Genomic DNA, 57671 nt, shown 5'->3' on the forward strand with positions numbered 1-57671 from the left:
CCCGGCGCTGCCGTGGGATGCGGCGGCCCCTATGAGCGGCGCGATCACTCGAGTCGGCTGCCCTCAAGGGTTTCTCCTCTCCTCAGTGCGACCCGCCGTCGCGGCTTCCTGACGGGCCGGATTTCCGCTGACGGTCCGTCAGAACTCCGGGATCCGGTGGAGAGCGCCGGACACCACCCCTTCGGATGAGATGTGGCGGCTCCTGCGTATCGGAGGCGAACGTGTGTATGGATTCGGAGTGGCCGGCCTCTCGCTCTGCGCCCGCTTCGGCGTCTCGTCCGGCCACGCCACCCGGACGCCCCGTCCGCCCGGTGGCCGGAGCGACTGTCGGTGCATGACAAAGAGCGGAGCAGGGCAGCCGCACGGACATGCTGGACGAACTCCTGACCGTCACCGCGGCCCTCGCCCTGGTCGTCGCCGCCCTCTCCGTACACATCCAGCGCGCTCCGCTGAGCGGGCCGCTGCTGGCGCTGCTGGCCGGGATCGTCTTCGGCCCGCAGGTGCTGGGCGTCCTCGACCTGCCCACCGTGGTGGAGGGGCACAAGGAACTGCACGAGGCCTCCCGCCTGCTCCTGGCGGTGTCGGTGATGGCGATCGCCCTGCGCTACCCGTTCCACGACGTGCGCTCGAGGGCGAAACCACTGGCCGTCCTGCTGGTGGCGGCCATGCTGGGGATGGCGCTGATCACCACGGCGCTGTCGGCCGCCGTCCTCGGGCTCGGCCTCGGCGCGGCCGCGCTGCTGGGCGCGGCCCTGTGCCCGACAGACCCGGTGCTCGCCTCCAGCGTGGTCACCGGCGAGCCGGCCGAGAAGACGATCACCGCCCGCACCCGGCAACTGCTCTCCCTGGAGTCGGGCGCCAACGACGGCCTCGCCCTGCCCCTGGTGCTGGCCGCGGTGACGATCGCCGGAACCCTCGGCGGCACCGACGCTCTGCTGGAGTCCCTGTGGCAGGTACTGGGCGCGGTCGTCCTCGGAGCGGCGGCGGGCGCGCTGGGCGGCAGGGTGCTGCGCAAGGCGGAGGAGCACCGGACCGTCCAGTCCGGCCCCCTGCTGGTCTACACCCTGCTGCTGGCCCTCCTCGTCCTCGGGGCGGCCGGGCTGATGCGCCTGGACGGCATCCTCGCCGTCTTCGTCAGCGGACTGGCCTTCAACGCGACGAGCTCGGTCAGCGAGCGCGCCGACGAGGACAAGAACGACGAGGCGGTCAACCGCTTCCTCGTCCTGCCGCTGTTCGTCGTGTTCGGCGCCATGATCCCCTGGCGCGAGTGGGGCGAGCTGGGCTGGTGGCGCGGCATCCTGCTGGTCCTGGGCGTTCTGCTGCTGCGCCGCCTGCCGGTCCTGCTGGCGCTGAAGCGGCCGCTCTCCCTGACCTGGCGCGAGACCCTCTTCATGGGCTGGTTCGGCCCCATCGGAGTCTCGGCCCTGTTCTACCTGACGATGGAGGCCCACCGGCTCGGCGCCGACCCGGTGGTGCTGGCCGCCGGAACGCTGGTCGTCGCCGCCAGCACCGTCGCGCACGGCGTCACCACGGCCCCCGGTCTGTCCCTCTACGCCAGGGCGGGCGAGAAGGACCGGGAGGCGGCGCGATGAACGTTCCGGCTGCGCCCTGGCCGCCCTGGCCCTGGCCGACGCGGTGATCACCTCGCTGTCGATGGTCACCGGCACCGGCCCGGTCGGCGGCCGGGTGGCCAAAGGGGTGTGGCGAGGCCTCCTGGCCGTCCAGTCCCGGGTGTCGCGCGGAACGCGGCTGCTGGAATGGAGCGGGACACTCACCCTGCTGGCCACCTTCCTGACCTGGACGGTGCTGCTGTGGGCCGGATGGTGGCTGGTGTTCGCCTCCCACGACGATGCCGTCGTCACCTCCGTCACCGGTGTGCCCGCCGACGGCTGGGCGCGGGTGTACTTCACCGGCTACACCGTCTTCACCCTGGGCATCGGCGACTACGTCCCAGGCACCGCCTGGGCCCAGGTGGCCACCACCGTCGCCTCGCTGTCCGGGCTGTTCCTGGCCACCCTCTCCATCACCTATCTGGTGCAGGTGGTCCAGGCGGTGGTCCACAAGCGAGTCCTGGCCGAGCAGATCCACGCCCTGGGGCGGGACGCCGCCGCCGTCATCGCCACAGGGTGGACCGGGAACGGCTTCAGCTCCATGTTCAACCAGCATCTGGTCTCCCTGACCGCCCCGCTGCTGCGCATGGGCGAACACCACCTGGCCTACCCGGTCGTCCACTACTTCCACTCCGCCTCGTCCCACAAGGCCCCCGCTCCCGCCGTCGCCGTCCTCGACGACACCCTTCTGCTGCTGTGCGCCGGCGCGGCTCCCGAGGCCAGGCCCGACCCGGCGGCCACCGGCCCCCTGCTGTCCGCCCTGGACCAGGTGCTGGACACCTTGCGGGGGCAGTTCTTCCGCCGGGCCGGACAGGAGCACCCCGCGCCCGGGCTGTCAGTGCTGCGGCAGGCGGGCGCCCCCGTGGTCGACGAGGAGCGGTACGCCGCCGGAGTCCGGGAGCACGCCCGGCGGCGGCGCAGCGTACGGGGGTTCCTGCACAGCGACGGATGGCGCGACGACCGCAGCGGCCAGGACGACCGCGGTGACCGCGGCGACCGGGTCTGAGGCACCCACTCCGCCGGCGACCGGACCGGGAGGTCTGCGGGGAAGCCGTCAGTGGCCGCCCTCGGACAGGGACAGGCGCTCGGTGAAGGCCCTGCCGCCGTCGCGGGACTCGTGGACGCCGCCGGCGGTGGCGGCCAGGACCCGGTCGGGGGTGACCGCGGTGAGGGCCTGCGCCTGCCCGCCGGGCACCCTGCCGGTCTCCGACCAGCCTCCGCCGCCGTCGGTGCTGCGGTGCACCGTGCCGTCGGTGGCGATCCCGCGTACAGCCCGTCCTTACCGGTGGGGGGCCTCAGAGGGTCGCCAGCAGCTCGTTGCAGGCCTGCTCGCAGCGGCGGCAGGCCTCGGCGCAGATACGGCAGTGCTCGTGCATGTCGGCGTGGCGCTCGCACTCCTCCGCGCAGGACTCGCAGACCATGGCGCAGGCCTGGAGCTGGGTGCGGGTGATGTTGGCGTCGTAACCGGTGTGCCGGGACAGGATCTTGCCGGTGGCCTCGCAGATGTCCGAGCAGTCCAGGTTGGTGCGGATGCACTTGCGCAGCTCGGCGACCATGTCCTCCGACAGGCAGGCGTCCGCGCACGCCGTACAGGCCTGCGAGCAGTCGAAGCACTCGGCGATGCAGCGCTCCATGGCCTGGCGGTTCACACCACCGAGGTCGGCCGGGTAGGTGCGCAGCATCTCGCTGACCATCGTCGTCATGGTTGTCCCCTTTCGCGCGGTTTCGTTCGGTCTCGCGGCGGCCCCCGGCCCGGTGTGGGGGCGGGGCCCGCGGTGCCGTGCGGACGGGTAACACCCCAGAGTGGTGCGTAAACCGGGGGCCGGGATCCCGGCCCCCGGTGCCGGCCCTACTTCCGGCCGAGCAGCTTCTCCATCGCGTCGATCTCGGCGTTCTGGGTGGTGATGATGTCGTCGGCCATGGCCTTCGCCGGGCCGTAGGAGCCGTTCTCCTTCTGGTCCTCGGCCATGGTCACCGCACCCTTGTGGTGCTCGATCATCATCTCCAGGAAGGCGGTGTCGAACGCCTTGCCGGAGGACCCCTCCAGCTCCGCCATCTCCTCGGGGGTCATCATTCCGCTCATCCCGTGGGAGCCGTGGCCGGAGTGGTCCGTCCCGTCCGTGCCCTCATCCTTCGGGGGAACCTGCTCGCCCCAGGACTCCAGCCATCCGGACATGGTCTCGATCTCCGGATCCTGGGCCTTCCTGATCTCGGCCGCCAAGTCCTTGACCTCCTGCGAGGCGGCCCGGGTCTCGGCCATGTCGGCCATCACCACCGCCTGCCGGTGGTGGGGGATCATCCCCTGGGCGAAGGAGACGTCGGCGGCGTTGTGGGAGCCGGCCGGGGCGGAGTCGTCCGCGGTGGGCTTGCCGCCGTGGCTTCCGTGGCCGGAGGAAGAGGACTCCTGGGAACCGCAGGCGGCCAGGACGGCGGCGGCGGTCGCGGCGGTCACCGCGAGGGCGGCGCGGCGCAGGGTGGAACGGTGTGCGGTCATGGTGGTACGGACTCCTGCCGTGGGAGGGAGGCCCCGGAGACGGGGCGGGACATGGCGCGTCGCGCGCGGCCGCCGGCCCCCGGACGGGAGGGCGGTCGCGCGGGGCGCTCCTAAATCCGCAGGAGTTGCAGTTCGCTCAGCGACGGGGGAGCGCGGCCGGAGAGGGCCGCGGACGGCGCCCGCCCCGCGAAGGGCGCCTGCGCCGGGGTCAGGGCGCAGGCGGGGGGCGCCGGCAGCGGGGGCGGGCCGGAGATGCCCACGGCCGCGCAGGTGGCGTCGGCGTGGTCGGGGTGCCCGTTCGTCCCGTGGCCCGGGTGTGCGCAGGCGTCGTCCGCGACAGTGTCCGGGGAGCCGTGCGCGGCGGCGGGCGCGTCTGCGGACACCGCGTGACCGGCGGCGGGCGCGCTGCGAGAGGCGCTCGGCACGGCGGTCGCCCCGGCCGGGGCCAGGCCGTGCATGGCCACCAACCCTGTCAGCACCGCCAGAACCAGCAGCACCACGCGGACCCGGGCCCGGCGGGGGTGGGTCGGTGGGTGCGGTCGCCGGTTCACGCGGACATTCTACGGACGCGCCGTCACGGGGGCCGGGAGTGGGGGCCGCGGAGGGGCGAGCGGGGTGGTTTCGAAGGCCACGCATTCTGGTCCGTCTGATTCGACATGTGTCAACATAGGGGCATGTCGAACACGAAGGCGCCGCCGGTTTCGAAGGTGGAGCCGTGCTGCCCGCCGCTGACCGAGCGCCCGCTGACGGCCGAGGAGGCCGAGCGGACCGCCGCGATGTTCAAGGCACTGGGCGATCCGGTGCGGCTGAGACTGTTCTCCCTGGTGGCCTCGCACGACGGCGGTGAGGCCTGCGTGTGCGACATCTCCGACGTCGGGGTCTCCCAGCCCACCGTCAGCCACCACCTGAAGAAGCTCCGTGAGGCCGGGCTGCTCACCTCCGAGCGCCGCGGAACCTGGGTGTACTACCGCGTCGAGCCGTCGGTGCTCGCCGCCATGGGACGGTTCCTCGTCTCGGCGGGGGCCTGACCGGTTCCGCGCCGTGGTGGGCGGTGCGGCGGGGCCCTCATCGGACCCGAGCAGGCGGGGGCTTGTCACCCGGTTTGCTGTGTACCGGGCGCGCCCGGCTGACGCAGCGCCGACCCGGCGTCAGCGGGGCCTGATGTTGTGGTTGAGCCGGAAGACGTTGCCGGGGTCGTACTCGGCCTTGACCTCGGCCAGCCGCCGGTGGTTGTCCGGCCCGAACCCGGCGATCACACGGTCCTCGCCCTCGTTCCCGATGAAGTTGAGGTAGACCGTGCCGGCCGACCAGGGCCTGACGTCCGCGCGTACGTCGTGGGCCCATCGCCGGACACGCTCGTCGTCGGCGGGGTCCTCCCACAGCCCGAAGGGGTGGACCACCCACGGGGCCCGCCGCCAGGGGATCGGGTGGTCCTCCGGGCCCCGCGCGACCGCGCCGCCCTGCGGGAAGAGGACGTGCTGGGAGGGCGAGGGCACGAGCAGATCGGCGGCGCGGGCGCAGAAGGCGTCCACCGCCTGGTCGGGGAAGGAGGCCAGGTACTCGGCCGACCAGTAGTTCCGGTAACCGGGCGGGTCGTCCAGCATGCACTGCAGGTCGGCGTAGGACAGTTCGGTGATCATCTCGGCGTCGTGGTCCATATCGAGCATGGGCTCGGCGACGTCGCGCATCTCCTGCATGCCGCCCGCGTATGTGATCAACACCGCGCAGGCGAGCTTCCCGGCCATGTCCGCGGGGACGAACTCCTCGGGCGGTGCGGTCAGGTAGATGAGTCCGCCGCTGACCTCGTCCGGGGCGGCCTCCAGGAAGCCGCGGTAGACCCGTGTCACATCCGGGCCCGCCTCGGGGCGCCACATCAGCAGGGCCGCGGTCATCTCGGCGAGCGGGTGCAGCCGCAGGGTGAGTGAGGTGGCCACGCCGAAGTTGCCGCCACCGCCGTGCAGCGCCCAGAACAGTTCCGGGTTCTCCTCCTCGCTCGCGTGCACGGTGCGGCCGTCGGCGGTGACCAGTTCGGCGGACAGCAGGTTGTCGCTCGCCAGGCCGAACCTGCGGTCCAGCCAGCCCGTCCCGCCACCCAGTACGAACCCGCCCACCCCGGTGGTGGAGACCCGGCCGCCGGTCGTCGCCAGACCGTAGGGCTCGGTGGCCCGGTCCAGATGACTCATGACGGCGCCACCGCCGACCCGCGCGGTGCGCCTGCCGGGGTCGACCACGACCGTGTGCATGCGCCGCAGGTCGACGACGATGCCGCCCTCGGTCAGGGCCATGCCCGCGACGCTGTGTCCGCCGCCGCGGACCGCTACCTCCAGACCGTTGGCCCGCCCGAACCGGACCGCCTCGGCGACATCGCGTTCGGTCTCGCACTGGGCGACGACGGCGGGACGCCGGTCGATCATCGAGTTGAACACCTTGCGGGCCTCGTCGTAGGGCGCGTCGCCGGGGGTGATGACATCGCCGGCGAAGCCGGCGCGGAGGTCGGTGAGAGCTGTGTCGAGCATGCCGTGGGTCACCGTGCAGCTCCCTTCCCGGGGCACTGGCAAGCCTCATCCCCACCGTAGCTCCGCGTCGGCCCCTCCGGCGTCCCGGCCGGTCCTCCGGCCGCCGGGCGGAGGCCGCGTACAGCATCGCTCCCGGAACGTCCGTAAATAAACAACAGAGGGGCGGGAAGTGTACGGGGTGCAAACGCGGACACACTCGCCCGTCTGTCGGAGAACCCGAGGTCGGCGTGTGTATCCGGGACGCGCTGATGACGCCATGTTGACGCCGTGTCGAATTATTAACAACGTGAGAAAAAATGTGTTCTTTTGATGCGTGGATCGTGCGTTCCCTGCTAAGGTCATGCCCGTTCCGGGACGCAGCGGGGGCCTGGAACGGTGTTTCATCTCTGAAAATGCGGAGGTGGAGGTAGGTGGCCGTCGAGGCGCTCACAGCAGCTCCTGGCGTATTCGGTCCGAGCTGTTCGTCGGGGGATGGCCCGAGGTTCTTTCCTCGCGGCGCCGCGGAGGCCGGGGGGCCCGGCCGGGCGTCGGCGGCCGGGGGGTGCGGCGAGGCGGCGGGCGGCGGTTCGCGCCGACGGCCCGTGCGGGTCGCCGCGAACCCTCGCGGCGAGGGCCGTTCGCCCGGTCCGTTACCCGGGGCCTCCGGCCTTTGAAGGAGGGTGGCACGGGGGTTCACGCATCGGTGACGATGCGTCAAATGCATTGATTTACAGCCTGGTTGGCCGATTCGGGTTGTTCGGCAGCCGGGAGGGCCGGCGGCGGGGGCAGGGCCCCGGTCCGCCGGCCGGGGGCACCCTTCGTCTCTTTCCGGAGTCTCGGCCGAAGCCTTCTTCTCCCGGTCGTTCCGCTCGGCGGCGGGCCGTCCGCGTCCGCTGGTCCGGGGCGGGTCCCAGGCTCCTGCGAAGGCGGTCCGAACGGCCGGATGTGCCTCGTCGCAACACTCTAGTCCCCACTTTCACCGGAGTGCTCGAGTCAATTCTTCTGCGCGTGTTAACTCTTTTCCCCTTCGGCTCCGGAATCGGCCGGTAATCAATCCGTCCTGCCCCGGGGCGGGAGCCGGGCATATGGTGTCGGCCGCCTGAATCAGGCTGTCCTGCGCCGAAATGAATCAAGGGATGAAGCCGTCGGCTCCTGCCGGGCGGTCCGAAGCAGCCTGCCCGCTCACACCCCGTTCGCACGGAGATGTGAGCGCAATGCGAGGAGATCTCTGTGTTCACCCTGTCCGTCGAATGCCGGACCACCGTTTCCGGTCCCCTGGATCTTGTTAGGAGATACCGATGAAACCGCAGGTCGCCGTCGTAGGAGGCGGGGCGGCGGGCATATCGGCAGCCTGCGGGCTGCGCGAGGACGCCCAGGTGACACTGTTCGAGTCCGAACCGCGACTGGGCGGGCACGCCTACACGGTCGAGGTGGAGGACGCCGGACGCACCTTCGGCCTGGACACCGCCTTCATCGTCTACAACGAGCCGCACTACCCCAAGCTCACCCGCTTCTTCGCCGACCTGGGCGTGGCGACGCAGAGCCACCCGGGGAAGTTCTGCTTCTTCGATCTGGACGTCAAGAGCGCCTACGTGTCCGACGACTTCGAGAAGCCGGAGGAGGAGGTGCGGGCCCGGTACCCCGACGAGTTCGTACGGCTGTGGCAGGAGGCCCGGCGCTTCCTCACCGAGTCGCCCAGGCACTTCGTCCGCAAGCAGGCCGACGTCCCGCTGGGGGAGTACCTCGACCGGCACGGCTACTCGGAGGAGTTCCGGTACGGCTTCATCGTGCTGATCTCCACGGCGGCCTGGTCGGTGCCTGCCGACCGCATCTGGGACATGCCCGCCTCCACGGTGATCGCCTTCTTCTTCGCGCACGGTGCCGAGGGCCTGGGAGGACGCACCGCCCCCTGGCGGACGGTGACCGGCGGCAGCGTCTTCTACGTACGCGCAGCCGCCGCCCGGCTGCGCGCGGCCCGCGCGCGGATACGGCCGGCCACGCCCGTACTGGGCGTACGGCAGGAACCGGACGGCGTTGTGGTGCGGACCGCGGCGGGCACGGAGCGCTTCGACTACGCGGTCCTGGCCACCCACGCCGACGACTCCCTGGCGATGCTGGAGAACCCCACCCCCCGGCAGCGGATGCTGGAGGCCTTCGCGTACCACCCCACCCGCGCCACCCTGCACACCGACCCGTCGGTGATGCCGGAGGACCGGACCACCTGGCGGAGCTGGAACTACGGCCGCCGGGACCGCGACGGCGAGCAGGCCTCCTGGGTGAACTACTACCTCAACGACCTCCAGTGCCTGGAGGGCACCAGGGACTACTTCCTCACCCTGGACAGCGGGGTGGACATCCGCGACGAGCACGTCATCGAGGAGATCGCCTACCGGCACCCGGTCTTCACCCTGGAGGCCCGCAGGCTCCAGAGCGAGATCTACTCCCTCAACGATCCCGCCGGACGACTGATGTTCGCCGGCTCCTACTTCCACTCGCGCAAACTCGGCCCGGACGTCATCGGCCTGCACGAGTCCGCGTTCGACTCCGGCCTCGCGGCGGCCGAGGCGATTCGCGAAGCGCTGCGCAGGTCCCGCGACGCGGCCGCCTGATCCCGTGTCCGCATCGCACGCGTACCGCCGGGCCTCCGCTCGCCCGGCCGCCGCGTGGCTGGTGGCGGAACTGACCCAGATGCTCGGAATCCAGGCCGCCGATCCGGCGGCCGTGTCCCGGCCCCCGAGGCCATCCAGAAGGAGAGATCCCGTGTCCGACACCCCGTCCGCCCAGACCGCCCGCGCCGTCGCGGAGCCGCTCACCGCCGAGACGGTCCAGCAGTGGCTGCTGGAGAAGGTCGCCCACAAGCTGGGCGTCGCGCCCGCCGAGGTCGACCCCGAGCAGTACTTCGACGAGTTCGACCTGGACTCCACCGAAGCGCTGGTCCTCTCCGGGGAACTGGAGGACTGGCTGGGGTTCGAACTGGAGACCACCGCGCTGTGGTACCACCCGACCATCGCGCAGCTGGCCCGGTACATCGCCGAGAAGCAGGCCGAGCATGCGGCCTGAGCGCCCCCGGCCCGAGATCGTCCGAGCCTTCGGCGGCGGGGGCGGGCCGGAGACCGCCCGGGTGCTGGTGATCCACCCGGGCGCCCTGCCCGCCGCCCACTATGCGGGACTGGCTCAATCGCTTCCAGCGGGCACCGGGCTGCACGTGGTGGACCTCGAGCAGGTTCCGGAGTACTTCCGGGCGGCTCTGGACAGCGGACGCGTCACCACCTCGATCGACCGGCTCGCCACCCGGGCCGCCGAGGAGCTGCGCGCCCGGGAGCTGCTGTCACGGCCCTGGAACCTGCTGGGCTGGTCCTTCGGCGGTGTGGTCGGGCACGCGCTCGCGGGCCTGCTGGAGGGGGGTGAAAGACCGGGCCGGCTGGTGCTGCTGGACAGCATCGCGCCCGTACCGGGCTACGTGCAGCCGGAGGAGGCCATCGGGCACGACATGGCCCTGCCCTGGTTCTGCATGTATCTGGCCGCCAAACGCGGCGGCGGCCCGGACGCCCTGCCCACCGAGTTCCCGGAGGGCGCGGAAGGCCCGGACGGCAGGCCGGACGCGGCACTGGAGCGGGTGCTGCGCGCCGGACTGGACAGCGGCGTCCTGCGGCCCGGCACCACCCTCCCCGGTCTGCGCAAGGTCTACGACACCTATCTCGACGGCCTGCGGCGCAACAACCGGCTGGCAGCCGGGCACCGGCCCCGCCCCGCCGGTCTGCCACTGGTCCTGCTGCGTCCCGAGCGCGGTCTTCTCGCCACCCCCGACCCACTGGGCTGGTCCGTGCTCGGCGACGACCTGAGCACCGGACGCACCCCCGGGGACCACTACTCGATGCTGCGCGAACCGGAGGCCCTGCGGCGCATCGCCGCCGCGGCGGCCCCCCAGACGGCCCCCGCCCCGGGATGACGGGCGCCCCGCCGCCCGCCACACAGGAGCCCTTTCCTACACCGGTTGGAGTCCCCATGGTCCAGCAACCTTCCGCCAGAAAACTTTCCGACACCCCGATAGCCGTCGTCGGCCTGGGCGCGCTCTACCCGCGCTCCGGTGACCTGAACGAGTTCTGGAAGAACATCGCCGAGGGCAACGACTGCATCGAGGAGGTCCCCGAGTCCCACTGGAAGATCTCCGACTACTACGACCCCGACCCGTCCGCGCCGGACAAGACCTACGCCAAGCGCGGCGGTTTCGTGCCCACCGTCCCCTTCTCCCCGCTGGAGTTCGGCCTGCCGCCGAACACCCTGGAGGTCACCGACGTCCTCCAGCTGCTCAGCCTGACGGTGGCCAAGCAGACCCTCAAGGACGCCGGGGCACCCGGCTCCGGCTGGTACGACCCCTCCCGCACCGGGTGCGTTCTCGGTATCACCGGGGCGAACTCCCTCACCCAGCCCCTGGCCGCCCGCCTGCAGACACCGGTGCTCAGGGAAGTGGTGCGCAGCTGCGGTCTGAGCGAACGGGACGCGGAGGAGATCGCCGACAAGTTCACCAAGGCCTTCGCCCCCTGGGAGGAGAACTCCTTCCCCGGGATGCTCGGCAACGTCGTCGCCGGGCGCATCGCCAACCGCTTCGACCTCGGCGGCACCAACTGCACCGTGGACGCGGCCTGCGCCAGTTCGCTGGCCGCCGTGCGGATGGCCGTCTCCGAGCTGGTGTCCGGCCGAGCCGACCTGATGCTCACCGGCGGCTGTGACGCGGAGAACACGATCTTGATGTACATGTGCTTCTCCAAGACCCCCGCCTTCTCCCGCTCGGGCCGCATCCGTCCCTTCGACGAGGACAGCGACGGCACCCTCATCGGCGAGGGACTGGGAATGCTGGCCCTCAAGCGCCTGGCCGACGCCGAGCGCGACGGCGACCGCATCTACTCCGTGCTGCGCGGCATCGGCACATCCAGCGACGGCCGCTTCAAGTCCATCTACGCCCCCCGGCGGGAAGGCCAGGCCATCGCACTGCGCAGGGCCTACGACGACGCCGGGTTCGGCCCCGAGCAGGTCGGCCTGGTCGAGTGCCACGGCACCGGCACCTCGGTCGGAGACCTCACGGAGCTGACGGCGCTGCGCGAGGTGTACGCCTCGGCCACCGAGGAACGGCAGTTCGCCGCGGTGGGCAGCGTCAAGTCGCAGATCGGGCACACCAAGGCGGCCGCCGGCGCGGCCGGGCTGATCAAGCTCTCCCTCGCGCTGCACCAGAAGGTGCTTCCGCCCACCATCAACGTCGAGCGCCCGCGTGAGGCGGTCGACTTCCCCAACTCGCCCTTCTACGTCAACACCCTCACCCAGCCGTGGATCGCCGATCCGGCGCGCGAGCGCCGCCGCGCGGCCGTCTCCTCCTTCGGCTTCGGCGGCACCAACTTCCACTGCGTGCTGGAGGAGCACGACCCGGAGGGCCGGGAACTCACCGTCCTCGCGCCCGCGGCCCGCGTCCACCTGTGGCACGCCGAGGAGCCGGCCGCGCTGCTGGACCTGCTGGAGTCGGACGCGGCGCCCGCCGACGGCACCGAACCGGTCCCGGCCGGCCACGCCCGGCTTGCGCTGGTGGCCTCGGGAGCCGAGGAGGCGGCCGAACTGCGCGCCGCCGCCGCCCGGGAACTGCGCGCCCGCCCCGAGGCACCGGAGTTCGCCCTGCCGCGCGGCGCCTACTACCGGCGCACCGCACTCCTGGGCGGGGGCGGCGGCAAGGGCGGAGCCGCGGGGGACGCCGGGCCGGTGAAGGTGGCCGCGCTCTTCGCCGGGCAGGGCAGCCAGTACCCGCGCATGGGCGCGCGCACCGCCATGGCCGTGCCCCCGGTGCGGGCGGCCTACGACGCGGCCGCCGCCGAGTTCGCCGGCGCCGAGCCGCTGGGCCGCACCGTCTTCCCGCCGCCGGCCTTCGACGACGAGACCCGCGCCGCGCAGGAGGCCGCACTGCGCCGCACCGACTACGCCCAGCCCGCCATCGGGGCGCTCTCGGCCGGCCAGTACCGCTACCTGAGCGAGCTGGGCTTCACCCCCGACGGCGCGCTCGGCCACAGCTTCGGCGAACTGACCGCGCTCTGGGCGGCCGGGAGCCTCACCGACGGGGACCTCCACCGCCTGGCCCGGGCCCGCGGCCGCGCCATGGCGATGCGGCCCGAGGGCGCGGAGGACCCCGGCACCATGGCCGCGGTCTCCGCGGACCTGGAGACGGTGGAGAAGATCGCCGCCCGCCACGAGGACGTCGAGGTGTGCAACGTCAACGCCCCCGACCAGGTGGTCGTGGGCGGCGGCACCGAGGCGGTGCGCGCCTTCGCCGAGGACTGCGGCCGGGAGGGGGTGACCGCCCGCGAGCTGCCCGTCGCCGCGGCCTTCCACACCCGCTACGTCGCCCACGCGGTGGACACCTTCAAGGAGGCCGTGGAGGCCACCCGGGTGCGCCCGCCGGCCTTCCCGGTGTACGCCGACGCACCCGGCGCCTCCTACGGGCGGCGCATCGCGGGCAACCGCGAGGTGCTGGTCGGCCAGCTCACCGCACCGGTCCACTTCGCCCCGCGGATCGAGGAGATGTACCGGGACGGCTTCCGGGTCTTCGTGGAGTTCGGCCCCAAGTCGGTGCTCTCCGGCCTGGTGCGCCGCACCCTCGCCGACCGCGAGGACGTCCTCGTCCTCAGCGCGGACCCCGGCCCCAAGGGGGACGGCGACCGCGCGCTCAAGCAGCTCGCCGCACGGCTCCTCGTGCTCGGCGCGCCCCTGACCGACTGCAACCGCTACACCGCTGACATCGAGCCGGCCCGTCCGGCAGAGGGGATGACGATTCCGTTGAACGGTGTGAACCACGTTTCCGAGCAGCGCAAGCAGGCCTACCAGGAGGCCCTGGAGAACGGCTACCGCGTCGAGGGCGCCGCCCCGGCGACCGGCGCCGAGCCCGCCGTACCGCAGCGGGAGCCGGCCGCCGCGGCCCCGGCCGCACTCGCCCCGCAGGGCGGCATACCCCGCGCCGCCGGTCTTCCGGGCACCGGTGCCGTCGCCTGGGAGCACCTGTCCATGCACCGCGAGTACCTGGGCAGCCAGCTCCGGGTGGCCGAGCGGCTGACCAATCTGCTGGACGGCTCCCTCGACGACAGGGTCCTCACCGGCATCACCGCCATCAGCCAGCAGGGTGTGGCGATCGGGCAGAGCCACGCCCAGGCCAGTGAGGTGCTGCGCAGCTTCGCGCTGCTGGAGAGCGGCATCGCGCCCGTCCCCGCGGAATCCCACGCCTACGCCCCGGCCCAGGACTGGGCCCCGGCGCCCGCCCCCGTGCAGGCCCCGGTCCAGGAGTGGGCCCCGGCCCTGCCGACGGCCCCCGCCCCGGCTCCGGCTCCGGCTCCGGCCCCCGCCCCCGCCGCTCCGGCCCCGGCGCCCGCCGCTGCTGCTCCGGCTCCCGCTGCCCCGGCTCCGGCCCCTGCTGCTCCGGCTCCCGCTGCCCCGGCTCCCGCCGCTGCCCCGGAGCCCGCCGCCGCTCCCGCGGCCGCCACCGAGGACGACGTCCGCAAGGCGCTGCTGGAGAGCGTCGCGGAGAAGACCGGCTACCCGGTGGACATGCTGGAGACCTCCATGGATGTCGAGGCCGACCTGGGCATCGACTCCATCAAGCGGGTCGAGATCATGGGATCGCTGCGCGACCGCTTCCCCGGCTCGGCCTCCGCCGACCCCGAGAAGCTCGCCGAACTGCGCACCCTGGACGACATCATCGCCTTCGTCTCCGGCGCCGCCGCGGGCGCCGGCGCGGAGGAGGCGATGTCCGCCCCAAAAGCCTGAGCCCGGGGCTGGGACGGCGGCATGCCCGGCTGCGTGCCCTGCCCGCCCCCGACCTCCTGCCGGACGCCTACCGGGACGCCCCGTGCGCGCTCCTGGCCGGTGACACCGGCAGCGGCCCGCTGGCCGCCCTCGCGGACGCGCTGCGCGACCGGGGCTGGACGGTCCGCACCGGCGCCCGTCCCCCCGAGGACGCGGACCGTCTGGACCTGGTGGTCGCCGAGGTCGAGGCCGGCGGGCAGGAGGCCGCCGCCACCGCGCTGCGGGACACCCTGCTGTTGGCCGGCTCCGTCCAGCCCCTGCTGGAGCGGAGCGCGGCCGACGGTGGCCGGGCGGCGTTCCTCACCGTCACCAGGCTCGACGGCCGGATGGGGCTGACCGGCGCCGCCGGTGTGGAGCGGGCGGTCCTGGGCGGCGTCACCGGTCTGGTGAAGACCCTCGCCATCGAGGCCCCCTCGCTGCTGTGCCGCGCGGTCGACCTCGACCCGGGCCTGCCCGCCGACCGGTGCGCGGAGCTGCTCCTGGCCGAGGCGCACGACGCCTGTGCGGGCACCGTCCAGGTGGGCCTGGCGGCCGACGGCACCCGCCGCACCCCGGACCTGGCCGAGACGCCCGGCGACCTGCCCGGCGAGCCCGGCGCCCCCGAGCCCGGTCCGCAGGACCTGCTGGTGGTCACCGGCGGGGCGCGCGGGGTCACTGCGGCCTGCGCCGTCGGCCTGGCCCGCGCCCACCGCCCCGGGCTGCTGCTGCTCGGCCGCACCGGACTGGCCGACGAGCCCGGCTGGGCCCAGGGGGTACCGGAGAGCGGGCTGCGGGCCGCCGCCGCGGCGGAGCTGAAGCGGACCGGGCACAAGCCGACCCCGCGCGAGGTCGACCGCATTGCCCGGGACCTGACCGGGCAGCGGGAGATCCGCCGCACCCTGGCGGAGCTGGAGGAGGCCGGGGCGCACGCCGAGTACGCCGCCGTGGACATCACCGACCCCGAGGCCGTGGCACGGGTTCTCGCACCGTACGCGGACCGCGTCACCGGAGTGGTGCACGGGGCAGGAGTGCTCGCCGACGCCCTGATCACCGCCAAGCGGGGCGAGGACGTGGACCGGGTACTGCGCACCAAGCTGACGGGACTGCGCAACGTACTGGAGGCACTGCCCGCCGGGGGACTGCGGCACCTGCTGCTGTTCTCCTCGGTCGCCGGGTTCTTCGGCAACCGGGGCCAGTCCGACTACGCCATGGCCAACGAGGCGCTCAACCAGCTCGCCTGCGCGCTGCGCCGGCAGACCCCCCGGGCCCGGATCACCTCCGTCAACTGGGGTGCCTGGGCCGGTGGCATGGTCACCCCGGAGCTGGAGCGGATGTTCGCCGAGCGCGGTGTGCCGCTGATCCCTCTTCAGGAGGGGGTCCGGTACTTCACCGAGCAGTTCGGTGCCGAGCGCGGCGGCGACACGGTGTGCGTGGTGGGCCCGGTGACCCCGCTGTCCGCGCCGGAGCCCGCCGGACTCCCGGCCCAGGGAGCGGAACTCCACCGCTCCCTGGCCCCCCTGGCAGGCGACCCGGTGCTCGCCGACCACGCCATCGGCGGCCATCCGGTGCTGCCCGCCACAGCGGCGCTGGGAGCGGTCCTCAACGCCGTCCACCAGGTGCTGCCCGGCACCCCGGTGAACCGGGTGACCGGCTTCGCGGTGCACAAGGGCCTGGTCCTGGACGACGACCGGCCGTCCGGCCTGCGACTGGCCGTCCGGCCCGCCGGCACGCCGGGGGCCTGGGACGTCGCGATCCACGACAGCGAGGGCCGGCCCCGCTACCGGGCGCGGGCCGTGGCCGGTGCCCCGGCCCCCGCACCGGCCATGGCCGGCCTGCCGGCACCCGGTACCGGACGCCCGGTCACCGCCTACACCGACGGCACCCTCTTCCACGGCCCGCTGCTGCGCGGCCTGACCGAGGTTCTGGAGGACGGGCAGCGGCTGGTAGTGGGGTGCCGGCTGCCCGAGCTGCCGATCGCCGACGGCGCCTGGCAGGCCCCCGGGTACAGCCCGGTACAGGCCGACCTGCTGCTCCAGGCGGTGCTGGTGTGGGCCCGGCTGCACCGCGGCCAGGCGGTGCTGCCCAGCGCGATCGGCGAGGTGCTGCGCCACGCCGAACTGCCCGCCGGGCAGACGTTCCTGGTGATCGTGGACGAGGTGGCGGAGACCGCGGGCGGCATCCGCTGCACCGTCACCGCGTGCACCCCGCAAGGACACGTCCTGCTGGAGTTCCGCGGCGTCGAGGCCGTCCACGCACCCGGCCTCGACGCGAAGTTCCGTCCCGCGTCCGGATGAGCGCGTGAGCGCATGACCGGACGGCCGGCGGTGCGGGAGGGAGTCTGTGCCCCCGCACCGCCGGGCCGGCCGCCGGCCGGCCTCCCGCCCCAGAACCCACCACCGAGCGGAAGACACGGAGAGAAATGTCGCGTTCACCTCGCCGGGACGAGCCGGTAGCCGTCATCGGCATGGCCTGCCTGCTCCCGGGCGCCCACAGCCCCGAGGAGTTCTGGACCGGGCTGCTCGCCGGGACGGACCATCGCACCGAAGGCGGCCCGGAGGTCTTCGGAACCAGCCCCGACGTGCCCGGTGGCTGGGGTGACCCGGACCACCGCGTCACCGCCGTGCGCGGCGGTTTCGTGACCGAGCCCGCCATCGACCTCGGCGGTCTGCGCCTGCCCGCCGACCGTCTGTCGGGTCTGGACCGCGTGGTCCGGTGGTCCGTGCACACCGTACGCAGGGCACTCGCCGACGCCGGACTGGACGCCCGCCCAGACGCCCTGGCACGCACCGGCCTGGTCCTGGGCAACTACGCCTTCCCCACCGAGCAGTCGGTGCGGCTGTGCGTGCCGCCGGTGCGGCAGGCCGTCACCGAGGGCCTCTCCCGCGCCGGACTGCCGCTGCCGGAGGACCCGCCCGCCACGGACGGCGAACCCGCCCCCGAGAACCTGTGGCCGTTCGGGGGGCCCGCGGTGACCACCGCCGACGCCCTCGGCCTCGGCGGACCCCGGCTGGCCCTGGACGCGGCCTGCTCCTCCGCCCTCTACGGCATCTCCCTGGCCCGGGACTACCTCGCCACCGGCAGGGCCGACACCATGGTCGCCGGAGCGGTGTGCGCGCCCGACCCGCTGCTGATCCACCTCTCCTTCTCCGACCTGCGCGCCTACCCGGACAACGGCGTCAGCCAGCCGTTCGACGGCCGCTCCACCGGTATCGTCACCGGCCAGGGCGCCGGGGTCTTCGTCCTGAAACGCCTCCGTGACGCACTGCGCGACGGCGACCGGGTGCATGCGGTGCTGGAGTCCGTGGGCCTGGGCAACGACGGTGCCGGCCGCCACCTGCTGAGCCCCAACGAGTCCGGGCAACTGGCCGCGTACCGCCAGGCATACGCCGGGATCGACCCGGCCACCGTGGACTACATCGAGTGCCACGCCACCGGCACCCCGCTGGGCGACGCCACCGAGCTGCGCGGGCTGACCGCCTTCTTCGCCGGGCACGGCGGCGTCCCGCCGCTGCTCGGATCGGTCAAGGGGAACGTGGGGCACCTGCTGACCGTGGCGGGCTTCACCAGCCTGCTGAAGGTCGTCCTCGCGCTGCGGCATGACACCGTTCCCGCCACACCGGGCGTGACCGACCCGCTGAGCCCGAAGGGCGGGGAGGCGGCCGCCGAGCGGATCGTGCGCGAGAACACGCCCTGGCCCCGGGGAGCGGTGCCGCGCCGCGCGGCGGTCTCCGCGTTCGGCTTCGGCGGCACCAACGCCCATCTGGTCCTGTCCGGCCCCGAGGCCGCCGTCGATCCCGCCCCGGCACCCGCCCCCGCGCCCGTGTCCGTGACCACCTCCGCCGGGACGGACGAGCAGGCCCCCGCACCGCGCCCCCTCGCCAGGCTCGCGGTGACCGGCCTGGGCGCCCGCCTCGGCGCGCTGTCCGGAACCGGTGCGCTGCACCGCGCCGCGCGTCTGGGCCGGTCCGCCCTCACCGAGCGCCCGCCGCACCGCTGGTACGGCGCGGACGGACTCACCCGCGGCCCGCTGTCCGGCACACCCGCCGAGGGATCCGCCCTGCCGGGCGGCTACCTGGACCGCATCGACGTCCATCCCCGCGTCTACCGCATCCCGCCCAACGAGCTGGCCCAGGCCAACCCTCAGCACCTGGCCCTGTTCGAGGCCGCCGAGCAGGCCCTCGCCGACGCGGGCTACCCCGCGCCGCCGCCCGGCACCAAGGCCGACGAACTGCCCGAGCGGCGGGTCGGCGTGGTGATCGCCATGGAGATGGAACCGCGCACCCACACCCACCGGGCCCGGTTCGACATCGGCGCCCATGTACGTGCGGAGTGCGAACGTGCCGGGGTGCGCCTGGGGCAGGAGGACCTCGGCCGCCTGGAGGAGGCGGTGCGCGGCGCCGTGCACGAGCCGATCGGCGCCAACGAGGTGCTCAGCTACATCGGCAACATCATGGCCAGCCGGCTCTCCTCGTCACGCAACCTCACCGGGCCGTCCTTCACCGTCGCCGCGGACGGGACGGCCGGGGTCCGGGCACTGGAGGTGGCCGGACTGCTGCTGCTGGACCCGACCGTCGAGGCGGTGCTGGTGGGCGGGGTGGACCTGGCCGCCGGGGCGGAGAACACCCGTGCCCGGGCCCGGCTGGCCGCCCGCGAGGGCCAGGAGCCGCCGCCGCTCGGCGACGGGGCGGCGGCCGTGGTCGTCACCCGGGCCGGGGAGACCGGCCGCAGGGTGTACGCGACCGTGGACGCCCTGCGCGTGCACAACGGCGCCGGTGACCGGGCCGCCGCGGTGGCCGCCGCGGCCCGCGCGGCCCTCGCCGACGCCCAGGCGTCTCCCGGCGACGTCGAGTACCTGGAGCTCGGCGGCGCGGCCCCCGCCGCCCGCCACGGCGAGGCCGCGGCCCTGGCCGCCGTCTACCGGGCCGACCCGCAGGCCGGCCCGGAGGCGGAGGCGGGCGACCCCTACGGCTGCGTACTGGGGAGTACGGAAGCGCTGGTGGGGGACACCCAGCGCGCGGCGCCACTGGCCGCGCTGGTCGCGGCCGCACTGGCCCTGCGGCATGCCGACTTCCCGGCCGCCCCGGCCGGTCTGCTGCCGGACCCGGAGGACACCGCGTTCGAGGACTCCTGCTTCACCGTACTGAGCGAGCCGCAGCCCTGGCCGGTACGCCGCCGCGGCGCCGCCCGCGTCGCCGCGCTCAGCCTGCTCGGCGACGCCGGCCCCGCCGGTGCCACCGCCGCCCACGTGGTGCTGCGCGGGGTGCCGCAGGGCACCGGCCCGGCCCGGCCCGCCGCCGACTGGCACGACGGCCCCGGCGTGCTGCTGCTGCCGCTCACCGCCGACGACGGCCCCGGGCTGGCCGCCGCCGCCCGTGCCGCCGCCGCCGAACTCGCCGAGCACGGACCGCGGGCGGTCACCCACCGGGCCGTACGGGAACTGTCCGCCCGCCGCTCCCGCCACACCGCCGTCCTGGTCGCCGCCGACGCCGGCCGGCTCGCCGGTGAACTGGCCGCCGCCGAACGCGACCTGCCGCGCGTCATCGCCGAGGGCGGCGAGTGGTCCACGCCCTCCGGGAGCTACTGCACCGCGCGCCCGATGGGCCCCGACGGCAAGGTCGCCTTCGTCTACCCCGGCGCGTTCACCACCTATCCCGGCGCGGGCCGCGACCTGTTCCGCCTCTTCCCCGGACTCCTGGACGGTTTCGAGCGGGAGGCCGACCATCCCGCCCGTCGGCTCAAGCACCGCGCGCTCCACCCCCGCGCCCGGGGCCCGCTGGGCCGCCGGGACCTGATGCGCCACGAGGAGCGCCTGATCGACGACATCCCCGTGATGCTCGCCGCGGGCACCAACTTCGCGGTGCTGCACACCCGGCTGCTGCGCGACGTGCTGGGCATCCGGCCCGACGGCGGCTTCGGCTACAGCCTGGGCGAGTCCAGCATGCTCTTCGCCGGCGGGGTGTGGGCCGACTCGGCACGGGACGACGCGGCGCTGGCGGCCACCCCGCTCTTCCGCGACCGGCTGCGCGGTCCGAAGCTGCGCGTCCGTGAGGACTGGGGCATCCCCGGCTCCGTACCGGACGGCGAGGTGTGGGCGACCCGGGTGCTGCTCGCCGGCCCGGACGCGGTGCGCTCGGCGATGGCCGGTCTGGAGCGGGTTTTCCTCACCCATGTCAACACTCCGCGCGAGGTGGTGATCGCCGGCGATCCGAAGCAGGTCGCACAGGTGATCGGCAAGGTGGGGTGCCAGGCGGCGAAGGCGCCCGCCAACCACGTGATGCACTGCCCGGTCGTCGACCCCGAGCTCGACGCGCTGGCCGCGCTCAACGACTATCCGCTCGGTGCTCCGGACCCCGCCCTGGAACTGCTGTCCGCATACGACTACGACCGGGTGGACACCACCGACCGGAGCCTGATCGCCCAGCGCATCGCGGTCACCCTGCGCAGCACCATCGACTTCGTCCGGCTCACCGAGACCGCCCACGGGCGCGGTTACCGCTACTTCGTCGAGGTCGGTCCGGGCGCCACCTGCACCCGCTGGATCGGCGAGACCCTCAAGGGGCGCGACCACGTGGCGGTCTCGGTGGACCGGCGCGGCGCCCCGGCCGCCACCGCGCTCGCCCAGGCGCTGGCCCGGCTGGTCTCCCACGGCCTGCCCGTCGGCCTGGAGGAACTGGCGCCGAAGCCGCGGGTGGCCGCACCGGCCGGACCGGTGCTCTCCGTGCCGTGCGGCGGCGAGTCGATCGCGGACCGGACGGCACGGGCGGCGGCCGCCGTCCTCACCCCCGATCCGCCCGAGGTCCTGCCCGAGCGTCCCGCGCATCACCCAGCCACCCCGGACAGCCAGCCCAGTGAGGTGACCCCGGCCATGCCACCCGTGTCCCCGGCGACGGATCTCCCCGCCCCGGAGCCCGTCCCCGCCGCCCCCGTTCCCGACCCCGCCGCGGAGCGGATCGTCATCGAGGAGGAGCCGTTCGTCCACCTGCCCGAGCCGCTGCCGCGCTCCGCCCCCCAGCGATACCGTCCGGCGGCCCTGGCGCGTCCCGCCGCGCCCCCGCTGCGGGCGATGGCGGCGACCGTCGCCCGTGCGCACCGCGCCGCGCTGCGCGCACAGGGCGCGTTGGCGGAGAACGCGCTGCGGGCCCTGGAAGCCGGCGCCGCGCCCGCCCCGGCCACCGCGGTGCCGTCCGCCGCGCCCGGGGTCCCCGCGGTGCCGGAGAGAACCGTGCTGTGGGACGAGCAGGACCTGCTGGAGTTCGCACGCGGCCGGGTCGCGCCGGTCTTCGGCCCGGCCTTCGCCGAGGTCGACACCTACCCGCGGCGCTGCCGCCTGCCCGAGCCGCCGTATCTCTTCGTCAGCCGGGTCACCCGGATCACGGGTGAGACGGGGCGCTTCGAGCCCGCCGAGATCACCACCGAGTACGACGTCCCGGTCGGTGCCTGGTACACGGTGGACGGCCTGGTCCCGTGTGCGGTGACCATCGAGGCCGGCCAGTGCGACATGCTGCTGATCGCCTACCTGGGCATCGACTTCCGCACCCGCGGCGAGCGCGTCTACCGGCTGCTGGACAGCCGCCTGGTCTTCCACGGCGGCCTGCCCCGCGAGGGGCAGACGCTGCGCTACGACATCCGCATCGACCGCTTCGTGTGGAACGGCGACAACCTGCTGTTCTTCTTCAACTACCGCTGCTACGCCGACGGCGAGCTGATCCTGGAACTCCTGGACGCCTGCGCCGGGTTCTTCACCCCCGCCGAACTCGCCGACTCCCTCGGCGTGGTGGACAGCGCCGCGGACCGCAGACGGCGTGCGGCGATGGAGCCCGCCTGGTTCAAACCGCTGGCCCGCACCGACCGCACCTCCCTGACCGGGAAGGACCTGGAACTGCTGGCCGCGGGCCGCCCGGGAGAGGTGTTCGGCCCGCGCTGGGACCAGAGCGCCGACGGCTGCAACCGCTCGCTGCGCCTGCCCGGCGAGATGCTGCGCATGATCGACGAGATCCCGGTTCTCGACCGGCTGGGCGGGCCGCGCCGGCTCGGCGCGCTCACCGCCGTCAAGCGGCTGGACCCCGAGGGCTGGTACTTCGCCTGCCACTTCACCGGGGATCCGGTGCTGGCCGGATCACTCATCGCCGAGGGCGGGGTGCAGCTGCTGCAGACGTACGCCATGTACCTGGGGATGCACCTGGTCTTCCCGGACGCCGAGTTCCAGGCGGTGCCGGGCCTGGAGACCGAGGTCAAGGTACGCGGCCAGATCACCCCGCGCACCCGCGAGGTCCGCTACGAGGTGGAGGTCATCGAGCTGACCATGCTGCCGCGGCCCACCGTCGTCGCCGACATCACCGTCTACGACGGCGACAAGCCCATCGTCGCCATGCGGAACTTCGGGGTGCGGGTGCAGGAGAAGCCGGGCACCCCCTACCGGCCCGAGGCCGGCGGCCTTCCGGCCTTCCTCGGCCGCCGCAACGAGCGCGGCGAGGCGGCCTTCATCAACGAACTCCACCTCGCCCACGCCGCCAAGGGCGACCTCGGCACGGCGATGGGCACGGAGTTCGAGATCTACGCCGACCGGCGCGCCCCTTACATCCCCAACGGCGACTTCCGGTTCGTGGACCGCATCATGCGGCTGGAGGGCACCCGCGGCGAGCTGCGCCCCGGCGCCACCATGGCCACCGAGTACGACTCGCCGCCCGAGGCCTGGTACTACCGGGACACCGGCGGGCCGGAGATGCCCAACTGCGTGGTGATGGAGACCTCCCTGCAGGCGGCGATCCTGCTCGGCTACTACCTGGGCGCCACCCTGGCCAGCCCGGACGAGGAGCTGGCCATCCGCAACCTGGACGGCCGCGCCCGCTTCGTGAGCCGCCCCGAGTTGGCGGGCAGGACGATCCGGCACGAATCGGAGCTGCTGTCCAGCCAGTCCGTGCCGGGCGCCACCCTCCAGAACTTCCGCTACCGGCTGCTCGCCGACGACGAGGTGTTCTACGAGGGCGAGTCGCTCTTCGGGTACTTCACCGAACAGGCGCTCTCCAACCAGGTCGGACTGGACTCCGGCGCCTACGTCCCGCCGTGGCTGGAGACCGAACGCGACGGCCTCGACCCGGCCCGGACGCGGACCCTGGCCGTCCGTTCCGACGACCGCTGGTTCCGGCCGCAGCCCGGCACCGGGCTGCACCTGGCCGACGACCACCTGCGGATGGTCGACGAGGTGACCGTGGTGGACGGCGGAGGCACCCACGGCCAGGGGTACCTCTTCGGCCGCCGCACCGTGGCCGACGACGACTGGTACTTCGACTGCCACTTCCACCGCGACCCGGTGATGCCCGGCTCGCTGGGGGTGGAGGCCGTCATCCAGGCCCTCCAGGTCCACGTCATCGACTCAGGCCTGGCGGACGGCATGGGACCGGTGCGGTTCGGGGTGCCCCTCGACATCGCCATGGGCTGGAAGTACCGAGGCCAGATCCTGCGCGGCGACGGAGAGATGACCTTCGACGCCCACATCAAGGAGGTCCGGCGGGACGACGGCCGCCTCGTCGTCATCGCCGACGCCGCCGTCTGGAAGCCGGGTCTGCGCATCTACGAACTCACCGACGTGGCCGTGGAGGTCGTTCCCGCCGCGCGGGCGGAACGGGCCGAGGCGGAGAACGACACGGAGAAGGAGACCGGAGCATGACCACCCCCACGACGGGCGGGGCCCGCCACCGGGCCCACCCCGCGCCCCAGGCGCCACGCACCGACCCGGCCGGCATCCAGTACGTCCTGGGACGGCTGGAGGAGCCCTGCTACATCGTCGACACCGACCGCGGCCCCGGCGCCACCACCGCCCGGCCCGGCCCCGGCACCCGGGTCCTGGCCGCGCTCGGCCCGCTGCCGCCCGAGCGCCTGGGATCCCGCGCCTTCCGCGAGCGCCACGGCGTCCGCCTGGCCTACATGGGCGGCGCCATGGCGGGCGGCATAGCCTCCGAGGAACTGGTGATCGCCCTGGCCCGCGCCGGCTGCCTGGGCTCCTTCGGAGCGGCCGGCCTGCTGCCCGGGCGCATCGACCGCGCGCTGCGCCGCTTCGCGGCCGAACTCCCGGGCCTGCCCTGGGCGGTCAACCTCATCCACAGCCCCAGCGAGGACGCCCTGGAACGCGACGGGGTGGAGCTGCTGCTCAGGCACGGGGTGCGGTGCGTCGAGGCCTCGGCCTACCTGGACCTCACCCCGCACGTGGTGCGCTACCGGGTGGCCGGGCTGCACCGGGGCCGCGACGGCCGGGTGGTGGCCGCCAACCGGCTCATCGCAAAGGTCTCGCGCCCGGAGGTGGCCGAGAAGTTCATGCGCCCCGCCCCGCAGGCGATCACCGCCGACCTGCTGGCCCGCGGACTGATCACCGCCGAACAGGCCGAGCTGGCGCGGTACGTGCCGCTGGCCGACGACATCACCGCCGAGGCGGACTCCGGCGGCCACACCGACCGGCGCCCGCTCACCGCGCTCTTCCCGGCGCTGCTGGAGACGCGCGACGCCGTCCAGCGCGAGATGCGCTACCCGGTACCGGTGGGGCTCGGCGCGGGCGGAGGCATCGGCACCCCCCACGCGGCGGCCGCCGCCTACGCCATGGGGGCCGACTACGTGGTGGTGGGATCGGTGCACCAGTCGTGCCTGGAGTCCGGCACCTCCGAGCCCGCCCGGCGGCTGCTGGCCGAGGCGGGGATGGCCGACTGCGAGATGGCCCCCGCCGCCGACATGTTCGAACTCGGGGTGGAGCTCCAGGTGCTGAAGAAGGGCACCCTGTTCCCGATGCGGGCCAAGCGCCTGTACGAGCTGTACCAGCGTTACGACGGCATCGAGGCGCTTCCCCAGGAGGAGCTGCGCCGCCTGGAGAAGCAGGTCTTCCGCCGCCCGGTGGGGGAGGTCTGGCAGGAGGTCGAGGCGTACTTCGCCCGCCGCGACCCCGACCAGCTGCGGCGCGCGGCGGCCGTCCCGCGCCGCCGGATGGCGTTGCTCTTCCGCTGGTACCTGGGGATGGCCTCGCGCTGGGCGGTGACCGGCGACGCGGACCGCACCGCCGATTTCCAGGTGTGGTGCGGCCCGGCCATGGGTGCCTTCAACTCGTGGGCGCGCGGCACCTACCTGGCGGCCCCGGAGAACCGGCGGGCGGCCGATGTCGCCGGGCACCTGCTGCGCGGTGCCGCCTACACCGCCCGGGTGCACCAGCTGGCCCTCGCCGGGGTGCGGCTGCCGCGCTCCTGCGCCGAGTACCGGCCCGCACCGGCGGTGGAAGGGGACCGGCGATGACGGCTGACACGGAACGGTGGCCGCGGTACGCCGCCGCCACCGCCCTGGAACGGGAACTGGGCGACCCGCGCGAGGCGCGCAACCCCTCCGGGTTCGCCGCCGCGGCCGGCCGGGACGCCACCGAGGCCCGTCCGCAGGTCCTGGCCGCGCAGGCCGGGCCGAGACTGCGCACCGCGTTCGTCCCGGCCGCCCTCGGCGGCACCCTGGAGGCGCTGGACGCCACGCTGATGCTGGTGAGGGCCGCCGCCCGCCGGGACGCGGCGGTCATGCCCGCCACCATGTTCGGCATCACCGCGGCCACCTGTGTGCTGATCGCCGGCTCCCGGCGGCAGCGCGAGCACGTCGTGGGGCTGCTGCGCGAGGGCGGCTCGCTCGGCTTCGCGCTCTCCGAGGCCGACCACGGCAGCGACCTGCTCGCCAACGACACACGGGCCGAGGAAGTCCCCGGTGGCTGGGCGCTCACCGGTGAGAAGTGGCTGGTCGGGCTCGGCGGAAGGTGCGACGGGCTGCTGGTGGTGGCCCGCACCGGCGGACGCGGCCCGGCCGCCTTCTCCGCGCTGCTGCTGGACGGGGAACAGGCCGCCGCGGCCCGCCGCGGTACCCGCCGTCCGACGGGCATGCGCGGCGCCGACCTGGCTGGTTTCCGCTTCGACGGTCTCACCGTGCCGCGCGAGGCGCTGGTCGGCGGGGTGGGCCGGGGGCTGGAGACCGCGATGAAGGCCATGCAGGTGGTCCGCACCATGAGCACGGCGGCCAACCTGGGATGCGCCGACACCGGCCTGCGCCTGGCGCTGGACTTCGCCACCGCCCACGTCGCGGCCGGCCGCGCGGCGCTGGCACACCCGGGCGTCCGGCGCGAACTGGCCACCGCCGCGGCCCTGCTGCTGGCCGCGGACGCGGTGGCGCTGACCACCGCCCGCGGTCTGCACACCCTGCCCGCCGCCCAGAGCCTGTGGTCGAGTGTGGCGAAGAAGGTCCTCACCGACACCTGCGAGGAGGCGCTGGCGCGCTGCGCGGACGTGCTCGGCAGCCGCGGGGTGCTGCGCGACGGGCCGTACGCGGCCTTCGACACGCTGCGCAGGGACAACGCCGTCGTCCGCCACATCGACACCAGCCCCACCGCCAATCTGCGCCTGGTGGCCGCCCACTTCGCCCGGCTGGCCGCCGCACCGCCCGCGACGGGCGCGGACCCCGGCGGGGCGGACGCGCTCCCCGGCGCCCTGGCCCGGACGTGCGCGCTGTCCGAGTCGCTGCCCGAACCGCGCCTGGACCGTCTGGAGCTGTCCGACCGCGGTCCGGACCCGGTCCTGGACGCGGTGCCGGCGGTGGCCGCCGGGGCCAGGGAGGTGCTGGAGAAGGCGGGCGAACCGCGAGCGGCGCGGGCCGTCACCCGGCTGGAGCGGGCCGCCTCCTGGCTCGGGCACGCCCTGCGCGCCCGCCGGGGCGCCGACCCGCTGCGCGACCAGGACCTGGCCGCGCGGCTGTGCTGGGTGCACGCCGCCACGAGCTGCCTGCTGCTGTGGTGGCACAACCGCGACCACCGGTTGCACGACGCGCCCGAGGGCGACCCCGGCTGGCTCACGGCCGCCCTGACGGTGCTGACGGCCCGGGCCGTCGGCCGCTCCTCTGCGCTGCCGGAGGAGGACGCGGAGGCGGTCCTGGCCACCGTGCTGCCGCTGCACGAGGCCGACCGGCTGTTCTCCGCCGCCGCCCTGCCCCTGGCACACGGCGGGCCGGCGTCCGCGCCGGCGCCGGGAGCGCCCGCATGACCCGTCCCCTGGAAGGAACAGTGGTATGAACGCGAGCAAACTGACCTCACTGGCCGGGGAGTTGGAGGACTATCTGGGCGATCCGCACGACGACCGCTCGCGGATGCCGTTCGCCCGGATCCTGGAGCACGACGAGCGGGAGCAGTATCCCCACCAGATGGTGAGCCTGCTGCAGGACTGGGGCCTGCACCACTACTGCCTGCCCGAGCGGTGGGGCGGGCGGGCCGGCGACGTGGAGGTGGGCTTCCAGCTCGTGCGGCTGGTGGCCCGCCGGGACCCGACCACCGCCACCGCGCTGATGATCACCAACGTGGCTTTCATGCCGACCTGGATCGCCGCCACCGACGAGCAGGGCCGCGCCGCCGTCGACGCGATCAACCACGGTGGGCGGATGGCCTGGGGGCTGACCGAACGCGAGCACGGCAGCGACATCCTCGCCAACGAGATGCGCGCAGAGAAGGTCCCCGGCGGTTATGTCCTGACCGGAGAGAAGTGGCTGATCGGCAACGCCACGGTGGCCGACGTGGTCAGCGTCCAGGCACGCACCGACCCGCGGGGCGGACCGGGCGGGTGGTCGGTCTTCGCGGTGGACAAGCGGCGCTGCCCGGCCGGTTCGGTGATGCCGCTGCCCGCCGAGCGCCTCCACGGGCTGAGGGCCATCGACATGAGCGGCATCCGGCTGGAGGGGGTGTTCGTTCCCGAGGAGTGCCGCGTCGGAGCCGAGGGGCAGGGGCTCGAACTGGCCCTTCAGGGAGCCCAGGTGGCCCGCACGGTGATCTGCGCGATCGCGCTGGGCGCGGTGGACACCGCACTGCGGGTGACCCTGGACTTCGCCGAGCAGCGCTCGATCTTCGGCCGGAAGGTCGCCGACATCCCCTACTCGCGGCGCCAGCTCGCCGAGGCGTTCGCCGATCTGATGCTGGCCGACGCGGTCTCCACCGCGGCGGTGCGCTCCCTGCAGGTGATCCCGGAGCAGGCCAGCGTCTTCTCCTCGGTGGTGAAGTACTTCGTGCCCACGCTGCTGGACCGCACGATGGCGCAGCTTTCGGTGGTGCTGGGCGCCCGCCAGTACCTGCGCGACCACCCGCACTACGGCGTCTACCAGAAGATGCTGCGCGACCTGCTCGCGGTGCACTTCGTCGACGGCAACACGGTGGTGAACCTCAAGAGCGTCGGCGCCCAGCTCGACGGCCTGCTGAAGGCGGCGGTCTCGTCGGACGACGCGACCCGCGCCGAGGCCGCGGAGCGCGCGTCCGGAGTGTACGACGCGGACGCGCCGCTGCCGGTCTGGGAGCCGCACCGGCAGCTGCTGGTCAGCCGCGGCCGCGACGACACGGTGGTCTCGCTGCCGGTGGCCGTGGAGCGGCTGCGGGCCATGGCGGCCCGGCACGGCGACGAGCGCCAGCGGGAGTGGCTGGGCCGCGCGGCGGACCTGGCGGTGCGGCTGTCGGGGGAGTTCGCCCGGCTGCGGGCCGAACTGGACCTGCTGAAGCGGACCCAGGGCCGCGGGTACGGGGCCTCGGCCGAGCTGTTCCGGCTGGCCGAGCGCTACTGCGCCCTGCACGCGGCCGCCGCCTCGGTGCAACAGGCCGTCGGATCGGCCCGGGTGTTCGGGGAGGGCTTCCCCGACGGCGCGGTTCTGCTGCTCTCCCTGGAGAGGGTGTGGCGTCTGCTTCACCCCACCGAGACGGTGACCGACCCGGAGGTCGTGGACCGGGTGATGGAGGTGCTGCGCGCCCTGCACACCGCGCCCCGGCTCTTCTCCGCCCGGCCCGTTCCCGTCCGGGCCTCCGCGCCGGTGTCCGGATGACCGCGTTGCCCGGGGCCCAGCTGTGGCTGCTGGCCGAGGAGTCGGTGGAGGCGGAGGTGGCGCGATACGCCGCCGGGCTGCTCTCCGCCGACGAGCGGTCCCGGCTGGAGCGGCTCCGCCCGCCGGACGGGCGGCGCCGCTTCCTGGGCGCGCGGCTGCTGTGCCGCACGGTGCTGGGGGAACTGCTGGACCGGCCCCCGGCGGCGCTGAGGTTCGTCCGCGGCGGGCTGGGCCGGCCGGAGCTGGACCCCAACCCGTGGGGGGTGCGGTTCAGCGTCTCCCACACCCAAGGTCTCGTCGGCTTCCTGGTGAGCCGGGAGGGGCCGTGCGGGCTGGACGTGGAGCGGGCGGAGGCGGCCGGGCCGGCGGTCCGGTACGGGCAGCGGTGGCTGGCCCCCGCGGAGCGGGAGTCGCTGGCCGGGCTGGACCCGGTACGGCGGGCGCGGGCGTTCACCGACCTGTGGGTGCTGAAGGAGGCGTACACCAAGGCTCTGGGCAGGGGGTTCCAGCACCGCTTCGACGGGTTCCGGCTCGGCCCGGACGAGCACGGCCGGATCGTGCTCGAGGACCCGTCGGTGCCGCCGGGGGACGTTCCGCGCTGGCGCTTCGCCCTGCTTTCGGTGCCCGGCGGGTACCGGCTGGCGGTGGCGGTGCGGCGGGACGGTGCCGGGGAGATCCCGTGGACCCTTCCCCGGCCGCGGTACCTCGACCCGCGCGCGGTGGTGGCCGGTGCCGACCGGTGACTCACCCGCCGGCGCCGCCGCCGTCGCCGGCGTACCGCAGCGCGGCCTCGTTCTCCTGCGCCATCCGGCGCAGGGTGGCCAGGACCGGCTCCATCAGGACGGTCAGCACCAGGGCCCGTTCGGCGATGTCGATCCGGTCCTCGATCCCGGCGAGCTGGTCCAGGTCCAGCCGGGCGGTGGCGGCGGCCAGTTCGGCGTACGGCACCAGCTCCTCGGCGCCGTAGCCGGCACCGACATCGCGCAGCGCCCGCAGCCCGGCGGCCAGCGCCCCGCGCAGCGGCGACTGCTCGGTGACGGTCCAGCCCATCCGCTCGAGGAGCCGTTCCACCTCGGCCGCGCTGCCGTCCGCGCCCTCCCCCTCCGGCGCCGCGGCCACCGGCGACCGCAGGGCGTAGTGCGTCACGCCGAGGGTCTCGTACCGGCCGAGCGGCTCGCCGACCGCTTCCAGGACCTCCCTGGTAGCGGCCACCGAGAGGCCTCCGAGCGTGATGAGCGCTCTGACCAGCCGCAGCCGGCGCAGATGCTCCTCCTCGTACTCGGCCTGGTTGCTGGCGGTCGCCCGGCCGGGCCGCAGCAGCCCTTCCCGCAGATAGAACTTGATCGTCGGAACGGGGACGCCGCTGCGGCGGCTCAGCTCGGACATCCTCACGGGGTTCCTCGATTCCGCGGCGGGTGCGGCATGTACCGCATATGGACACGGCAAGTGTAACGTGCCACTATCGATAGTGGATAGTGCCACTATTAGCCTCACCGCAGGTGACGCCCGCGCGCCCTGCCCGCGAGTCAAGGACCCCGCGCCATGCCGAAGCTTCCCTGGACCGAGATCAACCCCGCCGACCCCACCGCCGAAGCCGTCGTCATGGCCTCCCGGCTGGAGGTCCGCTCCCTGCGGCACGTCCCCCGTTTCTTCTGGCTCTCCCTGGTGTCGTGGCGCCAGGCCCGCCGGTCGCCGGGGGCCTTCGGGGCCTCGCTCATCGCCCAGCTCGGCCGCGGCGTCTTCTGGACCCTCTCGGCCTGGGAGAGCAAGGAGGCGGTGTACGCCTACGCCAAGGCCGAACCGCACAACTCGATCATGAAGCGGCTGCGGCCCACCATGCGCGAGTCCCAGTTCGTCTTCTGGACCGTCCCCGCCGAGCGGCTTCCCGTCTCCTGGGAGGACGCCCGCGCCCGACTGGCGGAGGAACGGGCCCGGCAGGCCTGACCCGTCCGCACCGCCGCCGACCACCCCGACGGGAGAACACCATGCCCACCGCCGCACCACCCGCACCGACCGCCAGGCGTACGCCGCTGTGGCCGGCGATCGTCGCCTGCTCCCTGCCGATGTTCATGACCGCCCTGGACAACCTGGTGGTGTCCACCGCGCTGCGGACCCTCCAGCAGGACCTCTCGGCCAGCACCCAGGACCTGCAGTGGTTCGTCAACGCCTACACCCTGGGCTTCGCCTGCTTCCTGCTGGTCTGCGCGGGTCTGGGCGACCGCTACGGCCGCCGCCGGTTCTTCGTCCTGGGTATCGTCGTCTTCACGCTGGCCTCCGTCGGCTGCGGCCTCTCCGAGACCAGCGGCCAGCTCATCGCCTTCCGCGCCCTTCAGGGACTGGGCGCCGCCGCGGTCATGCCCCTGTCGCTGACCCTGCTGTCCGCCGCGGTACCGGACCGGCTGCGCGGCCTGGCCGTGGGCCTGTGGAGCGCGGTCAGCGGCACCGCCGTGGCGCTCGGGCCCGTGGTGGGCGGCGCGGTCGTGGAAGGCCTCGACTGGCAGTGGATCTTCTGGATCAACGTGCCGGTCGGGCTGGTCGCGGTGCCGCTGGCGCTGCTCGTCCTCAAGGAGAGCCGCGGCGAGCGGGCCCGCATCGACATCGAGGGCATGCTGCTGGTCACCGCCGGTCTGCTCGCCCTGGTCTGGGGCATCGTCAACGGGGAGACCCGCGGCTGGAGCGACGGCCGGGTGCTGCTCGCCCTGGCCGGCGGCGTGGTGCTGCTCGCGCTGTTCACCCTCTGGGAGCGGCGCACCAAGGCCCCGCTGCTGCCGCTGCGCTTCTACCGGGTCCGTGCCTTCACCCTCACCAACCTCGTCTCCGCCGCCATGTACTTCGGGGTCTTCGGCTCCATCTTCCTGCTGGCGCAGTATCTGCAGATCGCGCCCCCGCGCACCCCGCTGCACGCCGGTGTGCTCACCCTGTCCTGGACCCTGATGCCGATGTTCGTGGCACCGCTGGCGGGCATGCTCACCGAACGGGTGGGCGGCGGACGGCTCATGGGCCTGGGCCTGCTGCTCCAGGCGGGCGGTCTGGTCTGGATCAATCTTGTGGCGACCACCGACACCCCCTACTCCCACCTGATGGCGCCGATGGCCCTCGCCGGCATCGGCATGGGACTGACCTTCGCTCCCGCCGCCACGGTGGTGCTCTCCTCCGTGCGCAAGACGGAGCACGGCAAGGCCTCCGGCGCCAACAGCACCGCCCGGGAGATCGGCGGCGCCCTGGGCGTGGCCGTCCTGGGCACGGTCTTCGCGGCCCACGGCGGCTACCTCTCCCCGCAGGACTTCGTGGACGGCGTGCGGCCCGCACTGTGGATCGGGGCCGCGGTCGCCGCGCTCGGCGGCCTGGTGGCCTTCGCCATCCCCAGGCGGCACACCGCGCCTTTGGAACCGGACGGCGAAGGCACCGGGCCGGCCGCTCCGGACACGCTGGAGGTGCGGCAGGCGGTCTGACGACCGGGACGGACGGGGCGGGGCAGGGGAGGCACATCCCCGCCCCGCCTCGTTCGGTGTGTCCGGACGCGGGCGAGGCCGGGGTTCGAGGGAAACCCCCTGTTCCGCGCGCCTTTTCGAGATGCTCTGGAAACTCCCTTGTTTGGCTGGCGAGTTCATGGCAATGCGGTTCTGTGAAGACGACAAGGAGGTACCCAGACATGGGCATCATCGCGTGGATTCTCATCGGTCTGCTCGCCGGAGCGATCGCCAAAGCCCTCATGCCGGGCAAGGACCCGGGCGGCATCCTCGTCACGATGCTGATCGGTATCGTGGGCGGCCTTCTCGGCGGTTTCCTGGGCAAGGTGATATTCGGCGTCGACTCGATCGACGGATTCTTCGATCTCTCGACCTGGATCGCCGCCATCATCGGCTCGGTCATCGTTCTGGCCGTCTACCGGGCCGTGACCGGTCGCGGCAACCGCCGCCACGTACACGCCTGACCCGGCACGGGTCTTCCGGACGTGCGGTGGTCGTTGACCGACCTGTCGCCGCATCGGCCGGCCGGCGTGGTACGGCGCGCCCTTCGGACCGGTTCCGCCGGCCGATGCGCGGGCGATCCGCGCACCCCCGGCGGCCCCCTCACCAGAGCGGGCCGCCGGGGGTGCGCCGTGCCGAGGGGCGTTGCGGCGGCCCGCCCGCCTCGCGGTGCGGGCGAGCGCCCGCCGGCGGCCGAAATCATCGGAGCACACCTTCGACACGCTCTCCGATTTCCGCCGGAACCCACCGCGGCCGGGAGGGCTGGAGGGCGGGAAAAGATGAATTCGGCCGGGCGATTCGGAGAACGGAGTGAGCGCGGAGCGTTTTTCCTCGCCGGACTCACCGGGCCCGGCGTGTCCCGCGCCGGCCGTCGAATTATCGGGCACGAGCCCCCTCCCGGGAAACCGGAACCGGAACGGTATCAGGGGAGGTTGCGCCGCACAGGAGGGGAACGCCGTCCACGGCCCAGGGGTCCGGGCGGCCCGGGCTCAGGGCTTGCGGGCGACCGCGGCGTAGCAGGCCGCTTCGGCATCGCTGACCTCGCCGAAGGTCTGGCCGGGGTCGGGGCGCCAGCGGTGGGAGGTGGTGATCCCCGGCTCGAACAGCTCCCAGCCGCTGAAGAACCGGGCGAACTCCTCCCTGGTGCGGGCCTGTCCGGGGGTCCCCGAGGCGCGGTAGGCCTCGGTCAGGCGGGCGATGCCCTCCGGGTCGAAGTCGGGGGTGACATGGCTGATGGCAAGGGTGCTGCCGGACGGCAGCGCGTCCTTGAAGTACTCGACGATCTCGTGCGCCCGGTGCTCGCCCGGCACGAAGTGCAGCAGGGCGTTGAGGCTGAGCGCCACCGGCTCGCCCAGGTCGAGGGCCTGCTGCACCTCGGGTGCGGTCAGCAGGGCGGCCGGGTCGGTGGCGTCGGCCTGGACGTAGGCGGTGCGTCCCGCGGGGTGGCTGCGCAGCAGGGCCTGGGCGTGGGCGAGGACGATGGGGTCGTTGTCGGCGTAGACCACCCGCGACTCGGGCGCCACGTCCTGGGCCACCTCGTGCAGGTTGGGGGAGGTGGGTATGCCGGTGCCCACGTCGAGGAACTGGCGCATGCCGATGGTGGCCAGGAAACGGGTGGCCCGGTGCATGAACTCCCGGTTGGCGCGGGCGGCGACCAGGACGGAGGGGAAGATCGCCATGGCCCGCCCGGCGGCCTCGCGGTCGGCGGGGAAGTTGGTGTGGCCGCCGAGGTAGTAGTCGTACATGCGGGCGGAGTGCGCCCGGTCCAGTTCCAGGTCGACCGCGTTGTCGTCCGCGCCGCCGGTGGTGCCGCCGACCGTCTGGGACACCTTGATCACACCTTTCGCGAGCACTCGCCGGTTCACTGTCGGATCCCCCAACGGGCTTGCCGGGCGGGGTGGTTGGGGAAGGCGGTGTACTGTACCGTCCCCTCCACCCAGCACGGCGGTAATCACACTATTACGCTGGGCTCATTTTTTGGGAAAACCACTGTCCGACGATGCCCACGATCCGATTGGCTTGGCGGGCGAGGTCCCGTCCCCTCGCGCCGGCGGTCGCCTCCACCGGGGAGTGCCCGGGCGCCCGCGGGGCGGGACGCCCGCGACCGACGACCCGACGAGCACCCACACGGAGCCGGGAAGACACGCGGTGAACACCCCTGACAACGTCCCCGTCGACGTGGACGCCAACCCCCCACAACGCCCCGCCCCCCACCGGCGGATGACCCTGACCTTCGACGCCTTCCACGAGTACCACCACCGGATGTGGCTGAGGTACGCCCGCACCCAGGTGGGCAGCCGTACCGGTGCGGAGGCTGTGGTGGAGGCCGCCTGCGCCCAGCTGCTGAGCGACTGGAACCACGTACTGGAACAGGAATCCGTCCCGGCCCACGCCTGGACGGTGCTCAAGGAGCGGATCCGGGAGTGGCTGGACCGCGGCGGCCGGTCCCCGGCCCTGGCGGAGACCGCGGCCTTCGAGGCAGCCTGCCGCGGCCGGCTGCTGGACGAACTGCTGGACGAGGCGGACGGACCGGACGGACCGGGCGCGGCGGACGGTTTCACCGCCCTGGAGAACGGGCTGTGCCTGTACACGGCCATCGCCGAACTGCCCGAACGGCAGCACGACATCGTCGTCCTGCGCTATGTACTGGGATGCCCGGAGGAGGACGTGGCCGAGTACCTGGGCTGCGGTACGGTCGCCGTACGCGCGCAGATGCGGCACGCCAAGCGGAAACTGGCGGCCGGACTGGGCCGGAAAAGGGACCACGGGACGGGGGAGCGGTAACGTGCGCGGCACCGGGGAGCACCGCAGGATCGACGCGCTGCTGGAGGGAGCGGAGGTCCTCGGTGGCGAGTACGACGACTACGACCCGGCCGCCGCGCGGGAGCGCATCGCCCGTGCCGTCGCCGCCGGCCCGCCCTCCGCGCGGCCGCCGGCGAACCCGGACACCGGATGGCGCTATCGCACCGTCCACGAACAGGCCGCCCACGACCTGGATCTGGCCATTTCCCTGGTGGTGGGTTCGCCCGGGGCGGCCGGGAGCCTGGCGCGGCTGGTCGACCACCGGCGCACCGAGCCCGAGGGCGCGCTGGTCTTCGCCTGCCTGCTCCATCTGGTCGGCCACCGGGACGCGGCCCAGTTCTGGTGGCAGTTCGCGGCCGGAGGAGGCAGCCGCACCGCGGCCTTCTGCCTCTGCCTCCACCACCGGCGCCTGGGGGAGTTCCGCGACGCCGACTACTGGCGCCGGCAGGCCGCCCTGCTGGGGAGCGCCCGTACCGCCGTCCGCGCTTCCCGGAGCACGGCCGGCATGCCCGGCCCGCACGGATTCCTGCTGCCGGACGCCATCCGCCGGGACCTGCTCAGCCAGTGCCACCGCGGCCGGCACCCCCGGCTGCCGGCCGCGGTGGAGGCGGTGGTCAACCGGCTGCGCGTCGACGGGGACGACGAGGACTACGGCGAGATCCCCCGGCCCGGGCCGGGACTGCCGGACGAACTGGCCGGGCCCCGTCCCCGCTGAGGCGGGCGGAGTGGTTCAGGCGGTCGCCGAGAAGTCCCCGCGGGAGCGGACGGGGTGGCCGGCCCGCTCCGCCGCGACCCGCCAGGCGGCGACGACCGCCCGGCGGGCGCGGGCGGTGGCCGTGACCACGTCGCCCGACAGCCGGACCGGCTCGCCGACGTGGACGTGCACGCCGGGGCGGCGCAGCGGGGCGGTGACGAACCCGGCGACCTGCTTGGCGGTGGACCCGGAGCTGATCCGGCGCGAGCCGGCCTGTCCGAGAGGCACCACCGGGGCGCCGGTGGCCAGCGCCAGCCGGGCCAGCCCGCTGCGGAACGGGCCGGGCTCGGCCTCGCCGGAGTCCGCGCGGCGCGGCAGACCGCCCTCGCCGTAGATGAGCACGATCCGGCCCGCCGCGAGCGCGTCGGCGGCGCCCTCCAGCGAGGCGGCGGCCCGCTCGGTGCCCCGGTGCACCGGCACGTGCCCGTCGCGGACGAGGGCCTGGCGCAGACCCGGTATCCGCCACAGCCCGGCGGTGGCCAGCACCACGGGCCGGGTGTCCAGGCGGTGCAGGGCGGCCAGGACCACGCCGGGGTCGACCAGGGAAGTGTGGTTGGCGGCGACGATGCTTCCGGGCGCGAGCTCGGCGCCGGGGTCGGAGGTGACCCGCAGGCGGCCGAGAGCGGGGACGACGGTACGGGCGACGGTGCTGAGCACGGCGGGCTCCTCTGGATACTCCTGCGCGGTTGTCGGTGCGTCCGCCGGACACCGGACGCTCGACGCCGGACGTGGGCAAGGGCGGCGGACCCATCCTCGCCGGGCGCACCCGGCCGCGCCTGAGTAGCCGTACTCATCCGCCCCGGGCATTCCCGCACGGACCGGGGCGGCGCCACGAGGGGTCTCGGAAAAGTGTGCCAAGCACTGGGGGCGGGCATACGCGGGCCCCGCCGCTCGTGGGGGGGAAGCGGCGGGGCCCGCGGCGCGCGTCCGTACGCCTCGGCGCACCGTACGGACGCGGGACCGGAACAGCGGTGAGGCCGGCGGCTACCGGCCCGGCTTGCGGCCCAGGCCGCCGGCCACCAGCAGGCCGGCGATGTCCAGCGGGGCCTTCACCGGCTCGTCGGGCTGCCAGTACGGCAGATAGACCACGCCGGGCTCGACCATCTCCAGACCCTCGAAGAAGGCGGCGATGCGCGCCATGCTCCGCAACTGACCCCGGCCCAGGGCCTGCCGCAGCACCGACTCCAGACCGCGGGACTCGGGGGTCGAGGAGCAGAAGTGGGTGAGCAGCAGGTAGCCGCCCGGCCCCAGCCACCGCTTGTAGGTCTCCACCAGTCCGTCGGGGTCCTCCTCGTCGAGGAGGTGGTGGACCACGGCGTTGAGGATCAGCCCCACCGGGCGGTCCGGATCCAGCATGCCGGTCACGTCGGGGTGGCCGAGCAGGACATCGGGCTCGCGTATGTCGGCGGTGGCGACGACGGTGCGGTCGTCGTCCTCCAGTAACGCGCGGCCGTGGGCGAGGACGATGGGGTCGTTGTCGACGTAGACGACCTTCGCCCCGGGGTTGACCTCCTGGGCCACCTGGTGGGTGTTCTGCGCGGTGGGAAGGCCGGAGCCGATGTCCAGGAACTGGTCGATGCCCTGGCGGGCCATGTGGCGCACCGCCCGCACCAGCAGTCTGCGGTTGGTGCGGGCGCCCTCGCCCCCGTCGGGGAAGGCCCGGGCGACCTGCTCGGCGATCTCCTGGTCCACCGGGTAGTTGTCCTTGCCCCCGAGGATGGCGTCGTAGACGCGGGCGATGCTGGGGACGGAGGTGTCTATCTCGACCGGCTCCCGGGCCGACCGGCTCCGTGTCCAGCTCATGTCGTCGGCCATGTGGTGTGTCCTTACGTCTGGGTGAGTGGGCGGGTGGATCGGGCGGGCCGGGCGGACCGGGTGTGCGGGCCCCCGGACGGCGGGCGGGCCTGGAGCCGGCCGGCCGGGGGCCCGCGGGTTCAGGAGAGGAGGAAGTCCGCCTCTCCCGCCTTGGCGCCCTGGACGAAGGCGCCGATCTCACCGGGGGTGTAGATCAGCGCGGGACCGTCCGGATCGGTGGACTGGCGGATGGCGACCCGGCCGTCCGGCAGCCTCCTCGCCTCCAGGCAGTTGCCGCCGTTGCCGCCGCTCCACGGCCTGTGCCAGCCCTCGGTGCCGAGGTCGCTGGCGCGCATGCCGTTGTATATGCGGTCCATCTCAGAGCTCCCTGCGGAAATCCCGGAGGATCTCCTTCGTACGTCGCGCCGTTGCCGCCTGGGCCGACATGCGGTCCAGGAGTTCGAGGTGGGAGGCGACCTCGGTGCGCTCGTCCAGGTAGACGGCGCCGGTGAGGTACTCCACGTAGACCATGTCCGGGAGCTCGGGGAGCCCGAAGCGGAACAGGACGAACGGCCCGTAGGTGCCCGGATGGAAACCGGAGGAGAACTCGGTGATCTGCAGGGTGACGTTCGGCCGCTCCGCCTCCTCCAGCAGCCGGTCGGCCTGGGCCCGCATGACCTGCGGCGGCCCGACGGGACGGCGCAGCGCCGTCTCCTCCACCAGGACCCACAGACGCGGGGCGTCCGCGCGGGTGAGCAGGCGCTGGCGCTCCATGCGCAGTGCCACGTGCCGTTCCACCTCGCCCTTGACGGCCCGGCCGACCGCGCCCTTGCGCAGGATGTGCCGGGCGTACTCCTCGGTCTGAAGCAGGCCCGGGACGACATGCGGCTCGTAGGCCCGGATCACCCGGGCGGAACTCTCCAGGCTGACGTGGACGCTGAACCAGTCCGGCAGCACATCGCGGAACCGCTGCCACCAGCCGGGCCTGTTGGCCTCCTCGGCCAGCGCGACGAAGGTCTCGGCGTCGCGGCCGGCGACCCCGTAGGCCTCCAGCAGCAGACGGACGTAGGGGATCTTCAGCGCGACCTCGGCCGTCTCCATCCTGCGGATGGTGGCGGAGGCGACATGGAGGACCTTCGCGGCCTCCTCGCGCCTCAGTCCCGCCTTCTCGCGCAGGTCCTGGAGCCGCCTGCCCAGCACGAGCTGGCCCACGGTCGGTGCGGACCGGGGCTCACTCATCGCCTGCTCCTCCGGATGTCCTGGCCATGTCCCGCAGTGTGCCACGGAGCTGACGGAGCGAACACCCTGTACCGGCAACTCTGCATTCTTCACAGTGGCCCTTGCCAACTGTCCCGCGCGATGAGCATAGTGGCGGTGTGACACGGTTCACCTCGACGCGGTCCAGGGCGTGCTGCACGCTCCACGACCGCCTCCTCCCCCCACCGCTGGAACCGGTCGTCCCGCCGGGCGGGGCCGGCCGCCCGGCCGTGACAGCCGGAGACCGGCCCCCGCCGCGCAGAGCGGAGTTCGCCCTGCCGGCGCGCGCCGGGTCGGTGGCGAGGGCGCGCCGCCTCGTGCGCGGTCTGCTGGCCGGGTGGGGCGCGGACGAGGCGGGCCGCGACACGGCGGCCCTGGTGGTCTCGGAGCTGTTCACCAACGCGGTGGTGCACACCGGCAGCGGCACGGTGGTGTGCGAACTGCGGGAGGAGCGGGGCGCCGCGGCCGGGGAGGGGGTGCCGCTGCGCCTGGAGGTGCGCGGCCGCCGCCCGGGCCCGCCCGCCGGCTCCGCGTCCCGGGCGCGCCCGCCGGGAGAGGAACACGGCAGGGGGCTGATGCTGGTCGAGGCCGTCAGCGAGGCATGGGGAATCCGGGAGGCACACGGCTGCGGCTGGTCGGTGTGGGCCCGGCTGCCGGCCTCCGCCGCGGAACGCTGATACGCGCCCCGGGCGGTGGCGGTACGGGACCGGTTCAGGTCTTGCGGTAGCCGTACGCCTCCGTCGCGGCCGCCGCGACCGCGTCCAGGTCCGCTCCGGTGGAGGCGGTGACCACGGCCGCGACCGCGCCCTCGACGAAGGGCGCGTCCACCAGACGTGTGCCCGGGGGCAGTTCGTCCTCCTCCGCGAGAAGCGTGCGCACCGTCAGCACCGCGCTGCCCAGGTCCGCCAGCACCGCCACCCCCGCGCCCCGGTCGACCCGGCGGGCCGCCTCGGTGATCAGCTCCGAACTGGTGCCCAGCCCGCCGTCCCCGGCGCCGCCGGCGGGCGCCACGGGGACGTCGGCGCCGCCCGCCAGCCCGAGCGCCATCTGGGCGACGGACTCGGCCACCTGCCTGCTGTGCGAGACCAGTACGACGCCGACCCGGCCGCTCGCCGCGCTCATGCCGGCTCCCCGGTCGCGACGGTGCCCGCGGTGTCGGCGAGCGCGGCGAAGAACAGCGCCGAGGAGGTGGCGCCGGGGTCCTGGTGCCCGACGCTGCGCTCGCCCAGATAACTGGCCCGGCCCCTGCGCGCCCGCATCGGCACGGTGGCCGCGGCCCCCTCCTCGGCGGCCCTGCGCGCCGCCTCGAAGTCGCCGCCCGAACCGCCCATCGCCTCGACGGCCGGATACAGCGCGTCCAGCATCGTCTTGTCGCCCCGCGCCGCGGAACCCAGCTGCGCCACCGCCTCCACCCCGGTGCGCAGCGCCTCCCGCAACTGCTCCGGTTCCACGCTCTCCCGGTCGCCCAGCGCCTTGCCCGCGCGGCGCAGCAGTGTCCCGTACAGCGGGCCCGAGGCACCGCCGACGGTGGAGATCAGCCGGCGCCCGGCGAGAGTGAGCACCGCGCCGGGGGAGGAGGGGGCCTCCTCCCTCAGCGCGGCGACCGCGGCGGTCAGGCCGCGCCGCATGTTGGCGCCGTGGTCGGCGTCGCCGATGGCGGAGTCCAGCTCGGTCAGCCGGTCCGCCTCCCGGTCCACGGCGGCCGAGACCGCGGACATCCATCGGCGGAAGAATTCGGCGTCCAGTGCGACGGTCACCACGGTCTCCTTGTCTGCGGGCTGTCTACGGGCTGTCTGCGGCCGTCTGCGGGTGGCGCCTGCGGTGGCCGCCTCCGTTTCCCTGCCCGGCCGGCCAAGGTCACACGCCCCAGCGCAGGGCGGGGGTGCGCACCGGCGCGTCCCACAGCCGCAGCAGCTCCTCGTCCGCCTGGCACAGGGTGACGGAGCAGCCCGCCATGTCGAGCGAGGTGACGTAGCTGCCGACGAGGGTGCGGGCCACGGCCACGCGGCGCTCGCCGAGCACCCGGTGGACCTCGGCGGCGAAGCCGTACAGCTCCAGCAGCGGGGTGCCGCCCATGCCGTTGACCAGCGCCAGTACGGGACGGTCCGGGCGCAGGTCGTCCAGCACCGCGTCCACCGCCGTGTCCGCGATCTCGCCGGAGGTCATCATCCCCCGCCGCTCGCGGCCCGGCTCCCCGTGGATGCCGATGCCCAGCTCCAGCTCGCCGGGCGGCAGGTCGAAGGTGGGCACGCCCCGTGCCGGAGTCGTGCAGGCGCTCAGCGCGACGCCGAAGCTGCGGGAGGACTCCACCACCTGCCGGGCCACCGCCTCCACCCGCTCCAGCGGCGCTCCCGCCTCGGCCGCCGCGCCCGCCAGCTTCTCCACGAACAGCGTGGCGCCGGTGCCGCGCCGCCCGGCGGTGTAGGTGCTGTCGACCACCGCCACGTCGTCGTCGACCAGCACCCTGGCGACCTGCACGCCCTCGTCCTCGGCCAGCTCGGCGGCCATGTCGAAGTTCAGCACGTCGCCGGTGTAGTTCTTCACCACGAACAGCACACCCCGGCCGCTGTCCACGGCGGCCGCCGCCCGTGCCATCTGGTCCGGGACGGGGGAGGTGAACACCTCGCCCGGACAGGCGGCGTCCAGCATCCCGGGGCCGACGAACCCGCCGTGCAGCGGCTCGTGCCCCGACCCGCCGCCGGAGACCAGCCCCACCTTGTCCGCGACCGGCGCGTCCCGGCGCACCACCACCCGGTTGTCCACGTCGACCGTCAGCTCCGGATGGGCGGCGGCCATGCCGCGCAGGGCGTCGGCCACCACCGTCTCCGGCACGTTGATCAGCATCTTCATGACTACCTCCGGAGGGGGAACGGCGGACGCCGGGGCGGGAGAGGGACGGCGGGCGGACGGGAAGGGGCGAGAAGATCAGTATCGCGGCGGATGTGCTCCAGGTCACCCCCGCGTCGTACGGACGGATGGCCTCGGGGGCTACTGTTCACAAAAAAATGTGCCAAGCGGTTGCCAGGTGACCGCCGGACGGCCGTCGAACGGCTCCCGGGCGGAACGAAGGACCTGTGGCCCCTGTTTCCCCGGCCGTGCGGCCCTATGGAGGAGCATGGGAGAAGATCAGAATGATCAGTGCACAACGGAACACGGTGCGGAGAAGTGGAGCGAGCGGCATGGACACGGCCGCGGCTCCCGCACGGAGCTGGAAGAGGGAAGAAGATGAACGGACCGGTCGTGGTGGGAGTGGACGGCTCGCCGTCGAGCCTGGACGCGGTGGCCGCCGCGGCACACGAGGCCCGGCTGCGCGGTGTGGAACTGCGGGTGGTGCACGCGTTTCTGTGGCCGGTCCTGCACGTCCCGCTGGGACCGTCCCCGATGGGCCCGCCCGAGGGCGGGCTGCGCAACATGGCCGACCGGCTGGTGGCGCAGGCGGTCGAGCACGCGCGTGAGACGGAGGCCGGAATCGAGGTCGAGGGCGAGGTCGTCGTCGGCGAGGCGCTGACGGTGCTGGAGGCCCGCTCGCAGGCCGCGTCGCTGGTCGTGGTCGGCAGCCGTGGTCTGGGCGGTTTCACCGGTCTGCTGCTGGGCTCCACCGCCGTGCACCTGTCCGCGCACAGTCACTGCCCGGTCCTGGTGGTGCGCGGCAGGCCGGACCCGACGGGCCACGTGCTGCTGGGCGTGGACGGCTCGGCCTCCGGCGAGGCCGCCGTCGGGTTCGCGTTCGCCGAGGCGTCGGCGCGGGGCGCGGCCCTGGTCGCGCTGCACACCTGGAACAACTGGACCGGTCCGGTCTCCGGCGGTCCCGCCGAGCCGCTGCCCCTGGTCTACGACGTGGACATGCTCCGGGACGAGGAGGAGCGGGTGATGGCCGAGGCGCTGTCGGGCTGGCAGGCGAAGTACCCCGACGTCACCGTGCACCGGCAGCTGGTCCAGGGGGGTGCCCGCCAGGCGCTGATCGAGGCCAGCGGCAGCGCCCAGCTGCTGGTGGTCGGGGCACGCGGCCGGGGCGGCTTCTCCGGTCTGCTGCTGGGCTCGGTCAGCCAGGCCGCCCTGCACCACGCGCACTGCCCCGTCGCCGTGGTCCGGGCCTCCGGGGCCGACCGGAAGGGCTGAGACGGTGCCGCGCCGCCCGGATTCCCCCGCGGCCTCCGCCCTGCGCGCGGGGGAGGCCCACCACGGGCTGCCCGTCCACGAGGTCGTGCTGCTGCTGGAGACCGACCCCGACCGGGGTCTGGCGGGGGACGAGGCGGCGCGGCGGCTGGACCGCTTCGGACCCAACACGCTTCCCGCCGCGGCGCGCGGCGGGCCGCTGCTGCGCGCCCTGCGCCAGTTCCACCATCCGCTGATCTACATCCTGATCGCCGCGGGCGCGGTCACCGCCGCGCTGGGCGAGTCCGTGGACTCCGCGGTGATCTTCGCGGTCGTGCTGGTCAACGCGTTCGTCGGCTTCGTGCAGGAGTCGAAGGCCGAGGCCGCGCTGGACAGCCTGCGGTCGATGGTGCGCACCACGGCCAGGGTGGTGCGGGACGGGCGTGAGCGCGCGGTGCCCTCGGGGGATCTCGTCCCCGGGGACCTGGTGCTGGTGGAGGCCGGCGACAAGGTGCCGGCCGATGTACGTCTGCTGCGGGCGGTGGAGCTGCGGGTGGACGAGTCGGCGCTGACCGGCGAGTCCGTCCCCGTCGCCAAGGACGAGGTGCTGCTGGATCCGCTGACGCCGGTCGCCGACCGGCGCAACACGCTCCACTCCGGCACGCTGGTGACGGCCGGGCGCGGGGCGGGGGTCGCGGTGGCCACCGGGGCCGGCACGGAGCTGGGGGAGATCCACCGCCTGGTGGGCTCCGCGAAGGTGCTGGCCACGCCGCTGACGGAGAAGCTCGCCAGGTTCAGCAGGGCGCTGACGGTGGTCATCCTGGTGCTGGCGGCGGTGACCTTCGTGATCGGCCTGGCCCGCGGGCAGGGTGCGCCGGGTACGTTCACCGCGGCGGTGGCCCTGGCGGTCGGGGCCATTCCCGAAGGGCTGCCCGCGGTGGTCACGATCACTCTGGCCATCGGCGTGTCGCGGATGGCGCGCCGAAGGGCGGTGATCCGCAGGCTGCCGGCGGTGGAGACGCTCGGCGGCACCACCGTCATCTGCTCGGACAAGACGGGGACGCTGACCGAGAACCAGATGACGGTGCGGGCGGTGTGGACGCCGGACGGCGAGTTCTCCGTGAGCGGTTCGGGGTACGTCCCGGACGGTGAGTTCCGGCGCGGAGACGGCGGCGCCGTCCCCGTGGTGTCGGACCGGGCGCTGTACCGGTGTCTGCTGGCCGGGGCCCTGTGCAACGACGCCGTCCTCGCCGGCGGGGCCGCGGAGACCGGCGGGGAGGGACACTGGAGCCTGACGGGCGACCCCACCGAGGGCGCGCTGCTGACCGCGGCGGCCAAGGGGGGCTTGGGGCCGGACGTCACCTCGGCGTTCCCCCGCGTCGGCACCGTCCCCTTCAGCTCCGAGCGGCGGTACATGGCCACTGTGCACCGGGACGAGGCGGCGGGCGGCCACCTCCTGCTGGTCAAGGGGGCCGTCGAACAGGTCGTGGAGCTGTGCTCGGCCTCGATGGGCGCGGACGGCGCCGTCCGGCCGCTGGACCGCGAGGCGGTCCTGCGCGCCGCCGGCGAGCTGGCCGGCCGGGGGCTGCGGGTCCTGGCGACCGCGGAGCTGGCGGGAGCGGAGCCGGAGGGCTTCGGGCAGGGGGCGCCGCCGGACTCCATGGTGCTCACCGGGTTGCAGGCCATGCTCGACCCACCCCGCGCCGCCGCGGTCGACGCGGTGCGGGCGTGCCGCACGGCCGGGATCGGGGTCAAGATGATCACGGGCGACCACGCGGCCACCGCCACCGCCGTCGCCGACCGGATCGGCCTGCTGACCGGGCGGCGCGAGGGGGAGGTGCTCACCGGGGCCGATCTGGACGCGCTGCCTGCGGGGGAGTACCCGGACGCGGTGGAGCGGGCCCGGGTGTTCGCCCGGGTGTCCCCGGAACAGAAGCTCCGGCTGGTCGAGGCGCTCCAGGCACGGGGCCAGGTGGTGGCCATGACCGGGGACGGGGTCAACGACGCCCCGGCGCTGCGGCAGGCGAACATCGGCGTCGCCATGGGCCGGGGTGGCACCGAGGTGGCCAAGGACGCCGCCGACATGGTGCTCACCGACGACGACTTCGCCACCATCGAGGCCGCGGTCGAGGAGGGCCGCGGCGTCTTCGACAACCTCGTCAAGTTCATCGTGTGGGTGCTCCCGACGAGCCTGGGCCAGGGGATGCTCGTCCTGGTGGCGATCGTGTCCGGTGCCACGCTGCCGGTCCTGCCCACCCAGATCCTGTGGATCAACATGACCACCGCCGTCGCGCTCGGGCTGATGCTCGCCTTCGAGCCGAAGGAGGAGGGGATCATGCGGCGGCCGCCCCGTGATCCCGGCAGGCCCCTGCTGACGACGGGGCTGGCCCTGCGTGTCCTGCTGGTCTCCGCGCTGATCGTCGGCGGGGCCTGGTGGCTGTTCACCTGGGAACGGGCGGAGGGCGCGGACCTGGCCGAGGCGCGTACCGCCGCGGTCAATCTGGTGGTCGCCGTCGAGTTGTTCTACCTGTTCAGCTGCCGTTCGCTCACCCGCTCCATGTGGAGCGTCGGGGTGTTCGGCAACCGGTGGATCATCTGGGGAGTGCTCGCCCAGACGGCCGGCCAGCTCGCCATCACGTATCTGCCGGCCATGAACCGGCTGTTCCACACGGCCCCGATCAGCGGGACGGCGTGGCTGCGGACCCTCGGTGTCGCGCTGCTCGCCTCCCTCGCGGTCGCCGTCGACAAACGGCTTCGGCGGCAGCTGGTGTGAGCGGCGGGCGGTGCGGGGCCGAGGGTGCCGCGCCGTCCGCCGCCTCTCACCGGCTAGGGAAGGTGCACGACCACCCCCGGCGGCGTGGGGCCGTCCTCGTCCCAGGTGAGGTGGTCCACCACCCTCATCACGCCGGGGACCTGTTCGGTCAGGCGCACGGCGAAGGCGGCCGTGGTGCGCCGGTCGACCCGGCCGCGCAGTTCGGCCACGCCGTCGCCGACGTGGACGTCCACCTGGGACGGGGCGATCCACAGTGTGTGTTTGAGCACCCCGTCCACGATGTCCGCGCGGATGTCGGCGTCCGGGCGCACGTGCATCCGCATCAGGTCGCGGCGCGAGACGATGCCGAGCAGTCGCCGCTCGCCGTCGACGACCGGCAGCCGTTTGACTCCCCTGCCCTCGATCAGTCTGGCGGCCTGTGCCACCGGCTCGTCCGGTCCGACCGTCACCGCCGGCGCGGTCATCAGCTCCCGTGCGGTCCCGGTCCGGTCCGGAGGGCGCGGGGGGCGCGGGAGCCGGGGGAGCAGGGAGCGCGGCCTGTCCCCGGGGTCTCCCTCGGCCCGCAGCAGGTCGGCCTCGGAGACCACGCCGACCACCCGGTCCTCCGCGTCGACGACCGGGAGGGCGCTGACGCGGTTGCGGTCCAGTGCGTCGAGGATCTCCCGGTACCGGGCGTCCTCGCGCACCGAGACCACGTCGGCGGTCATCAGGTCGCGTACGTGCCACTGCCTCATCGAAGCTCCCGCGGGTGTCGTCGCCGGATCATCTGACCTTGGATGGCACAATCTTCCCAAAACCTGCCTGAATCCGGCAAAAGGGTCTGTATGGGTGACCTCTGGTTTGTGCTGATCGCCGTCGTCGTATGGGTCGCGGCCGGGCTCCTGGCCGCCTGGTGGCTGGCCCGCCGGGGGCACGGCGGTCCGGGCTGGCTGCTCATGGGCGTCGTCTTCGGCCCCGTTCTGGCCCTGGTCGCCGGCGAGCGCGTCCAGCGCCGGCCGACGACGGTCGCGCGGACCGAGGCGGGGCCCCGCGGCCCCGGCCGGCTGAGGGTGCTGGTCGGCGTGGACGGGTCGCCGGAGTCCGAGGCGGCGCTCGGACTCGCGGTCAGCCTGCTCGGGCCGTACACGCAGACGCTGGTGGCCGCGCAGGTCGTGGACTACGACGCGGCGGAACTCGACTGGCAGGGGAGGATCGTGGCGGCCAAGGAACGCCTCAGTGCCGTGGCGGAGGAGGCCGGCGGGCGGGTGACCGAGTGCGAGATCCTGGCGGGCCCGCCCGCGGCCGCGCTGGCGCGGTTCGCCGATGAGAACGACATCGACGTGGTGGTCGTGGGCAGGCACGGCCGAGGGCTGTCCAAGCGGCTGCTGGGCAACGTGGCCCAGGAACTGCTGCGCGACGGATCGGTACCGGTCCTGGTGACCGGCGGGCGCCGCGGTGCGTCCGGGCGATGAGCGGCGAGGGGGGTGCGCTGGTCGCCGCGCTGCTCGCGATGGGCGTACTGGCGCTGCTCTCGCCCGTCCTGGACCGCCGCCTGGGGCGCGACACGGGCTATGTGCTCGCGGTCGGCTTCCTCGTCGTGGCGGCGGTGCTCGCCCCGGCGGCCTCGACGGCGCTGGACGGCGGCGCGGTCACCTTCTCCCAAGCCTGGACCGATTCCCCCGAGATCTCCTTCACGCTCCGCATGGACGGGCTGGCCACCCTGTTCTGCCTGCTGGTCCTGGGAGTCGGCGCGCTGATCATGGCGTACTGCCCCCGCTACCTGACCGCCGGCGGAAGGCACGGCAGGACCTACCTCCTGCTCACCCTCTTCGGCGGCGCGATGCTGGGCCTGGTCCTCGCCGGCGACCTGCTGCTGCTGTTCGTGTTCTGGGAGATGACCACGGTCGCCTCCTTCTTCCTGATCGGGACCGGCGGAGCCAGGGCGGCCAGACCGGCGGTGCGCGCCCTGCTGGTGACGGGCATGGGGGGACTGGCCCTGCTGGTGGCGATGGTGCTGCTGGGCATCGCCGCGGGCAGCACCGACCTGGCCACCGTGCTGAGGGCGCGGGAGGAGGTGCTCGACTCCCCGCTGTCACCCGCCATCGCGACCCTGCTCATCCTCGCGGCCTTCACCAAGTCGGCGCAGGTTCCGTTCCAGTTCTGGCTGCCCGGAGCCATGGTGGCGATCACACCGGTGAGCGCCTACCTGCACGCGGCCACCATGGTGAAGGCCGGCATCTACCTGCTGCTGCGGTTCTCCGCGCTGTACTCCGGGCAGACCGGGTGGAGCGTCTGCCTGATGGGGGTCGGGCTGCTCACCGCCGTACTGGGCGCCGCCCAGGCGCTGCGCGAGCACGACCTCAAGGCCCTGCTCGCCCACTCCACGGTCAGCCAGCTCGGCCTGCTGGTCGCCGCCATCGGGGTGGGGACGACCGTCGCACTGGCCGCCGCCATCCTGCACACCTTCGCGCACGCGCTGTTCAAGGCCACCCTCTTCATGATCGTCGGCGTCATCGACCGGCAGGCCGGCAGCCGCGACATCCGGGAGCTGTCCGGCCTGATGCGGATCATGCCGGTCACCGCCACACTGGCCGGTCTGGCCGGACTGTCGATGGCCGGAGTCCTGCCGATGATCGGTTTCGTCAGCAAGGAGTCGCTCTTCCAGGGGTTCGCGGGGGCGGACGTCTTCCCCGGCGCCGGGGTGGTGGCCGCGGCGCTCGCGGTCACCGCCTCGGCGCTGACCTTCGCCTACGGCATGCGGATCTTCTACGGCGCTTTCGCCGGGCCCATGCTGCAGCGGCAACTGCACGAACCCTCCTGGGCGTTCATCGCCCCGGCCGCGGTGGCGGCGGTCGCCGGGGCGGTGCTCGGCCCCGCGGTGTCCGTCCTCGACCCGCTGATGCGCCAGGCCGTCCTGAACGCCGAACCATGGGCCGTGCCGCCGTACTTCGCCTTCTGGCACGGGCTCAGTCCCGAACTGTTCCTGTCCGCCCTCACGATCGCCAGCGGCCTGGTGCTGTTCTCGGCGCGCGACCGGGTGGACCGGATGCTGCAGCGGCTGCCGCGGCCGGACGGCGCGGCCGTCTTCGACCGGGTCCACTCGGCCGTACTGGGCGCGGGCGCGGTGGTGGGACGGCCCGACCGCAGCGACTCCACGGCGGCGTACCTGGCCCGCCCCGCGGCCGCCCTGGTGGTCCTCGGCTGCGTGGGGGTGTTCGCGGCCGACGGGCCGGGGATCCGAGCCGGGGCGCCGTCGGACCCGGTGGACTGGGGTGTGCTCGCGCTGCTGGCGATCGCGGTGGCCGCCCTGGTGCGGACGCGGTCGGCGCTGGCCGCCGTGTCGCTGCTGGGAGCGGTCGGACTGATCGTGGCCCTGTGGTTCCTGCTGGCCGGGGCGCCGGACGTGGCGCTGACGCTGCTCCTGGTGGAGGTGCTGACCGCGATGACCGCGGCGTTCGTCCTGAGCGACCTGTCCACCCGGTTCCCGCGGCCCCGCCGCAGCGCGGCCGCGGCGGCACTGGCCGGGGCGGCCGGGCTCGTCGCCGCGCTGGGCACACTGGCGCTGACCGGAGGGCGGGAACTGTCGCCCGCGGGCGCGTACTTCCTCGAGGCCGCTGAACCGGAGACCGGCGGGCGCAACGTGGTCAACACGATCCTGGTGGACTTCCGCGGCCTGGACACCCTCGGCGAGGCGAGCGTGCTGGCCGCCGCCGCGCTCGGCCTGCTCCTGCTGCTGCCCGGGCAGCCGGACGGGGCGGCCGACGGGCCGCGGGCGCCGTACGGCCGGGTGCTCGGCCCGGCCCACCGTCTGCTGCTCCCGGGCATCGCGGGGCTGTCGGCGTACCTGTTCCTGCGCGGGCACTACGAGCCGGGCGGGGGTTTCAGCGCCGCACTCGTCGCGGGCACGGCGGTCGCCTTCGGCTACCTGGCCGGCCGCACCGGCACGCGGTGGCTGAGCCCCCGGCCGCTGCTGGCCGCGGGGCTGGTGCTCGGCGCGGCGGTGGGCCTGGCCGCCATGGTGCTCGGCGACCCCTTCCTGACCCCCTTCACCATTGCGGTGCCCGGTGGCGGTCTGTCCTCGCCGCTGCTGTTCGACGCCGCCGTCTACCTGATGGTCCTCGGGCTGGTGGTCACGGTGGTGGACCGGCTCGGCGCCGGCCGGGGGGAGCGCCGGTGACCGCGGCGATCGCCGTCGGCGTCCTGACGGCGGGAGGGTTCTTCCTGCTGCTGCGTCCCGGCCTGGTCCGGGTCACGTTCGGGTTCGTGCTGCTGGGCCACGCGGCGAACGTACTGCTGCTGGCGGCCGGGGGGCTGGAGCGCCGGGAACCCCCGCTGATCGGCGACGGCGACCCGGCCGGGATGGCGGATCCGCTGCCGCAGGCCTTCGTGCTCACCGCCATCGTCATCACCTTCGGCATCACCGTGTATCTGCTGGGCCTGGCCCGGGCCGAGCACCTCGCCGGCTCCGGCAGCCGCTCCGGCACCGGGCCCACAGGGCCCGCCGAGTCCGCGGAGCCCCCGCGGTGAGCGGCCTGGTGCTCGCCCTCCCGGTGGCCGTTCCGCTGCTGGCGGCCGGCGTGCTCGTGGCGTACCCCGGTGACCGGCGGGTGCACCGGCTGATCACGTCGGCGGTCAGCGCCGGGATTCTGGCGCTGTCCGCGGTCCTGCTCGCCGGGAGCCTGGACGGAACGGTCCGGAGCCTGAGCATGGGCGGATGGCCGCCCGGCTTCGCGATCGTGTTCGCCGCCGACGCGCTCAGCACGCTCATGCTGTGCGTCAGCGCCGCCCTGGTGCTGGCCGGCCTCGCCTACGCCGCCGGGACCGGAGACGACGCGAGCCCCTGGTTCGCCCCGCTGGCGATGACCCTCTCGGCCGGGGTGTACGGGGCCTTCCTGACCGCGGACCTGTTCAACCTCTTCGTCTTCGTCGAGGTCATGCTCGTGCCCTCGTACGCGCTGCTGACGATGAGCGGCGGACGCGCCCGGACCGCCGCCGGACGGATCTACCTCACCTCCAGCCTGCTGGCCTCCACCCTCCTGCTCGGCGGCGTCGGCCTGGTCTACGGGGTCACCGGCACCGTGAACCTGGGGGAACTGGCCGGGGCGGCCCGGCAGAGCACCGCCGTGGCCCTGGCCGCCGGCGCGGTGCTCGTCGCCCTGGCGGCCAAGGCGGCGGTCGTGCCGCTGCACGGCTGGCTGCCGCGCACCTACCCCGAGGCCCCGCCCGCGGTCACCGTGCTGTTCTCCGGGCTGCTGACCAAGGTCGGTGTGTACGCGATCATCCGGGTCTACGCGGTCGTCCACGAGGGGACGGGGCTGCGCTGGACGGTCATGGCCGCGGCCCTGCTGACCATGGTGGTGGGGGTGCTGGGCGCCGTCGGGGAACGGGGGATGCGGAGCATCCTGACGTTCCACATGGTCAGCCAGATCGGCTACATCCTGCTCGGCCTGGCACTGTTCACCCTCGCCGGACTCACCGCCGCGGTCTTCTTCCTGGTGCAGTACGTGCTGGTGAAGGCCGCGCTGCTGATGTGCGCGGGCGCCGTGGAGACGGTCTACGGCACCGACCGGGTCGACTCGCTCGCCCGCCGCGAGCCCCTGATCGCCTCCGCGTTCCTGGTCTCGGCGCTCTCCCTGGCAGGGCTGCCGCCGCTGTCCGGATTCGTCGCCAAGCTGGGCCTGGTCGGCGCGGCCGCGGCCGAGGCCGACCACCTGGCCGTCGGGGTCGCCGTCGGGGTCAGCTTCCTCACCCTGGTCTCCATGGTCAAGATCTGGGCCGGTTCCTTCTGGGGCGGGGAGGACCCGTCCAGGGAGGAGTCCCTCCTCCGGCTGATGGCCCGTGCCACCGTCCGGCCGGCGCTCGCCGTGCCCGCTATGGTGCTCGCCGTGCCGTCGGTGGTGCTCGGCATCGCGGCGCAGCCGCTGCTCACCGCGGCGACGGAGGCGGCGGCCGGGCTGCTGGACGCCTCCGCCTACGTACGGGCGGTGACGCGATGACCGCCCGGCCGGCGGGCCGGCTGCGCCGCGCGGCCGTCCGCTGCGCACGGGTGGCGGCCTTCCTCGGCCACTACGGGGTGCGGTTCCTGCACGCCAACGTGACCGTGGCCCGGGAGATCGTGACGCCGGGCAGCGGGCTGGCGCCCGCCGTGGTCGAGATGCGGCTGCGCTGCCGTACCACGGCCGAGACGACCGTGCTGGCGCACCTGATCATGCTGACGCCGGGGACACTCGTGCTGGAAGTGCGCACGGAGCCGCCGACCCTGTTCGTCCACGGGATGCACGCGGCCGACGCCGACCGCTTCCTCGGCGACCTCGGCGACCTGGAGGACCGGCTGCTGACGGCCCTGCGCCCCCCGGACTCCCGGGCGGCGCGGGGGACGAGGAGACAGGAGGGGAACCCATGACGATGACCGCGGTCCTGCTCGGCGTGCTCGCGGTGACCATGGCCGTGGCCGTGTGGCGCATGTCGGCCGGGCCCACGGACGCCGACCGGGTGGTCGCGGTGGACCTCGCCTTCGTGGTGTTCGTGGCGGCCGTCGCCCTGCTGGCGGTGCGGCTGGACACCCCCGCGGTGCTGATCCTGGTGCTGGCCGCCACGCTGCTCGGCTTCCTGGCCACCGTCGCCGTGGCCCATCTGCTGGAGCGGTGGTCGTCGTGACCGTCCTGGAACTGCTCGGCCACGTCCTCACGACCACCGGCACCGCCCTGGTGGCCATCGCCGCGCTGGGCCTGGTCCGCCTGCCCGACGCCTACAACAGGGCCAACGCGGTGGCCAAGGCGGCGGCCCTGGGGGTGGTGTGCGTACTGCTGGGCGTCCTCCTGCTGATGCCCGGGGTGTTCACGGCCGTCGTCCTCGGGCTCGGGGTGCTGCTGCAACTGGTCACCACCCCGTTCGCGGCGTACGCGGTGGGCCACTCCGCGTACCGCTCGGGAGCCCCGCTGGCGCGGTCCACGCACCGCGACGACCTGGGCGGCGCTCCGCGCGACGGAGGGCGGTGACCCTTGGCCCGTTCCGTTCCGGAGTGGCGCCACGCCCCCGGCCGGGCCGGTGACCGGTGGGTCCGTGCCGGGGTGGTGGTCTGGACGCTGCTGGGGCTGTCCCTTCTGGTCTGGGGACTGCTGCGGGTGCTCAGGCCGCTGGCGCCGCTGCTGTGGCCGGTGATCGTCGCGGTGGTGATCGTCTACCTGCTGGCTCCGGCGGTGGGCCTGCTGGAACGGCGGGGTCTCCCCCGCGCGGCGGGCACGGTCCTGGTGGCGGCCGCGCTGGCCGTGACCGTCACCGTGCCGGCCCTGCTGATCGCCCCGCTGCTGCTGGAGCAGGTCTCCGGCGTGCTCGCCGGCCTGCCGACCTCGCTGGAGGGGCTGGAGCGCGAACTGGCCGCCCTGGCCGAGCGGCTGGGGCTGGACGTGCGGGTGCGGCTCGACGGCGAGGCGATCACACGGTGGCTGCGGCGGCGGGAGAACCGCGACTCCCTCACCGGCTTCCTGTCCGGCGTCGGCACCGGGGCGGCGGCGGTCGGCTTCGGCCTGGTGCTGACGTTCGCGGGGGTGGTGATCGGCTTCTACGCGCTCGTCGACCTGCCCCGGATCAGGAACTGGGCGGCCGGACTGCTCCCCGGCCGGCGGCGCGAGGAGATCACCGGGGTGGCCGCCCGCTGCGTGGAGGCCACCGGCGCCTATCTGCGGGGGCAGTTGCTGGTCGCCGCGTTCGTCGGGGTCGCGTCGTCACTGGCGCTGTGGGCCGTCGGGCTGCGCTACTGGCTGTTCGTCGGCGTGGTCGCCGGGGTGACCAATCTGGTGCCCTTCGTCGGGCCCCTGGTGGGAGGCGCGCTGGCCGTCCTCATCGCACTGCTGAGCGGTGACCCGTGGCAGGCGCTGTGGGCCGCGCTGGCCATCACCGTCGTCCAGCAGGTCGAGAGCCAGGTCGTCGCGCCGCTGGCACTGGGCCGGGTGGTCCGCCTGCCGCCGCTGGTGGTGCTCGTGGTGGTGCTGGCGGGAGGCGTGGTGGCGGGCGTACTCGGGATGCTGGTCGCCGTGCCCCTCACCACCAGCGCCCGGATCGTGGCGCGGCACCTGCGCACGTGACCGGGCGCGCGCCGGACGCTCCGGGCGGGGCCCGCCGGGAGCGTCCGGCGCGCGGCCCTCAGGACAGGGAGAGGAAGAGCTTCTCCATCTTCTGGGCGTCGAGGCTGTCCGCGCCGCCCTCCTGTGCCATGCACTGCTTGAGGCCGCTGGCCACGATGGAGAAGCCCGCCCGGTCCAGCGCGCGGTTGACCGCGGCGAGCTGGGTGACGACGTCCTCGCAGTCGCGTCCTTCCTCCAGCATGCGAAGGACGCCGGCGAGCTGGCCCTGGGCGCGCTTGAGTCGGTTGACGGCCGATCGCACGTTCTCGGGAGGAAGCTGGACCACGGTGGTCGATCCTTTCGTTCGTTCCGCGCCGGACGGGCTCAGTCGCTCTGGCCGGAACCGGGGGTCTGGGCGGCGACGGAGGCGTGCACCTCGTCCATGTCGAGTCCGCGGACGGCGGTGATCACCTGGTCCAGGGCCTGGGCCGGCAGCGCGCCGGGCTGGGCGAAGACCAGGACTCCCTCGCGGAAGGCCATCAGGGTCGGGATGGAGGTGATGTCGGCGGCGGCCGCCAGAGCCTGCTCGGCCTCGGTGTCGACCTTGCCGAAGACGATGTCGGGGTTGGTCTCGGATGCCTTCTCGTAGACCGGGGCGAACATGCGGCACGGGCCGCACCAGGAGGCCCAGAAGTCGACCAGGACGATGTCGTTGCCGGTGACGGTCTTCTCGAAGTCGGCGGCGGTGAGTGCGACGGTGCTCATATGGTGGTTCCTTCCGTTTCACCGAGGTGGTGGCGGTTGATACCCCCTGGGGTAGTCAACACCGGGATGGGGCGGAACATTCCGCCTGTGCTCCGGTGCCTTCCGTGCGACGGGCGGCACCGGTGTGCCAGTGTCCCGGTACACCGGTACACCGGTACCCCGGAGCGCTGACGGGAGGCGCTCCGGGGTACCGGGTCCGGGGTGGGGCCGGGGTCAGGTGCCGTGCACGGCGCGCCGCAGCGGACAGCGGTCGACGAAGCCGTAGCAGACACCCGCTCCGGCGCCGAGCGAGGCGACGGTGGCGAGAACCGGCAGACGTATGTCGGCGGGGGCCTGCTGGACCAGGACGAAGGTGCCCATGGCCAGCACGAACCAGGCGAACAGCCGGGAGAGGACGTCCGCGGGGACGCGTCCGGCCAGCCTGGCCCCGGCGAGACTGCCGGCGATCGCGGAGCCGGTGACGGCCAGGGTCGGCGCCCAGTCGATCTGGACGGTGGAGAGGTAGCCGGCGAACCCGGCGGCGGACTTCATCGCGATGACCAGCAGCGAGGTACCGACGGCCACCGGCATGGGCAGTCCGCCCAGCAGGGCCAGGGCGGGTACGACCAGGAAGCCCCCGCCCGCGCCGACCAGGCCGGTGGCCAGGCCGACGGCCGCTCCGTCCAGCAGTACCCGCCCCACCGGGAGCTGCTTGTGGGCCTTGCCGGGGTCGACGCCCCGGCGGCCCCGGAGCATGGCGGCGGCGGTGACGATCATCATGACGGCGAAGGCGATCAGCAGGACGACGTCGGGGATGTTGCCGCCGATGAGTCCGCCGGCGTAGGCGCCGACCATGCCTGCCGCTCCGAACAGCACACCGGTGCGCCAGCGGACCCGCCCGCCGCGGGCATGGTTGATCATGCCCACGGCGGAGGTGACGCCGACGACGAACAGGGAGGTGGCGATGGCCTCCTTGGCGTCCATGCCCGCGACGTAGACCAGCAGCGGCACGGTCAGGATCGACCCGCCTCCCCCGAGGAGCCCGAGGGAGACGCCGACCAGCAGCGCGAGGATCAGGACGAGCGTCAGCGTCATGGTGGTCACCTGCCGCCGGCGAGCTGCGCGACGGCCTTGCGCGGGTCGAAGGACGGCGTGCGGTTCCACGGCATCCTCGACAGCAGCACGCCCATGGCACAGGTGTTGCTGATGGCGGCGAAGGCCAGGCCGCCGCCGACGAAGGCGGACAGGGCCTGCAGCCCGGGCACCACGAAGCTGCCGAGGGCGCCGACCAGGACGAGGGATCCGGCCACCAGGCGGACCTGGCGCTCCATGTCCCAGCGCTCCTGGCCGTAGTTGGTCGGGGCGCCGGACTTCTCCCAGGAGGTCATGCCTCCCGACAGGACGCTCAGCCCGGGCAGCCCGGCCTCGGCGAGGGCGCGCTCGGCCTGGCCGGCCCGCTGCCCGGAGCGGCACACCAGCACCACGTCGGTGTCCAGGTGCTCGGTCAGCTCCTCGCGGTGCTCGCGCAGGGTGTCCAGCGGGACGTTGTAGGAGCCGGGGATGTGCGCGGCCTCGAACTCGGCGGGGGAGCGGACGTCGAGCAGCCGCGGCGGGTGCTCCGAGTCGAGCTTCGCGCGCAGTTCCTCGGCGGTCAGGCTGCGGGGAGTGGTGGAGGTGGTCATGTACTGCTCTCCTGCGGTGTTCGCTGGTTCAGAGGGGTCCCGGGGGCCCCGGGGGTTCAGGGTTCTTCGGGGGCCCCTGGTCAGGGGGTCTGAGCGGGGACGGAGCACAGGCCCAGGTCGCGGGCGTTGTCGAAGCCGTCGTCGATGGCGACCACGTCACGGCCGCGGGCGTCGAGCAGGGCGGCGACGACCCCCGCGCGGTAGCCGCCGGCGCAGTGCACCCAGACCCGGCCCGCGGGGATCTCCCCGACGCGGTCCGGCACCTCGTGAACGGGAATGTGCACCGAGCCGGGGATGTGCGCCTCGGCGCGCTCCTGGTCGCGGCGCACGTCGAGGACGACGAACTCCTCCCCGCCGTCCCGGCTCTTGTCCAGGGCGGCCTTGAGGTCCTCGAAGCCGGCGCGCTCGTAGGCGGCCAGGGGCTCGCCGCCGGCCCAGTCCTCAGGGCCGCCGGTGGCCATGGCGGCCGGGCGGTCGATGCCGATGCGGACCATCTCGCGCTGGGCCTCGGCCACGTCCTCGGCGCTCTCGCCGAGCAGGGTGACCGGGGTGCCCCACGGGATCAGCCAGCCCAGGTAGGTGATGAACTGGCCGTCCAGGCCGAAGTTGAGGCTGCCGGCCAGATGCCCGGCGGCGAAGGCGGTGCGGTCGCGCAGGTCGACCACCCACTCGCCGGCCCCGATGCGGCGGCGCAGCTCGGCCGGGTCGGCGACGGAGGGCGCGGACAGGTCCGGCTTGCCGGGCCCGCGGGAGTTGGCCGGGCCCATGTGGGCGTAGTAGGCCGGGTAGGCGTCCAGGCCCGCCAGGAGCTGCTCGACGTAGGCCTCCTCGTCGGCGGTCAGGGCGGTGTTGGTCCTCTTCTCCTCGCCGATGGTGCTGGACAGGCCCGCGGACTGGGTCGCGGAGCAGAACGAGCCGAAACCGTGGGTGGGGTAGACGGCGGTGGAGTCCGGCAGCTCCTTCGCCAGCCGGTGCGCCGAGCGCCACTGGGCCCGCA

General features: G+C 73.9%; 49 protein-coding genes (1 of these 49 only partly in view). 29 read left to right on the top strand and 20 right to left on the bottom strand.

From position 1 onward, the window contains the following. Positions 1–368: 368 nt before the first annotated feature. Entirely contained in the window at positions 369–1592 is a 1224-nt protein-coding gene (locus tag ACW69E_RS06090) for a cation:proton antiporter domain-containing protein (RefSeq protein ID WP_457497138.1), read from the top strand. 43 nt (positions 1593–1635) lie between these two features. Beyond that, complete coding sequence (locus ACW69E_RS06095) at positions 1636–2616, top strand: potassium channel family protein (protein ID WP_457497139.1); 981 nt, start codon at positions 1636–1638, stop codon at positions 2614–2616. Between the two features lie 48 nt (positions 2617–2664). Here the strand turns inward: ACW69E_RS06095 and ACW69E_RS06100 are convergent, their stop codons facing one another. The 4 genes from ACW69E_RS06100 to ACW69E_RS06115 form a co-directional block, all read right to left on the bottom strand. Beyond that, a complete protein-coding gene (locus ACW69E_RS06100) occupies positions 2665–2853 on the bottom strand; it encodes a hypothetical protein (protein ID WP_457497140.1) in 189 nt (62 codons plus the stop codon). Positions 2854–2905: 52 nt separating this feature from the next. Further along, complete coding sequence (locus ACW69E_RS06105; protein WP_457497141.1) at positions 2906–3313, bottom strand: four-helix bundle copper-binding protein; 408 nt, start codon at positions 3311–3313, stop codon at positions 2906–2908. A 146-nt stretch (positions 3314–3459) separates the two neighbouring features. Continuing rightward, complete coding sequence (locus ACW69E_RS06110; protein ID WP_457497142.1) at positions 3460–4104, bottom strand: DUF305 domain-containing protein; 645 nt, start codon at positions 4102–4104, stop codon at positions 3460–3462. 110 nt (positions 4105–4214) lie between these two features. Further along, the gene (locus tag ACW69E_RS06115; RefSeq protein WP_457497143.1) at positions 4215–4655 is read right to left on the bottom strand and encodes a DUF6153 family protein; all 441 of its coding nucleotides are present in this window, start codon (positions 4653–4655) and stop codon (positions 4215–4217) included. 123 nt (positions 4656–4778) lie between these two features. Between ACW69E_RS06115 and ACW69E_RS06120 the strand changes: the two genes are divergently transcribed. Beyond that, positions 4779–5132 (top strand): ArsR/SmtB family transcription factor, encoded by a 354-nt coding sequence (locus ACW69E_RS06120; protein ID WP_237878182.1) that lies wholly within the window; start codon positions 4779–4781, stop codon positions 5130–5132. A 120-nt stretch (positions 5133–5252) separates the two neighbouring features. Here ACW69E_RS06120 and ACW69E_RS06125 read toward each other — a convergent pair whose 3' ends face one another. Then, positions 5253–6620 carry an FAD-binding oxidoreductase gene (locus ACW69E_RS06125; protein ID WP_457497144.1) on the bottom strand — a complete coding sequence of 456 codons (1368 nt, stop codon included), beginning with the start codon at positions 6618–6620 and terminating at the stop codon, positions 5253–5255. Positions 6621–7897: 1277 nt separating this feature from the next. On the opposite strand from ACW69E_RS06125, the gene ACW69E_RS06130 reads away from it, so the two are divergent. From ACW69E_RS06130 to ACW69E_RS06175, 10 genes are all read left to right on the top strand, one after another. Beyond that, positions 7898–9208: an NAD(P)/FAD-dependent oxidoreductase gene (locus ACW69E_RS06130; protein WP_457497145.1), complete on the top strand. Its 1311-nt coding sequence runs from the start codon at positions 7898–7900 to the stop codon at positions 9206–9208. Between the two features lie 151 nt (positions 9209–9359). Continuing rightward, on the top strand, positions 9360–9659 hold the full coding sequence (locus tag ACW69E_RS06135) for an acyl carrier protein (RefSeq protein WP_457497146.1): 300 nt from the start codon (positions 9360–9362) through the stop codon (positions 9657–9659). Further along, complete coding sequence (locus tag ACW69E_RS06140; protein ID WP_457497147.1) at positions 9649–10548, top strand: thioesterase domain-containing protein; 900 nt, start codon at positions 9649–9651, stop codon at positions 10546–10548. Before ACW69E_RS06135 ends, ACW69E_RS06140 begins: the two co-directional genes overlap by 11 nt. A 56-nt stretch (positions 10549–10604) precedes the next feature. Then, the gene (locus ACW69E_RS06145; RefSeq protein WP_457497148.1) at positions 10605–14393 is read left to right on the top strand and encodes a beta-ketoacyl synthase N-terminal-like domain-containing protein; all 3789 of its coding nucleotides are present in this window, start codon (positions 10605–10607) and stop codon (positions 14391–14393) included. 209 nt (positions 14394–14602) lie between these two features. Further along, positions 14603–16705, top strand: a complete 2103-nt coding sequence (locus tag ACW69E_RS06150) for an SDR family NAD(P)-dependent oxidoreductase (protein ID WP_457497149.1) — start codon at positions 14603–14605, stop codon at positions 16703–16705. Between the two features lie 125 nt (positions 16706–16830). Beyond that, the gene (locus tag ACW69E_RS06155) at positions 16831–24078 is read left to right on the top strand and encodes a beta-ketoacyl synthase N-terminal-like domain-containing protein (protein ID WP_457497150.1); all 7248 of its coding nucleotides are present in this window, start codon (positions 16831–16833) and stop codon (positions 24076–24078) included. Beyond that, positions 24075–25682, top strand: a complete 1608-nt coding sequence (locus tag ACW69E_RS06160; RefSeq protein ID WP_457497151.1) for a PfaD family polyunsaturated fatty acid/polyketide biosynthesis protein — start codon at positions 24075–24077, stop codon at positions 25680–25682. The genes ACW69E_RS06155 and ACW69E_RS06160 overlap by 4 nt, the downstream gene beginning before the upstream one ends. Continuing rightward, the gene (locus tag ACW69E_RS06165) at positions 25679–27451 is read left to right on the top strand and encodes an acyl-CoA dehydrogenase (protein WP_457497152.1); all 1773 of its coding nucleotides are present in this window, start codon (positions 25679–25681) and stop codon (positions 27449–27451) included. Before ACW69E_RS06160 ends, ACW69E_RS06165 begins: the two co-directional genes overlap by 4 nt. 25 nt (positions 27452–27476) lie before the next feature. Continuing rightward, complete coding sequence (locus ACW69E_RS06170; RefSeq protein WP_457497153.1) at positions 27477–29261, top strand: acyl-CoA dehydrogenase family protein; 1785 nt, start codon at positions 27477–27479, stop codon at positions 29259–29261. Next, entirely contained in the window at positions 29258–30004 is a 747-nt protein-coding gene (locus tag ACW69E_RS06175; protein WP_457497154.1) for a 4'-phosphopantetheinyl transferase family protein, read from the top strand. The genes ACW69E_RS06170 and ACW69E_RS06175 overlap by 4 nt, the downstream gene beginning before the upstream one ends. 1 nt (position 30005) lies before the next feature. On the opposite strand, the gene ACW69E_RS06180 is transcribed toward ACW69E_RS06175, so the two are convergent. Further along, positions 30006–30647 (bottom strand): MerR family transcriptional regulator, encoded by a 642-nt coding sequence (locus tag ACW69E_RS06180; RefSeq protein WP_457497155.1) that lies wholly within the window; start codon positions 30645–30647, stop codon positions 30006–30008. Positions 30648–30803: 156 nt separating this feature from the next. Between ACW69E_RS06180 and ACW69E_RS06185 the strand changes: the two genes are divergently transcribed. The 3 genes from ACW69E_RS06185 (at position 30804) to ACW69E_RS06195 (ending at position 33195) form a co-directional block, all read left to right on the top strand. Beyond that, positions 30804–31205, top strand: a complete 402-nt coding sequence (locus ACW69E_RS06185; RefSeq protein WP_457497156.1) for a DUF3291 domain-containing protein — start codon at positions 30804–30806, stop codon at positions 31203–31205. 41 nt (positions 31206–31246) lie between these two features. Then, complete coding sequence (locus tag ACW69E_RS06190) at positions 31247–32713, top strand: MFS transporter (RefSeq protein ID WP_457497157.1); 1467 nt, start codon at positions 31247–31249, stop codon at positions 32711–32713. A 200-nt stretch (positions 32714–32913) separates the two neighbouring features. Beyond that, positions 32914–33195 (top strand): GlsB/YeaQ/YmgE family stress response membrane protein, encoded by a 282-nt coding sequence (locus ACW69E_RS06195; protein ID WP_093850170.1) that lies wholly within the window; start codon positions 32914–32916, stop codon positions 33193–33195. Positions 33196–33720: 525 nt separating this feature from the next. Here the strand turns inward: ACW69E_RS06195 and ACW69E_RS06200 are convergent. After that, positions 33721–34560 carry an SAM-dependent methyltransferase gene (locus ACW69E_RS06200; protein ID WP_457497158.1) on the bottom strand — a complete coding sequence of 280 codons (840 nt, stop codon included), beginning with the start codon at positions 34558–34560 and terminating at the stop codon, positions 33721–33723. Positions 34561–34879: 319 nt separating this feature from the next. On the opposite strand from ACW69E_RS06200, the gene ACW69E_RS06205 reads away from it, so the two are divergent. Continuing rightward, complete coding sequence (locus ACW69E_RS06205) at positions 34880–35515, top strand: RNA polymerase sigma factor (protein ID WP_457497159.1); 636 nt, start codon at positions 34880–34882, stop codon at positions 35513–35515. A 1-nt stretch (position 35516) separates the two neighbouring features. Continuing rightward, entirely contained in the window at positions 35517–36248 is a 732-nt protein-coding gene (locus ACW69E_RS06210) for a hypothetical protein (RefSeq protein WP_457497160.1), read from the top strand. Between the two features lie 15 nt (positions 36249–36263). Here ACW69E_RS06210 and ACW69E_RS06215 read toward each other — a convergent pair whose 3' ends face one another. The 4 genes from ACW69E_RS06215 to ACW69E_RS06230 all read right to left on the bottom strand — a co-directional run bounded on the left by ACW69E_RS06215 (position 36264) and on the right by ACW69E_RS06230 (position 39320). Next, the gene (locus ACW69E_RS06215) at positions 36264–36944 is read right to left on the bottom strand and encodes a lysophospholipid acyltransferase family protein (protein WP_457497161.1); all 681 of its coding nucleotides are present in this window, start codon (positions 36942–36944) and stop codon (positions 36264–36266) included. Positions 36945–37271: 327 nt separating this feature from the next. Then, the gene (locus tag ACW69E_RS06220; protein ID WP_457497162.1) at positions 37272–38102 is read right to left on the bottom strand and encodes an SAM-dependent methyltransferase; all 831 of its coding nucleotides are present in this window, start codon (positions 38100–38102) and stop codon (positions 37272–37274) included. Positions 38103–38221: 119 nt separating this feature from the next. After that, a complete protein-coding gene (locus ACW69E_RS06225) occupies positions 38222–38458 on the bottom strand; it encodes a DUF397 domain-containing protein (RefSeq protein ID WP_457497163.1) in 237 nt (78 codons plus the stop codon). Between the two features lies 1 nt (position 38459). Further along, on the bottom strand, positions 38460–39320 hold the full coding sequence (locus tag ACW69E_RS06230; RefSeq protein ID WP_457497164.1) for a helix-turn-helix domain-containing protein: 861 nt from the start codon (positions 39318–39320) through the stop codon (positions 38460–38462). 137 nt (positions 39321–39457) lie between these two features. Between ACW69E_RS06230 and ACW69E_RS06235 the strand changes: the two genes are divergently transcribed. Then, a complete protein-coding gene (locus ACW69E_RS06235; protein ID WP_457497165.1) occupies positions 39458–40015 on the top strand; it encodes an ATP-binding protein in 558 nt (185 codons plus the stop codon). 34 nt (positions 40016–40049) lie between these two features. Here ACW69E_RS06235 and dhaM read toward each other — a convergent pair whose 3' ends face one another. The 3 genes from dhaM to dhaK all read right to left on the bottom strand — a co-directional run bounded on the left by dhaM (position 40050) and on the right by dhaK (position 42188). Further along, positions 40050–40460 carry a dihydroxyacetone kinase phosphoryl donor subunit DhaM gene (gene dhaM, locus ACW69E_RS06240; RefSeq protein ID WP_457497166.1) on the bottom strand — a complete coding sequence of 137 codons (411 nt, stop codon included), beginning with the start codon at positions 40458–40460 and terminating at the stop codon, positions 40050–40052. Further along, on the bottom strand, positions 40457–41056 hold the full coding sequence (gene dhaL, locus ACW69E_RS06245; protein ID WP_457497229.1) for a dihydroxyacetone kinase subunit DhaL: 600 nt from the start codon (positions 41054–41056) through the stop codon (positions 40457–40459). Before dhaL ends, dhaM begins: the two co-directional genes overlap by 4 nt. Positions 41057–41195: 139 nt before the next feature. Then, positions 41196–42188 carry a dihydroxyacetone kinase subunit DhaK gene (gene dhaK / locus ACW69E_RS06250; RefSeq protein WP_457497167.1) on the bottom strand — a complete coding sequence of 331 codons (993 nt, stop codon included), beginning with the start codon at positions 42186–42188 and terminating at the stop codon, positions 41196–41198. 375 nt (positions 42189–42563) lie between these two features. Between dhaK and ACW69E_RS06255 the strand changes: the two genes are divergently transcribed. Both ACW69E_RS06255 and ACW69E_RS06260 read left to right on the top strand, forming a co-directional pair. Continuing rightward, positions 42564–43457, top strand: coding sequence for a universal stress protein (locus tag ACW69E_RS06255; protein ID WP_457497168.1), 894 nt, complete (start codon positions 42564–42566; stop codon positions 43455–43457). Between the two features lie 4 nt (positions 43458–43461). Further along, complete coding sequence (locus tag ACW69E_RS06260) at positions 43462–46206, top strand: HAD-IC family P-type ATPase (RefSeq protein WP_457497169.1); 2745 nt, start codon at positions 43462–43464, stop codon at positions 46204–46206. Positions 46207–46259: 53 nt separating this feature from the next. On the opposite strand, the gene ACW69E_RS06265 is transcribed toward ACW69E_RS06260, so the two are convergent. Next, entirely contained in the window at positions 46260–46940 is a 681-nt protein-coding gene (locus ACW69E_RS06265) for a CBS domain-containing protein (protein ID WP_457497170.1), read from the bottom strand. Positions 46941–47030: 90 nt separating this feature from the next. On the opposite strand from ACW69E_RS06265, the gene ACW69E_RS06270 reads away from it, so the two are divergent. Genes ACW69E_RS06270 through ACW69E_RS06305 form a run of 8 tightly spaced genes read left to right on the top strand, consistent with a single transcriptional unit; the run spans position 47031 to position 54269 of the window. After that, a complete protein-coding gene (locus ACW69E_RS06270; RefSeq protein WP_457497171.1) occupies positions 47031–47657 on the top strand; it encodes a universal stress protein in 627 nt (208 codons plus the stop codon). Continuing rightward, a complete protein-coding gene (gene mbhE, locus ACW69E_RS06275; RefSeq protein ID WP_457497172.1) occupies positions 47654–50362 on the top strand; it encodes a hydrogen gas-evolving membrane-bound hydrogenase subunit E in 2709 nt (902 codons plus the stop codon). The genes ACW69E_RS06270 and mbhE overlap by 4 nt, the downstream gene beginning before the upstream one ends. Further along, complete coding sequence (locus tag ACW69E_RS06280) at positions 50359–50712, top strand: sodium:proton antiporter (RefSeq protein WP_457497173.1); 354 nt, start codon at positions 50359–50361, stop codon at positions 50710–50712. The genes mbhE and ACW69E_RS06280 overlap by 4 nt, the downstream gene beginning before the upstream one ends. Beyond that, positions 50709–52181 (top strand): monovalent cation/H+ antiporter subunit D family protein, encoded by a 1473-nt coding sequence (locus ACW69E_RS06285; protein ID WP_457497174.1) that lies wholly within the window; start codon positions 50709–50711, stop codon positions 52179–52181. Before ACW69E_RS06280 ends, ACW69E_RS06285 begins: the two co-directional genes overlap by 4 nt. Continuing rightward, positions 52178–52588, top strand: coding sequence for a Na+/H+ antiporter subunit E (locus ACW69E_RS06290; RefSeq protein ID WP_457497175.1), 411 nt, complete (start codon positions 52178–52180; stop codon positions 52586–52588). The genes ACW69E_RS06285 and ACW69E_RS06290 overlap by 4 nt, the downstream gene beginning before the upstream one ends. Beyond that, entirely contained in the window at positions 52585–52842 is a 258-nt protein-coding gene (locus tag ACW69E_RS06295; RefSeq protein ID WP_457497176.1) for a monovalent cation/H+ antiporter complex subunit F, read from the top strand. The genes ACW69E_RS06290 and ACW69E_RS06295 overlap by 4 nt, the downstream gene beginning before the upstream one ends. Beyond that, the gene (locus ACW69E_RS06300) at positions 52830–53183 is read left to right on the top strand and encodes a monovalent cation/H(+) antiporter subunit G (protein WP_457497177.1); all 354 of its coding nucleotides are present in this window, start codon (positions 52830–52832) and stop codon (positions 53181–53183) included. Before ACW69E_RS06295 ends, ACW69E_RS06300 begins: the two co-directional genes overlap by 13 nt. 3 nt (positions 53184–53186) lie before the next feature. After that, entirely contained in the window at positions 53187–54269 is a 1083-nt protein-coding gene (locus tag ACW69E_RS06305; protein ID WP_457497178.1) for an AI-2E family transporter, read from the top strand. 58 nt (positions 54270–54327) lie between these two features. Here the strand turns inward: ACW69E_RS06305 and ACW69E_RS06310 are convergent, their stop codons facing one another. The 5 genes from ACW69E_RS06310 to ACW69E_RS06330 all read right to left on the bottom strand — a co-directional run. Then, positions 54328–54594 (bottom strand): metal-sensitive transcriptional regulator, encoded by a 267-nt coding sequence (locus tag ACW69E_RS06310; RefSeq protein WP_101255927.1) that lies wholly within the window; start codon positions 54592–54594, stop codon positions 54328–54330. A gap of 38 nt (positions 54595–54632) precedes the next feature. Continuing rightward, on the bottom strand, positions 54633–55013 hold the full coding sequence (gene trxA / locus ACW69E_RS06315; RefSeq protein WP_457497179.1) for a thioredoxin: 381 nt from the start codon (positions 55011–55013) through the stop codon (positions 54633–54635). A 213-nt stretch (positions 55014–55226) separates the two neighbouring features. Beyond that, positions 55227–56087 carry a sulfite exporter TauE/SafE family protein gene (locus ACW69E_RS06320; RefSeq protein WP_457497180.1) on the bottom strand — a complete coding sequence of 287 codons (861 nt, stop codon included), beginning with the start codon at positions 56085–56087 and terminating at the stop codon, positions 55227–55229. 5 nt (positions 56088–56092) lie between these two features. Continuing rightward, positions 56093–56674, bottom strand: a complete 582-nt coding sequence (locus ACW69E_RS06325; RefSeq protein WP_457497181.1) for a rhodanese-like domain-containing protein — start codon at positions 56672–56674, stop codon at positions 56093–56095. 80 nt (positions 56675–56754) lie between these two features. Next, positions 56755–57671, bottom strand: partial view of an MBL fold metallo-hydrolase gene (locus tag ACW69E_RS06330; RefSeq protein WP_457497182.1) — the 3' portion only. Its footprint extends 463 nt past the window's final position; the window shows 917 of its 1380 coding nt (coding positions 464–1380); its start codon lies beyond the right edge, outside the window; it ends in the stop codon at positions 56755–56757.

Source organism: Streptomyces sp. SS8, from assembly GCF_054072955.1.

Coding starts and splice junctions, on each gene's coding strand:
- ACW69E_RS06165 (WP_457497152.1), top strand. CDS start 25,679: ATGACGGCTGACACGGAACGGTGGCCGCGGTACGCCGCCGCCACCGCC.
- dhaL (WP_457497229.1), bottom strand. CDS start 41,056: ATGTCCGCGGTCTCGGCCGCCGTGGACCGGGAGGCGGACCGGCTGACC.
- mbhE (WP_457497172.1), top strand. CDS start 47,654: ATGAGCGGCGAGGGGGGTGCGCTGGTCGCCGCGCTGCTCGCGATGGGC.
- ACW69E_RS06130 (WP_457497145.1), top strand. CDS start 7,898: ATGAAACCGCAGGTCGCCGTCGTAGGAGGCGGGGCGGCGGGCATATCG.
- ACW69E_RS06140 (WP_457497147.1), top strand. CDS start 9,649: ATGCGGCCTGAGCGCCCCCGGCCCGAGATCGTCCGAGCCTTCGGCGGC.
- ACW69E_RS06155 (WP_457497150.1), top strand. CDS start 16,831: ATGTCGCGTTCACCTCGCCGGGACGAGCCGGTAGCCGTCATCGGCATG.
- ACW69E_RS06180 (WP_457497155.1), bottom strand. CDS start 30,647: ATGTCCGAGCTGAGCCGCCGCAGCGGCGTCCCCGTTCCGACGATCAAG.
- ACW69E_RS06125 (WP_457497144.1), bottom strand. CDS start 6,620: ATGCTCGACACAGCTCTCACCGACCTCCGCGCCGGCTTCGCCGGCGAT.
- ACW69E_RS06220 (WP_457497162.1), bottom strand. CDS start 38,102: ATGGCCGACGACATGAGCTGGACACGGAGCCGGTCGGCCCGGGAGCCG.
- ACW69E_RS06270 (WP_457497171.1), top strand. CDS start 47,031: ATGGGTGACCTCTGGTTTGTGCTGATCGCCGTCGTCGTATGGGTCGCG.
- ACW69E_RS06170 (WP_457497153.1), top strand. CDS start 27,477: ATGAACGCGAGCAAACTGACCTCACTGGCCGGGGAGTTGGAGGACTAT.
- ACW69E_RS06190 (WP_457497157.1), top strand. CDS start 31,247: ATGCCCACCGCCGCACCACCCGCACCGACCGCCAGGCGTACGCCGCTG.
- ACW69E_RS06320 (WP_457497180.1), bottom strand. CDS start 56,087: ATGACGCTGACGCTCGTCCTGATCCTCGCGCTGCTGGTCGGCGTCTCC.
- ACW69E_RS06175 (WP_457497154.1), top strand. CDS start 29,258: ATGACCGCGTTGCCCGGGGCCCAGCTGTGGCTGCTGGCCGAGGAGTCG.
- dhaK (WP_457497167.1), bottom strand. CDS start 42,188: ATGAAGATGCTGATCAACGTGCCGGAGACGGTGGTGGCCGACGCCCTG.
- ACW69E_RS06325 (WP_457497181.1), bottom strand. CDS start 56,674: ATGACCACCTCCACCACTCCCCGCAGCCTGACCGCCGAGGAACTGCGC.
- ACW69E_RS06290 (WP_457497175.1), top strand. CDS start 52,178: ATGACCGCCCGGCCGGCGGGCCGGCTGCGCCGCGCGGCCGTCCGCTGC.
- ACW69E_RS06105 (WP_457497141.1), bottom strand. CDS start 3,313: ATGACGACGATGGTCAGCGAGATGCTGCGCACCTACCCGGCCGACCTC.
- ACW69E_RS06195 (WP_093850170.1), top strand. CDS start 32,914: ATGGGCATCATCGCGTGGATTCTCATCGGTCTGCTCGCCGGAGCGATC.
- ACW69E_RS06110 (WP_457497142.1), bottom strand. CDS start 4,104: ATGACCGCACACCGTTCCACCCTGCGCCGCGCCGCCCTCGCGGTGACC.
- ACW69E_RS06255 (WP_457497168.1), top strand. CDS start 42,564: ATGAACGGACCGGTCGTGGTGGGAGTGGACGGCTCGCCGTCGAGCCTG.
- ACW69E_RS06120 (WP_237878182.1), top strand. CDS start 4,779: ATGTCGAACACGAAGGCGCCGCCGGTTTCGAAGGTGGAGCCGTGCTGC.
- ACW69E_RS06265 (WP_457497170.1), bottom strand. CDS start 46,940: ATGAGGCAGTGGCACGTACGCGACCTGATGACCGCCGACGTGGTCTCG.
- trxA (WP_457497179.1), bottom strand. CDS start 55,013: ATGAGCACCGTCGCACTCACCGCCGCCGACTTCGAGAAGACCGTCACC.
- ACW69E_RS06225 (WP_457497163.1), bottom strand. CDS start 38,458: ATGGACCGCATATACAACGGCATGCGCGCCAGCGACCTCGGCACCGAG.
- ACW69E_RS06185 (WP_457497156.1), top strand. CDS start 30,804: ATGCCGAAGCTTCCCTGGACCGAGATCAACCCCGCCGACCCCACCGCC.
- ACW69E_RS06230 (WP_457497164.1), bottom strand. CDS start 39,320: ATGAGTGAGCCCCGGTCCGCACCGACCGTGGGCCAGCTCGTGCTGGGC.
- ACW69E_RS06295 (WP_457497176.1), top strand. CDS start 52,585: ATGACGATGACCGCGGTCCTGCTCGGCGTGCTCGCGGTGACCATGGCC.
- ACW69E_RS06145 (WP_457497148.1), top strand. CDS start 10,605: ATGGTCCAGCAACCTTCCGCCAGAAAACTTTCCGACACCCCGATAGCC.
- ACW69E_RS06160 (WP_457497151.1), top strand. CDS start 24,075: ATGACCACCCCCACGACGGGCGGGGCCCGCCACCGGGCCCACCCCGCG.
- ACW69E_RS06090 (WP_457497138.1), top strand. CDS start 369: ATGCTGGACGAACTCCTGACCGTCACCGCGGCCCTCGCCCTGGTCGTC.
- dhaM (WP_457497166.1), bottom strand. CDS start 40,460: ATGAGCGCGGCGAGCGGCCGGGTCGGCGTCGTACTGGTCTCGCACAGC.